This is a genomic window from Uliginosibacterium paludis (assembly GCF_039631355.1).
Lineage (GTDB): Bacteria > Pseudomonadota > Gammaproteobacteria > Burkholderiales > Rhodocyclaceae > Uliginosibacterium > Uliginosibacterium paludis.
Genome location: NZ_JBDIVF010000017.1, coordinates 1 through 48,605, shown reverse-complemented (window position 1 = coordinate 48,605; position 48,605 = coordinate 1). Strand labels below are relative to the sequence as shown.

At 64.1% G+C, this 48,605-nt stretch carries 43 protein-coding genes and 1 other RNA gene; 13 read left to right on the top strand and 31 right to left on the bottom strand.

Translation table 11 applies throughout. The features are described 5' to 3' along the window. The 10 genes from ABDB87_RS20130 to ABDB87_RS20085 all read right to left on the bottom strand — a co-directional run. Positions 1-1,967, bottom strand: a 1,967-nt coding sequence (locus ABDB87_RS20130; RefSeq protein ID WP_345930454.1) for a methyl-accepting chemotaxis protein, incomplete at its 3' end; no start/stop codon positions are given. 29 nt (positions 1,968-1,996) lie between these two features. Further along, positions 1,997-2,509: a chemotaxis protein CheW gene (locus tag ABDB87_RS20125; RefSeq protein WP_345930452.1), complete on the bottom strand. Its 513-nt coding sequence runs from the start codon at positions 2,507-2,509 to the stop codon at positions 1,997-1,999. A gap of 36 nt (positions 2,510-2,545) precedes the next feature. Then, positions 2,546-4,444 (bottom strand): chemotaxis protein CheA, encoded by a 1,899-nt coding sequence (locus tag ABDB87_RS20120; RefSeq protein WP_345930450.1) that lies wholly within the window; start codon positions 4,442-4,444, stop codon positions 2,546-2,548. 21 nt (positions 4,445-4,465) lie between these two features. Next, entirely contained in the window at positions 4,466-4,834 is a 369-nt protein-coding gene (locus ABDB87_RS20115; protein ID WP_345930448.1) for a response regulator, read from the bottom strand. Positions 4,835-4,934: 100 nt separating this feature from the next. After that, entirely contained in the window at positions 4,935-6,704 is a 1,770-nt protein-coding gene (locus ABDB87_RS20110; RefSeq protein WP_345930446.1) for an ATP-binding SpoIIE family protein phosphatase, read from the bottom strand. 3 nt (positions 6,705-6,707) lie between these two features. Beyond that, positions 6,708-7,016 carry an STAS domain-containing protein gene (locus ABDB87_RS20105; RefSeq protein ID WP_345930444.1) on the bottom strand — a complete coding sequence of 103 codons (309 nt, stop codon included), beginning with the start codon at positions 7,014-7,016 and terminating at the stop codon, positions 6,708-6,710. Between the two features lie 32 nt (positions 7,017-7,048). Further along, positions 7,049-8,227 (bottom strand): methyl-accepting chemotaxis protein, encoded by a 1,179-nt coding sequence (locus tag ABDB87_RS20100; protein ID WP_345930442.1) that lies wholly within the window; start codon positions 8,225-8,227, stop codon positions 7,049-7,051. 198 nt (positions 8,228-8,425) lie between these two features. Next, on the bottom strand, positions 8,426-11,401 hold the full coding sequence (locus tag ABDB87_RS20095) for a hypothetical protein (protein WP_345930440.1): 2,976 nt from the start codon (positions 11,399-11,401) through the stop codon (positions 8,426-8,428). A gap of 259 nt (positions 11,402-11,660) precedes the next feature. Then, on the bottom strand, positions 11,661-12,389 hold the full coding sequence (locus ABDB87_RS20090) for a DsbC family protein (RefSeq protein WP_345930438.1): 729 nt from the start codon (positions 12,387-12,389) through the stop codon (positions 11,661-11,663). Positions 12,390-12,407: 18 nt separating this feature from the next. Continuing rightward, positions 12,408-13,580, bottom strand: a complete 1,173-nt coding sequence (locus ABDB87_RS20085) for a UbiH/UbiF family hydroxylase (protein ID WP_345930436.1) — start codon at positions 13,578-13,580, stop codon at positions 12,408-12,410. 183 nt (positions 13,581-13,763) lie between these two features. Between ABDB87_RS20085 and ABDB87_RS20080 the strand changes: the two genes are divergently transcribed. After that, a complete protein-coding gene (locus tag ABDB87_RS20080) occupies positions 13,764-14,999 on the top strand; it encodes a glycosyltransferase (RefSeq protein WP_345930434.1) in 1,236 nt (411 codons plus the stop codon). On the opposite strand, the gene ABDB87_RS20075 is transcribed toward ABDB87_RS20080, so the two are convergent. The 5 genes from ABDB87_RS20075 to petA all read right to left on the bottom strand — a co-directional run bounded on the left by ABDB87_RS20075 (position 14,992) and on the right by petA (position 19,043). Beyond that, positions 14,992-15,468, bottom strand: a complete 477-nt coding sequence (locus ABDB87_RS20075) for a ClpXP protease specificity-enhancing factor (RefSeq protein ID WP_345930432.1) — start codon at positions 15,466-15,468, stop codon at positions 14,992-14,994. The genes ABDB87_RS20080 and ABDB87_RS20075 overlap by 8 nt on opposite strands. A gap of 155 nt (positions 15,469-15,623) precedes the next feature. Continuing rightward, positions 15,624-16,223 carry a glutathione S-transferase N-terminal domain-containing protein gene (locus ABDB87_RS20070; RefSeq protein WP_345930430.1) on the bottom strand — a complete coding sequence of 200 codons (600 nt, stop codon included), beginning with the start codon at positions 16,221-16,223 and terminating at the stop codon, positions 15,624-15,626. A gap of 103 nt (positions 16,224-16,326) precedes the next feature. Continuing rightward, complete coding sequence (locus tag ABDB87_RS20065) at positions 16,327-17,085, bottom strand: cytochrome c1 (protein ID WP_345930429.1); 759 nt, start codon at positions 17,083-17,085, stop codon at positions 16,327-16,329. After that, on the bottom strand, positions 17,082-18,485 hold the full coding sequence (locus ABDB87_RS20060; protein WP_345930427.1) for a cytochrome b: 1,404 nt from the start codon (positions 18,483-18,485) through the stop codon (positions 17,082-17,084). Before ABDB87_RS20060 ends, ABDB87_RS20065 begins: the two co-directional genes overlap by 4 nt. A 3-nt stretch (positions 18,486-18,488) precedes the next feature. Continuing rightward, complete coding sequence (gene petA / locus ABDB87_RS20055) at positions 18,489-19,043, bottom strand: ubiquinol-cytochrome c reductase iron-sulfur subunit (protein WP_345930425.1); 555 nt, start codon at positions 19,041-19,043, stop codon at positions 18,489-18,491. Positions 19,044-19,392: 349 nt separating this feature from the next. Here petA and ABDB87_RS20050 point away from each other — a divergent pair, with 349 nt between their 5' ends. The 3 genes from ABDB87_RS20050 (at position 19,393) to ABDB87_RS20040 (ending at position 21,590) form a co-directional block, all read left to right on the top strand. Continuing rightward, positions 19,393-20,169, top strand: coding sequence for an HAD-IIA family hydrolase (locus ABDB87_RS20050; RefSeq protein ID WP_345930423.1), 777 nt, complete (start codon positions 19,393-19,395; stop codon positions 20,167-20,169). A gap of 98 nt (positions 20,170-20,267) precedes the next feature. Further along, on the top strand, positions 20,268-21,032 hold the full coding sequence (gene fabI, locus ABDB87_RS20045) for an enoyl-ACP reductase FabI (RefSeq protein WP_345930421.1): 765 nt from the start codon (positions 20,268-20,270) through the stop codon (positions 21,030-21,032). Between the two features lie 57 nt (positions 21,033-21,089). After that, on the top strand, positions 21,090-21,590 hold the full coding sequence (locus tag ABDB87_RS20040) for a MaoC/PaaZ C-terminal domain-containing protein (protein WP_345930420.1): 501 nt from the start codon (positions 21,090-21,092) through the stop codon (positions 21,588-21,590). 8 nt (positions 21,591-21,598) lie between these two features. Here the strand turns inward: ABDB87_RS20040 and ABDB87_RS20035 are convergent, their stop codons facing one another. Genes ABDB87_RS20035 through dnaX form a run of 4 tightly spaced genes read right to left on the bottom strand, consistent with a single transcriptional unit; the run spans position 21,599 to position 25,032 of the window. Further along, positions 21,599-22,252 (bottom strand): DUF2059 domain-containing protein, encoded by a 654-nt coding sequence (locus ABDB87_RS20035; protein ID WP_345930418.1) that lies wholly within the window; start codon positions 22,250-22,252, stop codon positions 21,599-21,601. Next, positions 22,252-22,839 (bottom strand): recombination mediator RecR, encoded by a 588-nt coding sequence (gene recR / locus ABDB87_RS20030; RefSeq protein ID WP_345930416.1) that lies wholly within the window; start codon positions 22,837-22,839, stop codon positions 22,252-22,254. The genes ABDB87_RS20035 and recR overlap by 1 nt, the downstream gene beginning before the upstream one ends. Positions 22,840-22,897: 58 nt before the next feature. Continuing rightward, positions 22,898-23,221: a YbaB/EbfC family nucleoid-associated protein gene (locus ABDB87_RS20025; protein ID WP_345930414.1), complete on the bottom strand. Its 324-nt coding sequence runs from the start codon at positions 23,219-23,221 to the stop codon at positions 22,898-22,900. Continuing rightward, a complete protein-coding gene (gene dnaX, locus ABDB87_RS20020; protein WP_345930412.1) occupies positions 23,218-25,032 on the bottom strand; it encodes a DNA polymerase III subunit gamma/tau in 1,815 nt (604 codons plus the stop codon). Before dnaX ends, ABDB87_RS20025 begins: the two co-directional genes overlap by 4 nt. Before the next feature lie 376 nt (positions 25,033-25,408). Between dnaX and ABDB87_RS20015 the strand changes: the two genes are divergently transcribed. Then, positions 25,409-26,842, top strand: a complete 1,434-nt coding sequence (locus tag ABDB87_RS20015) for a catalase (protein WP_345930411.1) — start codon at positions 25,409-25,411, stop codon at positions 26,840-26,842. Between the two features lie 299 nt (positions 26,843-27,141). Beyond that, complete coding sequence (locus ABDB87_RS20010) at positions 27,142-27,345, top strand: hypothetical protein (protein WP_345930410.1); 204 nt, start codon at positions 27,142-27,144, stop codon at positions 27,343-27,345. Positions 27,346-27,420: 75 nt separating this feature from the next. Here the strand turns inward: ABDB87_RS20010 and ABDB87_RS20005 are convergent, their stop codons facing one another. Together ABDB87_RS20005 and ffs are read right to left on the bottom strand one after the other, a co-directional pair. Then, positions 27,421-27,897, bottom strand: coding sequence for a hypothetical protein (locus ABDB87_RS20005; protein ID WP_345930408.1), 477 nt, complete (start codon positions 27,895-27,897; stop codon positions 27,421-27,423). A 95-nt stretch (positions 27,898-27,992) separates the two neighbouring features. Next, positions 27,993-28,090, bottom strand: an RNA gene (ffs, locus tag ABDB87_RS20000) — signal recognition particle sRNA small type. 374 nt (positions 28,091-28,464) lie between these two features. Here ffs and ABDB87_RS19995 point away from each other — a divergent pair. Continuing rightward, the gene (locus ABDB87_RS19995) at positions 28,465-30,045 is read left to right on the top strand and encodes a DEAD/DEAH box helicase (RefSeq protein ID WP_345930406.1); all 1,581 of its coding nucleotides are present in this window, start codon (positions 28,465-28,467) and stop codon (positions 30,043-30,045) included. A gap of 119 nt (positions 30,046-30,164) precedes the next feature. After that, on the top strand, positions 30,165-31,877 hold the full coding sequence (locus tag ABDB87_RS19990) for a ClcB-like voltage-gated chloride channel protein (protein ID WP_345930404.1): 1,713 nt from the start codon (positions 30,165-30,167) through the stop codon (positions 31,875-31,877). Between the two features lie 12 nt (positions 31,878-31,889). On the opposite strand, the gene ABDB87_RS19985 is transcribed toward ABDB87_RS19990, so the two are convergent. Further along, on the bottom strand, positions 31,890-33,251 hold the full coding sequence (locus tag ABDB87_RS19985; protein ID WP_345930402.1) for an 8-oxoguanine deaminase: 1,362 nt from the start codon (positions 33,249-33,251) through the stop codon (positions 31,890-31,892). Positions 33,252-33,434: 183 nt separating this feature from the next. Here ABDB87_RS19985 and ABDB87_RS19980 point away from each other — a divergent pair, with 183 nt between their 5' ends. Next, the gene (locus tag ABDB87_RS19980; protein ID WP_345930400.1) at positions 33,435-34,592 is read left to right on the top strand and encodes a radical SAM/SPASM domain-containing protein; all 1,158 of its coding nucleotides are present in this window, start codon (positions 33,435-33,437) and stop codon (positions 34,590-34,592) included. A 123-nt stretch (positions 34,593-34,715) separates the two neighbouring features. On the opposite strand, the gene ABDB87_RS19975 is transcribed toward ABDB87_RS19980, so the two are convergent. From ABDB87_RS19975 to ABDB87_RS19940, 8 genes are all read right to left on the bottom strand, one after another. Then, positions 34,716-34,871, bottom strand: a complete 156-nt coding sequence (locus tag ABDB87_RS19975) for a hypothetical protein (protein ID WP_345930398.1) — start codon at positions 34,869-34,871, stop codon at positions 34,716-34,718. 225 nt (positions 34,872-35,096) lie between these two features. Next, positions 35,097-36,722 (bottom strand): NAD(P)-binding protein, encoded by a 1,626-nt coding sequence (locus ABDB87_RS19970; RefSeq protein ID WP_345930396.1) that lies wholly within the window; start codon positions 36,720-36,722, stop codon positions 35,097-35,099. A gap of 21 nt (positions 36,723-36,743) precedes the next feature. After that, positions 36,744-37,793, bottom strand: a complete 1,050-nt coding sequence (locus ABDB87_RS19965) for a thiamine pyrophosphate-dependent enzyme (protein WP_345930395.1) — start codon at positions 37,791-37,793, stop codon at positions 36,744-36,746. 11 nt (positions 37,794-37,804) lie between these two features. Continuing rightward, positions 37,805-39,058, bottom strand: a complete 1,254-nt coding sequence (locus ABDB87_RS19960) for a transketolase C-terminal domain-containing protein (RefSeq protein ID WP_345930394.1) — start codon at positions 39,056-39,058, stop codon at positions 37,805-37,807. Continuing rightward, positions 39,042-39,629, bottom strand: a complete 588-nt coding sequence (locus ABDB87_RS19955) for a 2-oxoacid:acceptor oxidoreductase family protein (protein WP_345930392.1) — start codon at positions 39,627-39,629, stop codon at positions 39,042-39,044. The genes ABDB87_RS19960 and ABDB87_RS19955 overlap by 17 nt, the downstream gene beginning before the upstream one ends. Positions 39,630-39,928: 299 nt before the next feature. After that, positions 39,929-41,086, bottom strand: a complete 1,158-nt coding sequence (bamC, locus tag ABDB87_RS19950; RefSeq protein ID WP_345930390.1) for an NlpB/DapX family lipoprotein — start codon at positions 41,084-41,086, stop codon at positions 39,929-39,931. Between the two features lie 10 nt (positions 41,087-41,096). Then, positions 41,097-41,975: a 4-hydroxy-tetrahydrodipicolinate synthase gene (gene dapA, locus ABDB87_RS19945; RefSeq protein WP_345930388.1), complete on the bottom strand. Its 879-nt coding sequence runs from the start codon at positions 41,973-41,975 to the stop codon at positions 41,097-41,099. A 109-nt stretch (positions 41,976-42,084) separates the two neighbouring features. Continuing rightward, a complete protein-coding gene (locus ABDB87_RS19940; RefSeq protein WP_345930386.1) occupies positions 42,085-43,014 on the bottom strand; it encodes a histone deacetylase family protein in 930 nt (309 codons plus the stop codon). Between the two features lie 130 nt (positions 43,015-43,144). Here ABDB87_RS19940 and ABDB87_RS19935 point away from each other — a divergent pair, with 130 nt between their 5' ends. From ABDB87_RS19935 to mltB, 4 genes are read left to right on the top strand one after another with little or no spacing between them, the layout of a single operon-like run. After that, a complete protein-coding gene (locus tag ABDB87_RS19935) occupies positions 43,145-44,074 on the top strand; it encodes an AAA family ATPase (protein ID WP_345930384.1) in 930 nt (309 codons plus the stop codon). Continuing rightward, entirely contained in the window at positions 44,071-45,054 is a 984-nt protein-coding gene (locus tag ABDB87_RS19930; protein ID WP_345930382.1) for a DUF58 domain-containing protein, read from the top strand. The genes ABDB87_RS19935 and ABDB87_RS19930 overlap by 4 nt, the downstream gene beginning before the upstream one ends. After that, positions 45,051-47,000, top strand: coding sequence for a transglutaminase TgpA family protein (locus ABDB87_RS19925; RefSeq protein WP_345930380.1), 1,950 nt, complete (start codon positions 45,051-45,053; stop codon positions 46,998-47,000). The genes ABDB87_RS19930 and ABDB87_RS19925 overlap by 4 nt, the downstream gene beginning before the upstream one ends. Beyond that, a complete protein-coding gene (mltB, locus tag ABDB87_RS19920) occupies positions 46,997-48,022 on the top strand; it encodes a lytic murein transglycosylase B (protein ID WP_345930378.1) in 1,026 nt (341 codons plus the stop codon). The genes ABDB87_RS19925 and mltB overlap by 4 nt, the downstream gene beginning before the upstream one ends. Positions 48,023-48,314: 292 nt before the next feature. Here the strand turns inward: mltB and ABDB87_RS19915 are convergent. After that, positions 48,315-48,605 (bottom strand): integrase core domain-containing protein (locus ABDB87_RS19915; protein ID WP_345930376.1); only part of this gene is annotated, 291 nt, incomplete at its 5' end.

The following is a 48,605-nucleotide window of genomic DNA, read 5'->3' as shown; positions in this document are numbered from 1 at the left end:
ACCGCTGCGTTGAGCGCGAGGATGTTGGTCTGGAAGGCGATGCCGTCGATCACGCCGATGATGTCGACGATCTTGCGCGAGCTCTCGTTGATCGCGCCCATCGTGGTAACGACCTGACCGACCACGTCGCCGCCCTTGCCCGCCACTTCGGATGCACCTTCGGCGAGCTGGTTGGCCTGGCGGGCGTTCTGCGCGTTCTGCTTCACCGTGGAGGTGAGCTCTTCCATGCTGGAGGCGGTCTCTTCGAGCGAGGCGGCCTGCTCTTCGGTGCGCGACGACAGATCGGTGTTACCGCTGGCGATTTCGGAAGCCGCGGTATGGATGGTTTCCGAGGCTTCGCGGATCTGGCGCAGCATCTGCTCGAGGCTGCGCACGGTGCCATTGGTGTAGTTCTTCAGGTTGCCGAAGGTGCCCGGGTAGTCGGCCGTGATTTTTTCGGTGAGGTCGCCCTTGGCGACGGCTTCGAGTACGCGCGCAATGTCCTTGAGGCCGGTGTCGGTCACGTCGGAGAGGCGGTTGAGCAGCTCGGAGAGTTCGCGGGTGTAGCCGCGCTTGTCGGAGAGGTCGATCTTCACCGAGAAGTCGCCGCGCACGGCGGCGGCTTCCACCGTATTCTTGATTTCGCCCACGATCTTGGCCAGCGCCTGCGCCGTGCCGTTCACCCCGGTCTTGGTCTGCCCGAAGAGGCCCGGGTAGTCCTTGGTGATGGTTTGCGAAAGGTCACCGGCGGCCAGCGCATTGGCCACACGCAGCACGTCGTTGAAGCCGACGTCGCAGGTTTCGGCGAGCGTGTTCAGATCCTGCACCATGTCGCGGAACATGAACTCGAAACGGCTGGTATCGATGCGGCGCGAGAAGTCCCCCGCCACACCGGCGGCCACCACGTTCTTGATCTCGGAGCTGACGCCAAGCAGGCTCTTCTTCACCTCGTCCATCGCCGCGGTAATCTTGGCCTTGTCACCGGGCAGGCGGTCCATGTCGATCGAGAAATCGCCCCGCGCATACAGCGAGATCACTTCGACGACACGCATCTTCACCGCGATGTGGGAGGCCACCAGTTCATTGATGTCCGTCGCCATCTTGCCGAAGGTGCCGGGGAAGGCACTGGCATCGATGTGCTCCTTGATCCAGCCTTCGGCATGGCGCCGCGCCATGGTCTCCTGGGCCGCGACAAAGGCGTTGAGCGAGTCCTGCATGGCCTTCATCGTGGCCATCATGCTGGCGGAGTCTCCACTGCGCAGGACAATGGCATTATCGAGCCGGCCCCGGCCGATATTGGCCAGCACCTCGCGTGCGAGGTCGGGCTCACCGCCGAGCTGCGCCGAGATGCGGCGGATGATGAGCCAGGCCAGCACGGCAGCCAGGATCACGCTCGCAATCGAGAGCGAGACGAGCACGATGGTGTCGGCCCTCACCGCATGCGCGGCGGCGTTGCCGTCACGCTCGACGAGTCCCTCCTGGAACTCGATGAGCTTCATCAGCGAATCCATGTAGTCGTTCTGCGGCCCGCGCATGGTCTCGAGCAGGAAGCGGCCGAGGTCATCGCGCTTGGCGGTCTGCGTCATTTTCATGAGCTCGTCGAGCACCTGCACATAGGCCGCACGCTTGGTCGTCATCACGCCCAGCAGGCGACGGCCCTCCTCCGACGTGATGGAGGCGTCGAGCTTGTCGAGATTCTCCTGGATGATCCGACGCGCGTCGGTAATCCGCTCCATCTCCTTCTTGACCGCCGCCTGATCGGACACCAGCGCGATGTTGCGCGTGCTGCGTGCGACCAGGTTCAGCGCATCGATGATGTCATGAGCCTGGCGGGTTTTCGGAAAGCGGTCCTTGATGACCAGGGTGATCTGGTCATTGACCTGGTTCAGCGACACGATGGCCCACACGACGCCGACCAGCATCAGGCCCACCACAGCAGCAAAGGCGAGGCCAAGGCGGGTAGCGAGCCTCATTCGGGATGCACTCATTTTTCATCTCCTCGGTGTGCGCGCCCGTCTCAGGCGACGGCTTCTTCCATGAGCGCCATGTCGCGACTGCTCATGAGTTTTTCGATATCGACAAGAATGATCATGCGTTCGTCCACGGCGCCGAGCCCGCGGATGTAGCGGGTATCCATCGCGGCGCCGAATTCGGGCGAAGCCTTGATCTGAACGGGTTGCAGCGTGATCACGTCGGAGACGCCATCGACCACGATGCCGAGCACACGGCCCAGCACGTTGAGGATGATCACGACAGTGAATTGATCGTAGGTCGCCTCCCCCACGTTGAACTTGAGGCGCATGTCAACGATCGGCACGATCACGCCGCGCAGATTGATCACGCCCTTGATGAAGGGTGGCGAGTTGGCGATGGCCGTGACGGCGTCATATCCCCGGATCTCCTGGACCTTGAGGATGTCGACGCCGTACTCCTCCTTGCCGAGCGTGAAGGTGAGGTACTGCGCACTGTCCGCATTGCTGACCACGTCCGCCGAGATCAGTGCATCGGATTCCTGTGTGGCCTGTGTCATAGATACTCTCCCGCAAAGAAATCAGTGCTCGTCCGCTCAGCCGCCAAGGCCGATCCGGATGACGCCGGGCACGTCGAGAATCAGGGCCACATGCCCGTCTCCCATGATCGTGGCGCCGGAGATGCCCGGCACGCGCCGGTAGTTCGCTTCCAGACTCTTGATCACCACCTGATGCTGCCCCAGCAGATCGTCTACCTGCAGTGCCGCGCGCGTTTCGCCCGCCTGCACCAGCAGCAGGATGCGGTTGCCGCCTTCGGGCGCGGCGGGCGTGCCGAGCACTTCGGCCAGCGGAATCAGCGGCAGGTAGTCACCGCGCACATGCACCACTTCGCGCTGGCCGGCGATCGGGCGGATCTCGCTCTGCTCGGGCTGAAGCGACTCGAGGATGTAGGTCAGCGGAATGATGAAGATCTCCGGCCCCACCGCGACCGACATGCCGTCGAGGATCGCCAGCGTGAGCGGCAGGCGGATCACGAAGCTCGCCCCCTGGCCTTCGGTAGAGCTGATCTCGATGCGCCCGCCCAGATCGGAGATGTTGCGGCGAACCACATCCATGCCCACACCGCGGCCGGACACGTCGGTGACCTGCTCGGCGGTGGAGAAACCCGGCGCGAAGATGAGCTGCCAGACTTCGGCATCGCTCATCGCATCGGATACGGCGATGCCCTTCTCCGAAGCCTTGGCGAGAATGCGCTCGCGGTTGAGGCCGGCGCCGTCATCGATCACTTCCACCACGATGCTGCCGCCCTGCTGCGAGGCACGCAGAATCACCGTGCCGCGTTCAGGCTTGCCGGCGGCCAGACGCTTTTCGGGTGACTCGATGCCATGGTCGATGCTGTTTCGCACCAGGTGGGTCAGCGGGTCGACGAGCTTCTCAATCAGGCTGCGGTCGAGCTCGGTGCCCTCGCCCTGGATGATGAGCTCCACGCCCTTGCCGAGCTTGTGGGAGAGGTCGCGCACCACGCGCGGAAAACGGTTGAACACGAAACTGATCGGCAGCATGCGGATCGACATCACCGCCTCCTGCAGATCACGGGTATTGCGCTCAAGCAGGTTCAGCGAGTTCTGCAGTCGCTCGGCCATCGGCCCTTCGATCTTCGCGCCGGTTTCGTTGAGCATGGCCTGGGTGATCACCAGCTCGCCGACCAGGTTGATCAGCTGGTCAACACGCTCGACGCTGACACGGATCGACGCCGCATCGGGATTCGCGGGGGCCGCCCGCGGAGCGGCGCGCGCAGGACCGGCGGCCTCCGCCTTGCCGGCTGGAGCACCCGATACCGGGGCCTGAGCAGGCGGAACCGGCTCGAAAAGCCCGAAGCCCTCAATGTCCGGGCTCCCGGCCGGAGCTGCTGCGGGCGCCGGGGCCTGTGGCTCGAAAAAGCCGAAGCCTTCATCCTGCTCATTCTGCCCTCCTGTACCGGGCTGAGGCTCGAAGAAGCCGAAGCCCTCGTCCTGCGGAGCGGACGGAGCATCGGGCTGCGGTGACGGCTCGAACAGACCGAAACTGCCGTCGTCTTCCGCAACAGCCGGCACATTCGTGCGGGCGGCGGTCTCGCCCAGATGCTCGTAGCGCGCGCACATGGCGACATACTCGTCTTCATCAACCTCGTCACCACTGCGGCAGGCCTGCAGCAGCAGACGCAGATAGTCGACCGCCGCCAGAAACTCGTCGGCCAGCGCTTCGCTCATCGCGGCACGGCCCGAGCGGATGCGGTCGAGATGGGACTCGAGGATGTGAGTCAGCCCGGCAAGCTTCTGGAAACCGAAAATGCCTGCGCCGCCCTTGATCGAGTGCGCAGCGCGGAAAATGCTGTCGAGGTCTTCGGCCTGCGGAGCTGCCGGATCAACGGCCAGCAGCAGTCGCTCCATGTCGGCCAGATGGTCGGTGGCCTCTTCGAAGAAGGTCTGGAAGAACTGGGAGAGATCGACGGACATGGCAGCGCCCTCGTCCGCGGTTCAGACCAGAACCTTCGCCACGACCTGGAGCAGCTTCTGCGGGTCGAAAGGCTTGACCAGCCATCCCGTCGCGCCCGCTTCACGCCCCTTGGCCTTCATGTCTTCACCGGCTTCGGTGGTGAGCATGAGAATGGGCGTTCTCTTGTATTCATTGAGTGCGCGGAGACTGCGAATGAGGGTCAGGCCGTCCATGACCGGCATGTTCTGATCCGTAAACACGAGGTCAAAGACCTTGAGGCGTGCCTTGTCCAGCGCGGCCTTGCCGTCTGCGGCCTCTTCGGTCTCGAACCCGGCGCCCTTCAAGGTGAAGTTCACCATCTGCCGGATCGACACCGAGTCATCCACGATCAGGATTTTCTTTCCCATCATCCGCTCCTCATGTCTCCACTCTGTCCATTACGGAAGGGAGCGACAGTTCCTCATGTGCATCAACGGGCAGCGCGGGTAAACACCCAGCAAGGGCCGGACTTCAGAGCAGGTATTCCGCCTCGACGCGGTTGCCCGCCCCCCGGTACCGGACACTGCGGCACAGGCTGCGAATCAGGCGCACACCGCGTCCGCCCGCGAGGAGCTCAGGGTCTGAGAGGGCATGTTCGAGCCGGAGGTTTTCGTCCGAGCGCTCGCCGACTGCGTCGCAGTGCGCGCAGAGGCCGCGACAGAAGCCCTTGCCTGAATCCTCGATGCTGATCAGCAGCACGCCGACAGCGCCCTGCAGCCGGTAATCGAAGCGGATGGCGACAAAGCCCGTCTGCAGTTGCTCGAGCTTCTGCTGGCGTTGCGTGTAGTAGGCCATGAAGCCGTCATCGCTGTTCTTCATGGCCGAATCGAGACCGAGCACACCGTGATCGAGTGCGTTGCTGAACAGTTCCATGACAATCACATAGATCTGCTGCAAATGGCGCGGTGGAATGCCGAAACTCTCGAGGTGATGCATCGCCAGCGGAACCGGATCGACCCTTTTCAGGTTGGCGCCTTCAAGGCGCAGCGACCATTCCCAGGGATCCGACGGATGCCGCGGTGCCGCTACTTCGCCGGCATGCCCGGCGCCGGCCAGCAGTCCCTCGCAACAGGGCATCACGACCAGACTGATGTCATCCCGCTGCTCCGCGCTGCCGGTAAATCCGGTCAGGGCCGTTTGCAGGCGCTCGAAGGCATCCATCCCCCGGGAAGCTTCGAGCTGCGCCAGGAAACGCGCCTCGCCGAAGGCCTCGCCCTGCTCGTTGCAGGCTTCGGTCAGCCCGTCGCTGCACATGACAAAAACATCGCCATGAACGAGAACGATCCGCTCGGGCTGCGTGCCCGGCATGAAATCCGACAGTACGCCCAGTGGCGGATGATGGGAGGCGATCATGCGGCGGCTGCCATCTTCGCGACAGAGGATCATCTCGGGCATGCCGCTGTTCCAGGCCAGCGCGGTCTTGAGATCGGGATCGATGCGCAGGGCTGACGCCGCCAGGAAGATGCCGGTGGGCAGCAGGCGATTGAGCTTGCGATTGATTTCCGCCATGACGTCGATCAGCGTGAAGCCCTTGGCCGTCATGGTCCGGAAGGTTTCCGAGGTTGGCAGCGCGCCGATCGCGGCGGCCAGCCCGTGACCGGTGAAATCCCCCAGCAGCACGGCAATGCCGCCGCCGGGCGCATGGCAACTCAGGAACAGGTCTCCGTTGAAGACGCTGGCCGACTTCAACCAGCGCCGGATCGGCGGAATGGACACGTTCGAGGCCATGACAAAGTCATTGAACACCTGCTCGGCAATCGACTGCTCGAACTCCATGCGGCCATACAGATCGGCCAGCTCCTGCCGCTGCGCGCGCAGGTTTTCATAGAGCCCGCGGATGCGCTCGATGGCGAGAATTCTGGCCCGCAAGGTCACGAAGTCGACCGGCTTGGACAGGAAGTCGTCCCCTCCCGCCTCGATGCAGGCGGTCAGTGCCTGCTGCTCGCTCAGGCCGGTCAGGAACAGGACCGGCACGAAACGTTCGCCGGACAGGCGCTTGATCGTGCGCGCCACTTCATAGCCATCCAGGTCGGGCAGCATGACGTCGAGGAAGACGATCCCCGGCTGGAGGCGCTCGAAACTCGCAATGGCCTCACGGCCGTCAGCGGCCAGCACCACTGCGTAGCCCTGCCCGCGCAGTTGCGCGGCCAGTACGAGTCGCGTCGTGGTGTCGTCGTCGACGACCAGGGCCACGCCGCAGAAGGTCGCGCTGTCGAGACCGGCCTTGACAGGCGACAACATGCCTCAGTCCTCGATCCGGAACAGCTTGTCGAAACTGGTGATTTCCAGGATACGCCGAATGACGGGAGAAGGCCGGTGCAGCACGACCGTGCCGCGATGCTGCTTGGCGTGCTCGTTGAGCAGCAGCAGCATGCCCAGCGCGGCGCTGTCCATGTATTCCGCCTGCGTCAGGTTCAACCGGATCAGACTGTCGGGAACGGTGTATTCACGATAGGTGTCGCGAAACTCGCGGTGAAGGGAGAACTGGAAACTGCCTGACACGCTGATTTCGAGCGTCCGGCCGTCCTCGCTCCTGATTGCGGTAAATGCCATGAGATGCTCCTCCGGAATGACGGATCAGCGCGTCAGAAGAGATCGACGCTGCCTGCTTGCATGGACGTCTGCGACACGATGCCGTGCCGGTGAGTCTGCTCATGCTCGGCCCGCAATGCCTGGACAGCTTCGCGCAAGCGGTCGGGATCGTCCCCCGCCTGACGCGAGAGCAGCATGCCGACCTCGCGCAGATAGGCCGCACGCTTGCGGGCATCGTCCAGCGCCTGGCGGGCGATGTCCTCGAACTGCAGGGAGCGGATCGAGTCGTCCACTGCGTGGCCGATTTTCGACGCGACATCCCCCACCTTGTTGGCACTCGCGGAGAATTCGGAGTTGAGCTGTTCGACATTGCCGAGCATGTTCTCGACACGCTGCTTGGTGAGGATGCATTCGTTCATGTCACGCGAAGCCATGCTCGAAACGGTTTCCCGCACGCGTTCGATGGAGTCGCGCGCGCCCACCATGCGGTCGCGGATCCGGCCATTGATCTTCTCGGAGACCTGGGCCAGATTGCGAACCTCGTCGGCCACGACGCCGAAGCCCTTGCCGGCTTCGCCCGCGCGTGCCGCCTCGATCGAGGCGTTGAGCGCCAGCAGATTCGTTTTCTTGGCGAGCCCCTCCACTTCGTCAACGGCTTCGAAGATGGCTTCAGTCTGGGTCACCATGTCATCGATGTTGTGCACGGTGGTCATGCTCTGCACACTCACCTGGATCAGCAGCTCGACAAAGCTGTTGAGCATGCGGCCCACCTGTTCGGCGAACTCCTGCATGTCCATGCCACCACCCGTCGTGACTTTCTCCGAATGGACCAGCACGTCCCGCACCACGCCCTGCTGATAGACGGACTGCCCGGCAATAGCCTGAAGCCCTTCACTGAGCGTGGCGACCGATTCGTGCAGAAGCGCCTGGGTTCGTGCGATCTCCTCCTCGATGGCGCCCAGTTCGTGCTCGAGCGCACCATCAAGCGCCTCGCACAGCCCGCGCAGGTCGGCAGGTGGCGGTATCGCATCAGGCTGGGCGAGTTCCGCAGGCGCCTCGGCCCCGCGCGCAGTTCGCACGCCCAGAATCACGCCGGCGGCCACGCAGGCGAGCCCGATCCAGAGCCCCCAGGAACCCGCCGCAAAAGGAAACAGGACGCCCATGCCAACCAACGCCCCGGCGAGCGCCGCCCCCAGGTTTACCGCCCGGATATTGAACTCGCTCAGGCTCATGTCCTCTCCCGTACTTGCTCAGCACACTCCGGCCTTAACGACGGAAGCCCCCCGTTCTTGACGAACCTGCCCTTGCGGGACCCCTGAAGCCGCACCTGGCCGCTCACGCGAAGCGCACGCGGTGTGTCGTCGCATCCGGCGTGCAGGCGAAAAAAACGGCCACCCTCCGGGTGGCCGTCCGCAGCAAAGCAGGAAAGATCAGTAGCCCGTGGTCACGCCCAGGCCCGAAGGGAGTTTGCCGGCCAGATCCGCCGGCGTGAAGGCGCCGGTTCTCCAGATCAGCCAGTCCATGCTCGACTTGTACTGATAGCCGGTATTGATATCGCCAAAGTAGATCTGGCTCCAGCTGGCGTTTGAAGTGGTTCCCGTCGGGAAGGCCGTGACGGCGGCATTCAGGATCGCCGTGGCGCCACCGTCCAGATACACCTTCACCGTACCGGCCGTCGCACTGCTGAGCGTGATCACGACCTGATAGGTATGCGCGGCGCTGGTGTCAAACGCGGCAGAACTGAGCGTGCAGGGCGAGCTTGAGCAGGCGCTGCTCGACACACCGCCCAGCGTCAAAACACCCCCGCCGCTCACATTCGCACCGATCGACAGCGGAACGAAAATGCCGGACTTGGTGCCGCTGGAATCGGGCGTCGCGCTGAGCGGCACGAAGGAGGTGTAGAGATCCAGCACACGCAGGCTGTTCGTGCTGTTCCCCGTCACCCGGGTTACATAGGTCAGGCTCTTGGGATAGGTATCGCTGCCCTCGAACGCGAAGGGGGTGCCGTAGGCAGCCTTGTCCGTCGCCAGATTGTTCGTCGTGCTGTCGATCGTCAGTACGCCCCCCGCAGCGGTCGCCATGTTGAGGAAGCCCGTCGTCGTGAACAGGTTCAGCTGCGCATAGCTTCCATCAGCCTGAACGACTGAACCCGGCACGATCGGATGCTGATTGGCATTGTAGATATTCCAGCCATCGCCCCCGGATTTGGTGACCGGCGCCGTATGCGCTTCCCGCCCGCTGAACGAATAGTTGGTGCCATAGCTGATGCGATGGCCCGTCTGGCGCAGATCGATACCGCGCGAACCCGTTGTGGCGCTGAGCACCGGCGTCGCACTGTTCTTGCAGGCGTTGCCCAGGCCATCCGTCTCGCTGTCAAAGCCAACGGTGATCGACTTGGCTCCAATCGGACGCACGGCGTCACTGAGGTTGTAACGCACCATCAGGTTGCTCGCGTCACGGGCATTGCCGCTCAAGGATGCGCTGCTGACCAGCGGTGCACCGCTGGCGAGCGTCCAGTTGAGGGTGGCGCTTGAGAACGGCGCGGCCTTGGCGTTGCTGACACCGGGGTCCAGATAGGCCAGAGAGTCCGCCGTCAGGCTGGGCCACGCATTCTGGAACGCCGCGTCAGGCCCGCGCGGCTTGTCCGTCATGTAGGTGGTGAAGACTTCCGGCGTTGCCGGGGCGTCCACCGAGAACACCTCGAAGGTATAGGCCGGCAGTTCCGGAATTTCGCTTACGGCCACCGGTGTCACGGCGCGATTGGTGGGCGTGTCGGGCATGGTGGCCGGGCCGCTGGAAGCCACCACTCCCTTGCTGGAGTAGCCGCGCACTTCGTTCCAGAAGTCGCTGCCGGTATAGCCACCGCCCATGGGCATGGCGTAATAGCGCCAGCTGCTCGTGGTCGATGCCGTCGCGGCGAAGGCTGCAGTCTTGCCCGTTGCATCAGGCAGGCTGCCGTCGCTGCTGTACACCGCCATGAAATCGCCGGAGCCACAGGTTGCCGAGCGCGCCAGAACAAGCCCGGCAGCCGGCAAGGCCGGCCCTTTGACCCGTACGGCATACACCTTGGCAGCAGCGGCAAGGCTCGGATCAAAACTCAGCTGCAGGGCCGCGTCATAGCGCGACAGATTGCCGATGCGCTTGCCCTTGTCCGGCCCGTAGTTGTTGCCCAGGCGCGGGTTGAAGACCACGTCGTTGATCTGATACAGGCGTGCCGAAATGCCCAGGTTGTACTTGCGCTGGTTACCCTGCAGCTTGAAGTTCTGGCCACTAGTGTCCGAGCTGAGCAACACGGTGGTCGCGGTACCGCCGCCTTCGGCGAAGATGGGCAGGCGCGCAGAAATGTTCACGCCGCCATCGGAACGCCCGAAGGACGCAATCATTTCCGCTTGCCCGATCGTCGCCCCCTGCGGCAGATCGCGGAAACGCGGACCCCAGTTCCCCAGGAGGTCAGTGCCGTTGCTGAAGTAGCTCTTGTCAAAGGCGCTCAGGCTGCTCGCAGAGCACGCCCCCTTGAGTGCCGTCGGCTTGGCCGGGGTCACGCTGGCGTCCAGCGCGATGCGCTCTGACGGAGCGAGCGCCAGACAGGCATTGAGCTGCGTGCGCAGCAAGGCCAGCAAGTCGTTTGCCGAACTGGTCGAAACGGTGGGTCTGGGCAGTGCGGTGGGCGCATCCCTGGCGGGGTCCCTGAGCGTGACGGTTGCGCTGGCGCCCGAGGCGCCGCTGGCCACCGGACTGAGGGCGTTGGTCAGCGTCACGCCCGTATCGCCCAGAGTGACCTTGACGGCTTCCAGCAGCTTGTCGCCTCCGCTCTTCAGGTCTGCGGCAAACGGCGTACTGATCGGGTCGAAGCCGGCAACGCCATACTCCTTGGCGACCTCGGCAATGACGGCCTTGATCGCTGCGCGCGCTTGCGCCAGCCTGGCCTGATCCAGTGCAGCCAGCGCCCCCGCGCCGGCAAACTCGTCCGGGTTGTTGCCGGTGCTGGAGGCCAGCGCCACGATGGCGGTCGTGATCGGGGTGATGTTGACGGTGCTGCTGCTGCCCTTGGCCGGTGCAGCCGTCACCAGTGCGGAATAAGTCCGGACTTCATCGCCGGACTGGCCCGTGGCGGTCATCAGGAAGGGCGCGCTCAGTCCTGCGACATCGATCGTGTAGCTGCCATCGCTGCCCGCCGTGGCGGTTCGGCTCACGCCTGCCGCGTCCTTCAGCGAAATCGTCGCATTCGCCAAGGGCGCGCCAAATGCGGCCGTGCCGGTGACCAGTTGCGTGCTGGCCTGCGAACTGGCGGTGCTGCTGGAAGGGCCCGCTCCCGAGCCACCACCTCCACCGCCACCGCAGCCTTGCAGCGCGAGAATCCCTGCAGCGGCCAGACAGGCCGCCAGAACGGAAAACCTTTGATTCATTTTCGCCCTCCCCCTTTTTTTATTTGCCGGCACACGACCTTCTGCGGCCGGCCACACTGACAACAGGGGCGGGAGCTTAGCTTTTTGTAAGAAAAACTCCTACACGACCATCTTTATTAATTAGGGTTAAAAACAACAAAACCGAGCAAATTTCACACATCCAGATGTCGCAGCAATGATCTGAAAGCGAAAAAAAGGATGGCCACCAGGCCATCCTTTTCATGACGCCGGCCCTGCCGCAGCGCGGCCGGGAGGCAAATTACTTCTTCGCGCGGGCCTCGGCCTCGTTCATGGCGCGATCGAGTTCTGCCGGCGGCACATAGCCGCCGATACGGCTGCCGTCGGCCAGGAACATCGTCGGGGTGCCGGTAATGCGGTATTTGCGCGCCATATCGCCGTTCTTCTGGACCGGTGCATCGCAGTTGGCGGTGGCGGGTGCCTTGCCGTCGACCATCCAGTCATTCCAGGCTTCCGCACGATCCTTGGCGCACCAGATGTTGCGGCCCTTATCGAGCGAGTCCGGCGACAGGATGGGGATCAGGAAGGTGTAGATGGTGGCGTCCTTGACGTCCTTGAGATCCTTGGCGAGCTTCTTGCAGTAGCCGCAGTTCGCGTCCTCGAAAGTGATCAGGGTGCGCTTGCCGTTGCCGCGCACCTGCTTGACGGCCTGGTTGAGCGGCAGTTCCGCCACGTTCACGCGCGAGAGCTCCGCCTCACGGGCGGCGGTGATGTTCTTGCGGTTCTTGATGTCGATGAGGGAGCCGCTCATGAGGTAGCTGCCCTTGTCATCCACATAGACCAGATCGCCATTGCTCAGCACGACTTCGTACAGACCACCGTACGGCACTTTCTGCAGGCTGACGATGGAGCCCTGATCGCGCAGGATGCTGCCGACCGCTTTGCGGACTTCGGCTTCGCCGGCCAGTGCGGGAAGGCTCAGCGCGAGGGTGCAGGCAGCCAGGAGGGCTCGCCGGAGGGTCTGATTCAAGGTGTTCTCCAATCCGTTTCAGGTCAGCCCCGCTGCATAGCGTGCAAGCACGCTGCGCAGCGGAGAAATCGAGCCGGCCAGACTCAGGCCGGCGTTGCGCAACAGGCTCAGCGGGCCGGAGGACGGCTTGAAGAGCCGGTGCAATCCATCCGTGAGTTCCCGCACGAGCAGGGTTTCTTCCGCACGCGCCCGCTGCCAGGCGCGCAATACGTTCTCGTCACCGCAGTCCCTGAACGCCGGCAGGGCAAGCAGACGATCCGCCAGCGCCCGGGCATCCTGGAAGCCCAGATTGATGCCGTGGCCCGAGAGCGGATGCACCGCATGGGCGGCGTCGCCGATCAGCGCCAGACGCGACGCAACCGTGCTGTCGAGCTTCATGAAGCGCAGCGGAAAACCGGCCGCGGGCGTCAGGAGCTCAAGTTTGCCGAGGCGGTGCCCGCCCGCCTCCGCCACCTTCGCGGTAAAAGCCTCCGGCGAGAGTGCCAGCATCGCGTCAGCCTGCGCGTCGGGCGTAGACCAGACGATTGAAAAGCGGTTCCCCGGCAGGGGCAGCCAGGCGAGGATGCCATCCTCGCGGAACCACTGGAAGGCCGTTCCGGCGTGCGGTCGTTCGCAGGCGAAGTTCGCAACCACGCCCAGCTCTTCATAGGGCCGCAGATGCGCCTGGATGCGGGTCTGGCCTCGCACCCATGAGTTCACGCCATCAGCGCCAACGACCAGCGAAGCCTGGCATTCACGCCCGTCGGACAAACGCAGGCGGGCAGCCTCCGGTCGGAAATCGAGCGCAGCAGGCTCTGCCGGGCAGAGGATCTCGATGTTGGGCTGACGCCGCGCGGTTTCCCACAGTTCGCTGGCCATGCGGCCGGCTTCAACGATGCTGGCAAGGCTCTGCATGCCGCATTCGTAAGCGGAAAAGGCCAGCCTGCCGCCCGCATCACCTGACACGTCCATGCGCTCGACCGGTCCGATACGGTCGGCATCCAGGTGATCCCAGATCCCGCAGCGGCGCAGGAAGTCCACATTCGCGGGGCTCACCGCATAGATGCGCGCATCCCAGCCGGCTGCCGCCTGCGGTCGCTGGCGCTCGACCAGACCGATCCGGTAGCGACTGCCGCGCAGGGCGCAGGCAAGGCTGGCACCGGAAAGGCCAGCGCCGACGATCAGGATGTCGAAGTGTTGTGTCTTGCTCATGCGTAAGGCTTCAGGGCAGCGGCCCGATTGGAGTGCAGATTCTGCCACGCCGGGGCGCGAAGCGGGACGCGCCGGGCCGGCGAGCCTTGCCGCTTGCCGCTGCCCGGTACGGCGCCCGGCCGACGCAACATGCCGGTCATGTGGCAGGTCTAGAGTGGCGCCACCCTGAACAGCGAGCAGACCATGAAAATCCTGATGATTTCGGATGTCTATTTTCCGCGCATCAATGGCGTATCGAGCTCGATCGAAACCTTCCGCAAGGGCCTGCTCGACTGCGGCATGGAGAGCACCCTGGTCGCGCCGGCCTATCAACCGGAACAAACGGGGGTCGCAAGCGATCCGGACGGCGTGGTGAGGATTCCCGCCCGCAAGGTGCCCTTCGACCCGGAAGACCGCCTGATGCACCGGCGCATGCTGGATCAGTGGCTCGCGGGCCACGCAGCCGGTTTTGACCTCGTGCACATCCAGACGCCTTTCCTGGCCCACTACGCCGGCGTGAAGGCCGCCCGCGCAGCCGGCCTGCCGGTGCTGGCCAGCTATCACACCTATTTCGAGGAATACCTGCATCACTACATTCCGCTCCTGCCGCGGAGCCTGACGCGGGCCGCCGCCCGACGTTTCTCGCGGGCGCAGTGCAACGACCTGGACGCCGTGATCGTGCCCTCCCGCGCAATGGAACAAACGCTGCATGACTATGGCGTCAGCCGTCCGCTGCAGATCATCCCGACCGGCCTGCGCGAGCAGCATTTCCTGAACGGCGATGGCGCGGGCTTCCGCTTCCAGCACGGAATCGATCCGGCCCGGCCACTGCTGCTCTTCGTCGGGCGCGTAGCGTTCGAGAAGAACATCGGCTTCCTGCTCGAAGTCGTCGAGCAGCTGCGACGCAGCCAGCCGGAAGTCCTGCTGCTCATCACCGGTGAAGGGCCCGCGCAGGAGGGACTGCGGGCAGACTGCGAGCGTCGTGCGCTGTCCTACAACGTGCGCTTCATGGGTTATCTCGACCGCAGCCACAGCCTCGCCGATTGCTATCAGGCGGCGGACCTCTTCGTTTTTGCCTCACGTACCGAAACGCAGGGGCTGGTGCTGCTGGAAGCCATGGCGCAAGGCAAACCGGTCGTGGCGCTCTCGGCCATGGGAACGCGCGATATCCTCGAAAACACGCCGGGCGCCGTGATTGCGCGCGATGACGTCCTTCACTTCAGTCAGTGCGTGGGCGAGCTGCTGCAGGATCGGGCACGCCTCATCCAGCTGGGCCGGGCCGCACGCGCTTCAGCCGAACGCTGGTCAGGGAAGGAAATGGCGCAACGGGTGGCCGCGCTGTATGAGTCGATTGACGCGCAACACCACCGACCGGCAAGGTCCGCTCGCGCGGCCTCACCACAAGGCGTACTGTCCGGGCAGGACAATCCGCTTACTTGATCCGGCGCAGATGGCCGCCCCGCGCGGGAGCGGGTGAAGCCGGCCCCGGATCATCGCCTTCAGGCTCGTCCGGCTGCGCGCTTTCTTCCGGCACAGCATCAACCGGTGCTGCTTCGGCTTCAACGAGTCCGCCCAGCTCCATTGCCGAGCCTGCGAGCATGCCGGGCTGGAATGCCATGCCCTGCCCGTTCTCACGCGCATAGATGGCGAGAACCTGCGTGATCGGCACATAGAGACTCTCGACCTTGCCGGAGAAACGGGCCTGGCAGCTCAGGGCCTCATCATCGATCAGCAACTGGTTGGTCGCGTACGGAGCGATGTTGAGCACGATCTGTCCGTCCCGGACATGCTGGACCGGCACGCGTGTCCGCGCATCGACCTGGACGGCAACATAGGGCGTGAAGCCGCCGTCGACACACCAGTCGAAAATGGCTCGCAGCAGATAAGGCTTCGTTGACGATGTGCTCATGATGCAATTCTTTCCTGTACACCCGGACAGCATGGACTGGCGGGTTTCAAAGCAGGTTCCATTCCCGCATCAGCAGACAGAAAAACGAAACGGCTTGCGGGCTCAGCCCGGCAAGCCGTCGTCCGACATGCCGGGCTGAGCCCGGCCTGCCTTCCTCAGCGGCGCATGGCGCGCTCGGAAGGCGTCAGAGCATCAATGAAGCCCTGACGGGTAAAGATCCGCTCGGCGTACTTCATCAGCGGCGCCGCGGTCTTTGGCAGCTCGATGCCGTAATGTTCCAGACGCCACAGCAGCGGAGCAATCGCCACATCCAGCATCGAGAACTCGTCACCCAGCATGTACTTCTGCTTGGCAAACAGCGGCACGAGCTGCATCAGCTGGTCACGGACATGGGCACGTGCCTTGTCTGCAGCGGACTTCTGGTTCTTCTCCAGCGCCTCGATGTGCGAGAAGAGCTCATGCTCCAGCGTATGCAGCAGCTGGCGAGCCTTCGCACGCATGATCGGGTCCGGCGGCATCAGCTGCGGGTGCGGGAAACGCTCATCAATGTACTCGTTGATGATGTTCGATTCGTACAGGATGAGGTCACGGTCTACCAGCACCGGCACCCGGTTGTAGGGGTTGATGACGGCGATGTCTTCAGGCTTGTTGAAGAGGTCAACGTCGACCACCTGGAAATCCATGCCCTTTTCGTACAAGACGATCCGGCAACGGTGGCTGAAAGGATCCGTCGTACCGGAATACAAATTCATCATTGCGGAATTACTCCAGGAATATTCAGTGTCACGAACCACACGACGCCCTTGCTGCGCGTCGCTGTCGCGACTGGACAACACCATCATTTTGGTTGCACACCTGTTAATGCACGTCCTTCCAGAATGCCTTCTTCAGCATCCAGGAAAGCGCGGCAAGTACACTCAATACGGCAAGAACCGCCCAGCCGATCGTCTGACGGCTTTCGCGCGCCGGCTCACCCATCCAGGTGAGGAAGGACACGAGATTGGCGACTTCAGTGTCGTACTCTTCCTTCGTCAGGGTGCCAGGCTCGACGATCTCGAAGCCTTCGAGATGGCTGGTCTTGTTGCCATGACCATCATCCTTCTCGACGAAGTGCGCTTCCTGCACGCCCTGCAGACCATACAGGACGTGCGGCATCCCTACGCCCGGGAATACCGCGTTGTTCCAACCGGTCGGACGCGAGTCGTCACGGTAGAACTGACGCAGGTAAGTGTAGAGCCAGTCCGCGCCGCTTCCGTCTCCGGAGGCGCGGGCGCGGGCAATGACCGACAGGTCGGGCGGCGCTGCACCAAACCACTTCTTGGCATCATCGCGCCGCATGGCCACCGTCATCTGCTCACCCACCTTGTCGGCAGTGAACATCAGATTATCCTTGATCTGCTGTTCTGTCAGGCCGATCTGGGTCAGTCTGTTATACCGCAACGAACTGGCACCGTGGCAGCTGAGGCAGTAATTGATGAAGGTCTTGGCCCCGCTCTGCAGCGACGCATTGTCGAAACTCAGCGGCGCCTTGTCCAGATGGACGGATTCACTGGCCTGGGCTCCGGCGACAACAAGAGCCAGCAGCGCAACGCTTGTGGTTTTCTTGAGCAGGCTCATTTCCAGGTCACCCTTTCCGGTTCAGGTTTGGTCTTGTCGAGGCGGGTGTACCAAGGCATGAAGGCGAAGAACGCCAGATACAGCCAGGAGCAGATCTGCGACACCAGGTTGCCCACGGGCGACGGCGGCTGCACGCCCAGATAGCCGAGGATCACGAAGCAGATCACCCACACGGCAAGAATGCTCTTGTAGAGGCCGCCACGGTAGCGGATGGACTTGACCGGGCTCTGATCCAGCCAGGGCAGCAGGCCGAATACCATCACCGAACCGCCCATCAGCACGACGCCCCACACCTTGGCTTCAATCAGCAGGAGCGCGGCGACGCCGACGACCGTGACACCGAGCGAGGCCATGCGGACCATCTGGCACTTCGCCGTGCGGAAAGCCAGCACACCGGTAATCAGCACCAGTGCAGCCAGCGCCCAGACGAAGTCGGAGGTGGTTGCGCGCAGGATCGAGTAGAACGGCGTGAAGTACCAGACCGGAGCGATGTGCGGCGGCGTCTTCAGCGGGTCCGCCGGGAAGAAGTTGTTGTACTCGAGGAAGTAGCCTCCGCCTTCGGGCGCAAAGAACACGATGATCGCGAACACGATCAGGAACACGCACACGCCGAAGATGTCCTTCACCGTGTAGTACGGATGGAAAGGAATCCCGTCCAGCGGAATGCCGTTTGCATCCTTGTGCTTCTTGATCTCGACGCCGTCGGGGTTGTTGGAGCCCACTTCATGCAGCGCCACCAGGTGCGCCGCGACCAGCCCGAGCAGCACCAGCGGAATGGCGATCACGTGAAAGGCGAAAAAGCGGTTCAGGGTAGCGTCCGACACCACGAAATCGCCGCGGATGAAGATGGACAGATCGGGCCCGATCACGGGAATCGCGGAGAACAGGTTCACGATCACCTGTGCGCCCCAGAATGACATCTGCCCCCAGGGCAGCAGGTAGCCGAAGAATGCTTCCGCCATCAGACACAGGAAAATCGCGATGCCGAACAGCCAGATCAGTTCGCGCGGCTTGCGGTAGGAGCCGTAGATCAGCCCGCGGAACATGTGCAGATAGACCACGATGAAGAACATCGAGGCCCCGGTCGAGTGCATGTAGCGGATGATCCAGCCGCCCGGCACGTCACGCATGATGTATTCCACGCTGGCGAATGCCACCGGGATACCCGCCGCGTTCAGCGACGCATCCGGCTTGTAGTGCATGACCAGGAAGATACCGGTCACGATCTGCATCACCAGCACCAGCAGCGCCAGCGAGCCGAAGAAGTACCAGAAGTTGAAGTTCTTCGGCGCGTAGTACTCGGAAAGATGCGCCTTGTAGGTGGAGCTCAGCGGAAAACGCTCATCCACCCAGCCCAGGAGTTGCTGGCCTTTCTCGGCCACCACCTTGGAAGAAATCATCGCTTACGCCCCCTTCGAATCTTCGCCGATGAGCAGGCGTGTATCACTCAGATAGGTATGCGGCGGAATCACCAGATTCGACGGCGCCGGCATGCTCTTGAACACGCGGCCGGCCAGATCGAACTGCGAGCCATGACAGGGGCACAGGAAGCCGCCCGGCCAGCTTTCACCCATGCCGCTCTCCGCGCCCTTCTTGAGCTTGTCGGAGGGCGAACATCCCAGGTGCGTGCAGATACCGATGCAGACGAAGTACTCCGGCTTGATCGCGCGCGCTTCACCCTTGACGTAGGCAGGCTGCTGCGGCGCCTCGGACTTCGGATCCACCAGACGGTCTTCCGCCCCCTTCAGTGAAGCGAGCATTTCCGGCGTACGGCGCAGGATCCAGACGGGTTTGCCCTGCCATTCGACTGTCATTTTCTCACCCGGTTGCAGCTTTGACAGGTCGACTTCGACCGGCGCGCCGGCGGCCTTGGCGCGCTCGGAGGGCGTAAAACTTGCAACAAATGGTGTCGCTACGCCGACAGCGGCTATCGCGCCAACACCGGCCGTAGCAGCCATCAGCGCGCGCCGGGACGGATCCAGGCTGCATGCGCAGAATGACGCTCCGTCAGCGGATGCATCTTGTTTGTGATCGCTCATTGCAAACCCCGAGTGATTATGGTCCGGAAAGCTGCGGGATTATAGCCAAGTCGCGACAAGGGTTTAAAGCCCCGGCAATCCCGAACACGGAAAAACGCTTCTGCGCCATGAACTTGCAAAAAAATAAACCCTGATGTCATATGCACGGCGCTCACCGCAAGAGTGAATCCTGCGCCCGCTTGCCTGTTTGAGGCTGCGCAGCTCTGGTCCGGTCTTATGCGGCATACTTGGCCGAATCTTCCTCCGACTCTGCAAACAGGAATTCTTCATGGCCAAATGCATCATCTCCGACATGGACGGCGTCATCTATCGCGGCAAGCAACTCATCCCCGGTGCGAAAGAGTTCGTGCAGCGTTTGCACGACACCGGCACCCGTTTCCTGTTCCTCACCAACAACGCCGAGCAGACACCGCTGGACCTCCGGCTCAAGCTGGCCGGACTGGGTATCGAAGGGCTGGGTGAAGACAACTTCATCACGGCAGCCATGGCCACCGCGATGTTCCTGAAGAACCAGAACCAGAAACAGCATGCGACGGCTTACGTCGTGGGCGGCGGCGGACTGATCAACGAACTCTACAACGTCGGTTTCTCGATCTCGGAAACGAATCCGGACTATGTGGTCGTCGCGAAATCCTCCACCCTCAGCTACGAACAGCTCAAGAAAGCCGTCCGCCTGATCGACCAGGGCGCCAAGTTCATCGGCACGAATCCGGACATGATCGATCCGGTCGAAGGCGGACTGGAGCCCGCCGCCGGCACCATCCTCGCGGCCATCTCCGCTGCAACCGGCAAGAAGCCCTACATCGTGGGCAAGCCCAACTCACTGATGATGATGCTGGCCGCCCGCAAACTGGGCGCGCACCCCGAAGACTGCGTGATGATCGGCGACCGGATGGATACCGACATCGTGGGCGGCATGGAAGCGGGCATGAGCACGGTCCTCGTACTCTCGGGCGTCACCACGCCGACACTGATGGCGGAATTCCCGTACAAGCCGGACCACGTCTACAACAATGTGGGTGAAATCGACCTGACCGTCCTTTGACCCTCATGGGCGGTGAAGCCTCACCGCCCGAACGCCCGGGGCAGGCTGCGGAATTCGCGACTAGAATTGCTGCACCGCACACTCAACCGGAGCCTCCCATGTTCAGTCTCAGGGGCAAGCTGGGCCTTGTCGTCGGCATCGCCAATGACAAAAGCATCGCCTACGGATGCGCACGCGCTTTCCGCAACGGCGGCGCAGACCTCGCCATCACCTTTCTCAATCCAAAATCGGAAGCCTATGTCCGGCCGCTGGCCGAAACGCTGGGCGCGCCCATCATCCTGCCGCTCGACGTCGAACAGCCGGGCCAGCTCGAAACGGTATTCGAAGCCATCGGCAAGCAGTGGGGACGGCTGGATTTCCTCGTCCACTCGATCGCGTTCGCCCCGAAGGAAGATCTTCACGGGCGTGTCACGGACTGCTCGCGCGAGGGCTTCCTGCGTGCGATGGACATTTCCTGCCACTCCTTCATGCGCATGGCAAAACTTGCCGAGCCGCTGATGCATCAGGGCGGCTGCATGCTGACCATGAGCTATCACGGCGCAGATGAAGTCGTGGCCAACTACGGGATGATGGGGCCGGTGAAGGCCGCGCTCCAGTCAGCCACGCGCTACATGGCATCCGAACTCGGCCCCAAGGGCATCCGCGTTCACGCCATCTCGCCGGGGCCGCTGGCCACCCGGGCCGCGTCAGGCATCAAGGATTTCGACAATCTGATGCAGACGGCAGCCGAGCGCGCTCCGCTGCACAAACTGGTCGATATCGATGATGTTGGCGCCCTGTGCGCCTATCTCGTCAGTGATGGCGCGCGCTCCCTTACCGGCGGCACCATCCATGTGGACGGAGGCTTCAACATCATCAGCTGATCCGCATCAGGCAGCCCACCGGCGGGGTTCGCCGGCTTTCGCACAGGAGGCCGCTCCATGGACGAAATCATCGAAAACCGCACCTTCGACGAAATCGGGGTCGGTGACAGCGCCAGCCTTACCCGCACAATCCTTCAGGCCGACATCGAGCTCTTCGCGGCCCTCTCCGGTGACTTCAATCCGGCTCACCTTGATCACGACTACGCGAACAGCTCGATGTTCGCCGGCGTAATTGCCCATGGCATGTTCAGCGGGGCGCTGATCTCGACCGTGCTGGGCATGCTGCTGCCGGGCCCCGGCACCATCTATCTGGGTCAGACCCTGCGCTTTGCCCGACCCGTGAAACCGGGCGACCGGCTCACTGTCACGGTGACGGTTCGCGAAAAGCACGATGACAAGAAACGCCTGGTTCTCGATTGCCTCTGCAGCAACCAGGACGGCAAGGCGGTCGTGAAAGGCGAAGCGGAAGTCATCGCGCCGAGCGACAAGATCCGCCGGTCACGCTGCCAGCCGGGCGCGGTGAAACTCGGCGACGCCGTGTATGCGATCACGCCCTGAGTGGGCGTTCAGGGACGGCCGGTTTTCGGATTGACCGCCGGCGCAGGCAGGGCGGGCTCTGCAGCAGGCATGACAGGCATCGCAGGGGTGGCACCGGCTGGCGCCGGCACAGCCGCCGCCGCGCCAGGTCTGACTGCCGATGCGGCTTCAAAATCCGCCCGCAGACTGCGCCCCAGCCGCTTGAACTCCGGTACGGCGGTCTGGACGCGCGACTGGATCAGCTGATCGATGTCGATCGTGATCTGGGCGGTCTGCCCCACCCATTTCTGCCCGATGGCGCTGCGGTAGAAGCTCAGCAACTCGCGTACCTCCGCCTCGGAAAAACGGCTCATGTAGACCTTCGCCACCGCGTCGCGCAACGCATTCCAGTCCAGCGCGGAATCGACCGAGGCACGCGCCTTCTGCGAGAAGTTCTCGACAGCCGCCTTCTGGGGCGACGTCAGCTCTTCTTCCTTGCGCCCCTGAAGCACGTCCCCGATGAGCTCGATGGCCTGATTGTCGAGCCGCTGGCGCCAGTTCAGGGCGAGGTTCTCCACCCGCACCTGCCGCATGAGCTCATCCACCGCCTGGCGATGGGTGCGCGCATCAGCCCTGACGGCCGAAGTCGCGGAGAGCAATGACAGCAGAATGAAAAGCCGCAGGCCTGTTTTCCGGATCGCCATCACCACCCCCTGCGTTCGACAAAAGCCTGGGCGACGGTGCCCAGATCGGTGTGCTCCAGCTCGCCCCCGACCGGCACACCACGTGCGATGCGACTCACGCGCAGGCCCCGGGCGCGCAGCATCTCGCCCAGATAATGCGCCGTTGCCTCACCTTCATTGGTGAAGTTGGTCGCGAGGATCACCTCCTGCACCACGCCGTCCGACGCGCGCTCGATCAGGCGCTCGAAGCCCAGCTCGCGAGGCCCGATGCCATCCAGCGGTGACAGCTTGCCCATCAGCACGTAGTACAGACCGCGATAGGCTTGCGTCGACTCCATCACCATCAGGTCGGAAGGCATTTCGACCACGCACAGCAACGCGGGATCGCGCAGCGGACTGAGGCAGCGATCACAGACTTCCACTTCGGTAAAGGTATTGCAACGCGCGCAGTGACGCACGTCCGCCAGCGCCCGCGCCAGGGTGTCGGCCAGCCGCCCTGCGCCCTGCCTGTCGCGCTGCAACAGGTGATAGGCCATGCGCTGCGCAGACTTGGGGCCCACTCCGGGCAGGACACGAAGCGCGTCGGTCAGGGATTCGAGAAGAGGCATGAGGAAACCGCGGATGCGCCGGAAGTGACGGGGCCGCGAGGCCCCTCGGACCGCTCGGTCAGAACGGCAGCTTGAATCCGGGCGGCATGCCCATGCCGGCGGTGAAGCCGGCCATTTTTTCCGAGCTGGCCGCCTCGACCTTGGCCACCGCATCGTTCAGCGCAGTCACGATCAGGTCTTCAAGCATTTCACGATCATCCATCACGGCATCGCTGATGACGACGCGCTTGACCTTGTGATGACAGCTCATCACCACCTTGACCGCTCCGGACGCCGCAGCGCCTTCCACGTCAATCTGGCCCAGGGCGTCCTGCGCCTTCTTCATGTTTTCCTGCATCTGCTGGGCCTGTTTCATCAGACCGGCAATTCCGCCTTTCATCATTCTGCTTCTCCTGAAGGTTTAACGGAGGAGGTCACCAGCGTTGCATCGCAACGCTTGATGAGCTCCTGCACAAAGGGATCCGATTGCAGCGCGGCAACCGCTTCAGCCTGCCGGGCCTGGCGGACTTCTTCGCGGGCTTGCGCCGGAGTCTGGGAGGTCACCTCCCCGATATCGATGCTGACGCGCACCTGCTGACCAAAGCAGGCCGAGAGCGCGTCCTGCAGCTTGGAGGCATTCGAAGGCAAGGCATTCAGATGACTGTGCGACGGCGCCAGGCGCAGGCGCAGCACAATGCCGTCAAGCGACACGAATTCGCAGTTCTGTGCCAGCTGCAAGACCATGCCGCCGACCCCGCAGGCATTGACCGCCGCATGCCAGTCAAGTTCTGGCGACAGCTCCAGCCGGATGCCGGACGGCGCCGAAGCCGGCGCGTCGGCCTGCGGCGCTGCGGGCTCTGCCACAAAAGCGGCAGGCTCGGGTTCAGCCAGGCGCTGACCCGCCGGTTGGGAATCTTCCCAGGGCGGAGGCGGCTCCTCCGGCCCCTGATCGACTGTGACCGGAGCCTGTACCGGAACTGTCGTGGCCGCGGCAGGCGTGCGAGGAGATTCAGGCGGCATGGCAGCGGGCGGCGCAGCCGCAGGCGCGGCCGCCTGCGCAGGCACCAGCTCGGACGCAGCAGCCGGCATCACCGCAGGACGCGGCGCGGGCAACGTTGCCGAGGTTTTCACCCCTTCCGGCTGGAAGGCATGCAGACGCAGCAGCGTCATCGTGAAGCCGGCATACGCATCCGGCGCGAGCGCCAGCTCGTCACGACCATGAATGGCAATCTGATACGCAAGTTGCAGGAATTCGGCATCGAACGCCCGCGCATAGGCCAGCAGACGCTCACGCTCGAACACATCCGTGATGGCCTGCGGCGCGAACTGCACCAGCGCGATCCGGTGCAGCAGGCTGGCAAATTCCTGCAGTGCGGACTCGAAGCTCAGACTCCTGGCTTCCATGACATCGGCGACAGCAACCAGTGCAGCCACGTCCTGGGCCTGCAGGGCATCCAGCAACTCGAAAAGATGATCCTCGCCGACGGTGCCAAGCATGTCGCGCACGCCCTCTTCCTCGACCTTGCCGGCACCGTGCGCGATAGCCTGGTCAAGCAGGGAAAGGGCGTCACGCATGGAGCCGTTAGCCCCCTTGGCGATGTGCCGAAGCGCCCCGGGCTCGAAGCTCACGCCTTCGTCACCCAGGATCTGCGTCAGATGGCTGACGATATGGGTCTGCGGCATCTGCTTCAGATTGAACTGCAGGCAGCGCGACAGCACGGTCACCGGAATCTTCTGCGGGTCCGTGGTCGCCAGAATGAATTTCATGTGCGCTGGCGGCTCCTCCAGCGTCTTCAGCATGGCATTGAAAGCATGCCCGGTGAGCATGTGCACTTCGTCGATCATGTAGACCTTGAAGCGGCCACGCGCTGGTGCGTAAGCCGCCTTTTCCAGCAAGGCTGCCATGTCGTCCACACCTCGATTCGAGGCCGCATCCATCTCGACGTAATCAACGAAACGCCCGGAGTCAATTTCGGTGCAGGCCGTGCACACGCCGCAAGGCGAAGCGCTGACGCCCTGCTCGCAATTGAAACTCTTGGCCAGGATGCGTGAAATGGTCGTTTTGCCGACCCCCCGGGTCCCGGTGAACAGATAGGCGTGGTGCAGACGGCCTGTTGTCAGCGCATGCGTGAGCGCCCGCACGACATGCTCCTGGCCGACGAGCGTCTCGAAACTCTTGGGGCGCCACTTCCGGGCGAGGACCTGATAACTCATGGCCGCGATTGTAGCCGGAAGCGCTCAGCTTGCCGCCGGCCTTTTGCATCCGCTCCGGCGTCGCCGCCCCCTCCGGTGCCAAGCCCCCTTCGCCGGCTTCTCGAGTCAAGTTCTCCCTTCCCGGGGAACGACTTGATCCAAACAATCAAAAACAGAAAGTCGATTTGTTTTGGCTATCGCGCACCTTTGATTATTAAATTGGATCGAAAAATACATAACCAATAGCATTTGTTCATCAACAAGGAGGTCCGCATGAATCTGCCCACCGTACTTTTCAGCCTGCTAGACGAAGCCATCGCCGGCTTCCCCAGCGACTTCGGCCGCCATTTCTCTTTCTTCCAGAGCCTCTGAGCCTCTCATACCGGAGATCACCGCCATGACCCAGATGACCCAAGCTTCCGGCGCGCCTGTCGCCGACAACCAGAACAGTCTGACTGCCGGGCCCCGCGGCCCCGTCCTGATGCAGGATGTCTGGCTGCTGGAAAAGCTCGCCCACTTCGATCGCGAACGCATCCCCGAACGCGTCGTGCATGCCAAGGGTTCGGGCGCCTATGGCCACTTCACCGTGACCCACGACATCTCGCACTACACCAAGGCCAGCCTGTTCAGCGCCATCGGCAAAAAAACGGAAGTCTTCCTGCGTTTTTCGACCGTGGCAGGCGAAGCCGGTGCGGCGGATGCGGAGCGCGATGTGCGCGGCTTCGCGCTGAAGTTCTACACCGACGAAGGCAACTGGGACGTTGTCGGCAACAACACGCCTGTGTTCTTCATCCGCGACCCGCTCAAGTTCCCGGACTTCATCCACACCCAGAAACGCGATCCACAGACTCATTTGCGGAATCCGGTCGCCGCCTGGGACTTCTGGTCCCGCCACCCCGAATCGCTGCATCAGGTCACGATCCTGATGAGCGATCGCGGCTTGCCGCGCAACTACCGCGAAATGCACGGTTTCGGCAGCCATACCTATTCCTTCATCAACGCGTCCGGCGAGCGTTTCTGGGTGAAATTCCACTTCAAGTCGCAGCAGGGCGTCACCCACTACACCAACGAGGAAGCCGCCCGGCTCGTCGGCCAGGATCGTGAAAGCGCCCAGCGCGATCTGTTCGCCAGCATCGCCGCCGGGAACTTCCCCCGCTGGACGCTGAAGGTGCAGGTCATGCCGGAGGCTGACGCGCTGCGTTACCGCATCAACCCCTTCGATCTCACCAAGGTCTGGCCGCATGCCGACTACCCCCTGATCGAGGTTGGCGTGCTGGAACTCAACCGCAATCCGGCCAACTACTTTGCCGAGGTCGAGCAGGCGGCGTTTACGCCCGCCAACGTGGTTCCCGGCATCGGCTTCTCGCCTGACCGCATGCTGCAGGGTCGCCTGTTCTCATACGGCGACACGCAGCGCTACCGTCTCGGGGTCAATCATCACCAGATCCCGGTGAACGCGCCGCGCTGCCCCTTCCACAGCCCGCACCGCGACGGCGCGGCGCGAGTGGATGGCAATGGTGGATCCGCGCCGAACTACAACCCGAGCAGCCTGCCCGGCGCACTGGTCGACACCCCTTCGCTCAGCGAATCGCCACTCGCGGTGTTCGGCGACGCCGCGCACTACGACCATCGGGTGGATGAGGATTACTACTCGCAGCCCGGCGCATTGTTCAGGCTCTTTGACGCCGGCCAGCGCGAACGGCTGTTCGCCAATATCGCGGCCGCGATGCAGGGCGTCCCGGAAGACATCCAGCGCCGGCAGATCGCGCACTTCAGTCAGGCGGACGCCGCGTATGGCGCGGGGGTGGCAAAGGCACTCGGACTCGGCTGAGGCCCGATGCATGCGGCCTATCGGGAGGCTGGAAGAATCCAATTGGCCGCATGAAAGCCGGCCTCCCATACTCGATTACGGCATCAGGAAGGAGAAGACCATGACCAAGCATTCGATCCACACCGGCCTTCATCACCTGCGCGAAGCACTGGGACTCTGCGTATTCGCACTGGGTGCGGTGATTCTTGGCTCAGGCGCACTCTTCTGAGCTCAGGGAAGACCATGACTGGCTGAAAAGGCAGACGCCAAGCCTTGAAGCCCGAACTTGACGATAGTGGAAGAACTGTCAGGAGCCGGACATGCATCACCCGACCCACTTCAGAGAGAGATTGCGTCAAGGGGCCCAGCTTCTGGCAGTGGTGGGCTTTGCCACCCTGGTCATGTTCCTGCTCAACCTTCTTCTCGGTGAGCAGCATGGCCCGGCGAAGCACTTGTCCGATCCGGACGCCGTCCAGCCTGTCAGCAGCCCGCCCCCTCCCCAGGCTCCGCGGCAGGTGATCTGAAGCGTTTCATGCTGCATCAGAAAAGGGGCTGTGCCGACCGGTACAGCCCCTTTTCAATCCGTCCGGTGGATAACCCTAGCGGATAAGAACGGTCGAGGTACGAAGCTGGCTTTTGCTGGCCCGGCCCTGCATCGAAGGATTCGGCGGATAGCGCTTGCCATCGAAGCGCAGGAGCACATCCCCGGCCTGACGCGAATGCACGATCAGACTGGACCAGCCATGTCGCCGATCCCGCGTACTCACCCTCACCGGCTCCTCGCTCACCCGGCTCGCCGAGACGAAGCGGAATCCGTCCTGCGCACCATGCAGCACCAGCAGCGTGCAGCCCCCGGTCCCACACCAGTCGGGGCCAAACAGCAGCACCAGCGCATCGTCCACTCCATCGCGATCAAGATCCGTCAGCGCATGGCGAAATTCCTGCGTGCGCGCGTCGCCACCGGCCCGTGCGGCATAGTCGCGCACCGCGTTGACCAGCGGGGATGGCGCCTGCGCAGCGGACAACCCCGGCAAGAGGACGCAGAACAGGCAGGGGATCAGGCGAAACAGCGACATCGGCAACACTCCCGGTTTTGTCCGGACATGAACCAAGGGGGGCGCAAAGCAAACGGCGCAATCCCGTCAAGGACTGCGCCGTGCATTGAATTCGAGGCGGCGAGCCTGACCCCCGGCACTCACAGTGAATGGTTATGGCTGCTTCCTTCCGGACCTGACCAGATTCCCATGCTGCAATGCGGGGAGACCCGCCGCGGCGAATTATAACCCGGATTCGCGCTTTCGCTGAGCACGAATCCGGAATACGGCCCTTCATCACGCCGATCCGCTGGCGAATCCGCATCAGCTCGGCGATGAATTGCGTGCCGTAACAATATATTGCGTGCGTTCTGCTGCAAAAAAGGATAGAGTTCAGCCCCTTCCCCGCCGACCCTGTTTCTGGCGGGCACGTTTCATCGTCCCTGACCCCCTTCTCACGCTTTTTCCGTTTCTTTCGGAATCTCCGCGCGTTTGTCGTACTGGTTGGCGCCGATGTTGTTTCGCGAAGCCCGGCTTCGCCTGTACGCGCCAACCCCGCCTGTCGCCATGACAGCTGCGGACGCTATGCGCTTTTTCGATAGGAACGAAATGTCTTTCGATACCCTCGGTCTGAATCCCTCCATCGTCGCCGCGGTCAAGCGCGCCGGCTATGAAAACCCCACGTCCGTCCAGACCGCAGCCATTCCCCTCGCGCTCACCGGCGCTGACATGATGGTCTCCGCCGCCACCGGCAGCGGCAAGACCGCAGCCTTCATGCTGCCCGCCCTCGAGCGCCTGACCAAGCCCGCGGCCGTGCACAGCATCGGCCCCCGCGTGCTGGTCCTGTGCCCCACGCGCGAACTCGCCCAGCAGGTCGCCAAGTCCGGCGTCACCTACGGCCGCGCGCTGCGCCGCATCTCGGTGGTCACCGTGGTTGGCGGCATGCCCTACCCGGCCCAGCTGAAGCTGCTGCGCCAGCCGGTGGACGTGCTGGTCGCCACCCCTGGCCGCCTGCTGGACTACATCAGCAGCGGCCGCATCGATTTCTCGCGTCTGGAGATGCTGGTGCTCGACGAAGCCGACCGCATGCTCGACATGGGCTTCATGGAAGACATCGAGCAGATCGTCGCCGCGCTGCCGCCGTCCCACCAGACCGTGATGTTCTCTGCCACCTTCGGCGGTGAAGTCGGCCGCCTGGCGGCCTCGATGCTGCGCGATCCGCAGCGCATCGAGCTGGCGAACTCCACCGACAAGCACTCCGACATCGAACAGCGCCTGCACTGGGCCGACGACGAGAGCCACAAGAACCGCCTGCTCGACCACCTGCTCAAGCAGGGCGACGTAAATCAGGCCATCATCTTCACCGCCACCAAGCGCGATGCCGAATGGCTTTCCGAAAGCCTGGCCGACAAGGGTTTCTCGGCGGCCTCGCTGCACGGCGACATGCCCCAGGGCAAGCGCAATCGCACGCTGACCGGCCTGCGCCGCGGTGACATCAAGGTACTGATCGCGACCGACGTGGCGGCCCGCGGCATCGACGTGCCCACGATCAGCCATGTGATCAACTACGGCATGCCGATGAAGCCGGAAGACTATGTGCACCGCATCGGCCGTACTGGCCGTGCCGGTCGCAGCGGCATCGCCATCATCCTGGCCACGCCGGCCGAGCGCTTCAAGGTTCGCGCCATCGAACGCTTCACCACGCAACCGATCGCAGCCAGCGTGATCGAAGGCCTGGAACCCCGCTTCAAGCCCGATCTGCGCGGCGGTCGTCCGGGCGGCGCGCGCCCCGGTTCGCGCGGCGGTGATCGCCCGCGCAGCTTCGATGACCGTTCGCGCAGCTTCAGCGATCGTCCGCGCTCGAACGCCGAGCGCCGCATGGGTGACCGTCCGCAAGGCGTGCCGGCACGTCCCGCCAGCTTCAATGGCGAACGGCATTTCGACGCGCCGCGCCCCCGTGACGAACGCCCCCGCAGCTTCGAAGACCGCCCGCGCTCGTTTGACGACCGCCCCCGCAGTTTCGAGGATCGCCCGCGCCGCAACGACGCACCGCGTGCGCCTTTCGCCGGTGATCGCCGCGAGGCCGGCGGTCGCGAGGGAGGCTATCGCGACAGCGGTCGCCGCGAAGGTGGCCGTCCGGCAGACGAGCGCCGCCCCGCACCGCGCGCCCCACGTACCTTCACGCGCTAAGGCTGCTCCGCACCGGAAGCCGGGTCTTCGGACCCGGCTTTTTCATGCCCGTACGCAAGGCATCCCGGGCGAACGGCGCTTATGATGTGCGCTGATTCCCGCATGTATTTCCGCTCTGCATGGCCGACCGCCCCTCGCCTTACGCCCGCCTGCATCTCTGGCTGACAAGCCACCTGCAGCGCAGCGACATGCCCCGCCTGCTCTGGCAGGCCGCGCTCGCGGGCGCCCTCGGGGCATTGGCCATCGTGGCCTTCCGCAGCGTACTCGCCGCTTGCGAAACCGTGCTCTACGGCCGTGACGACGGTCTGGTGGCCGCAGCCGCCGGTCTTTCTCCCCTGTGGCGCATCCTGATTCCGACACTGGGCGGCCTCCTTGCCGGCCTGCTGATCATTCCGGCTCGCCGCATCAACACCGCCGCGGCCTCCGACTACATGGAAGCCATTTCGCTGCGCGACGGCGCGATCAGCGCCCGGCTGTCACTGCTGCGCTCCGCGTCTTCTCTGGCCAGCATCGCCAGCGGCGGCTCGATCGGACGCGAAGGCTCGATGGTGCAGCTCGCCTCGCTGAGCGGCTTCCTGCTCGCCCGCTGGCGCAAGCTGCCTGCGCCACAACGCCGTCTGCTGGTCGCCTGCGGCGGGGCGGCCGGGGTGGCGGCGGCCTACAACGCGCCGATTGCAGGTGCGCTGTTCGTGGCGGAAATCGTTCTGCGCACGATTTCTCTGGAAAGCCTCGGGCCGCTCGTCACCGCCTCGGTCGTATCGAGCATCGTCGCGCACGGTTTCTTCGGCAGCGCCCCGCTCTACCAGATGCCGGAAATCGTCGCGCCGGCGAGTTCCGGGCTTGGCGCCCTCGCCTTGCTCGGTGTCGTAACCGGGCTCGCCGCGCCGGCCTTTCTCGCCCTGCTGGACGCGGCCCGGTCGGCCTTTTCGCGCCTGCCGGACTGGCCGCCGCTGCGCCTGGGGTTGGGCGGGCTGGGGGTCGGTCTGATCTCGCTGCATTTTCCGGAAGCCTGGGGCAACGGTTTCAGCACGGTCAATGCGATGCTGCAGGGCGGCTGGCTGTGGCAGACCCTGCTGCTGGTGCTGGTCTTCAAGCTGCTCGCAACCTTGCTCACGATCGGCTCCGGCGCCATCGGCGGTGCCTTCACGCCCAGCCTCTTCGTAGGCGCCGCACTCGGCTCCCTGTTCGGACTTCTCGCCCAGCAGCTCGGCGCCAGCACACCGCTTGCCGTTTACGTGGTCACCGGCATGGCGGCTTTTCTGGCCGCAACGCTGCATGCGCCGCTGACCGCCATCGTGATCGTGGTCGAGATGACCGGCAACCTGGCCCTGCTGCCGCCCGTGATGCTGGCCTCCGTGCTGGCACTGGCACTTTCCCGTCTGCTGCGCGAGCGCTCGATCTATGGCAACTCGCTCAGACCCCTGCCGACACGCAGCTTCAGCCAGCAGACGGTCGCCGCGATCCTGCGCCCGGAAGCCCCGGCCATCGGCCTTGACGCCGGCCTGGCCGGCATCCGCCAGGCCTATCTCGACAGCCGCTGGCAGCATGTCTACGTACTGGATGACGCAGGCCGCTTCGTCGGCGCCGTCTCCATCCATGCACTCGGGCCGACGCTGCTCGCCAGCGATCAGGAGGGCCCCTTGCCGCCCGGATCGCTGCGCCAGGATTACCCGCGACTGAGCGCGGACACCCCGCTGAGCGATGCGCTCGACGTGTTCGCCCGCCACAGCGGCGAGCGGCTGCCGGTGCTCGACGAAGCCGGCCGGCTGCTGGGGCATGCCTCGAAAACAGACCTCATCCTGCTGCTGGGCGAGAACATGTCCGCCACCTGAGCCCCCCCCCGCTCAGCGGGCCGCGCTGGCAAGCGTGCGGGCCAGGGCATTGTGCCGGCGCATCAGTGCCGGCAACTCGAGGCTGGTGAGTTCGCCGCGGCGCACGATGACCCGACCGTTGATGACCGACCAGCTCACCCGCGGTGGCGTGCAGAACAGCAAGGCGGCAACCGCATCGTGCACCGCTCCGCCAGCCATGCCGACGTCATCCAGCGGAAAAGCGACGCAATCGGCGCTCATGCCAGGCGCCAGCGCACCGATATCGTCCCGCCCCAGCACCTTCGCGCCGCCCAGCGTGGCCATTTCAAGCGCCTGCCGTGCCGAGAGCGCCGCCGGACCATGCCCGACCCGTGCCAGGAGCAGTGCCTGCCGCGCCTCGCCCAGCATGTGCGCGCCATCGTTCGAAGCCGAGCCGTCCACGCCCAGCCCGACCGGCACGCCAGCCGCCAGCATCTGCGGCACCGGCGCAATGCCGGATGCCAGACGCATGTTCGAGCAGGGGCAATGCGCGACACCGGTGTGCGTGCGAGCAAACAGCGCGATGCCGGGCGCATCGAGCTGCACGCAGTGTGCATGCCACACATCGTGTCCGGTCCAGCCGAGCGACTCGGCATACTCGGCGGGCGTCATGCCGAACTTCTCGCGGCTGTAGGCGATGTCCTTCACATTCTCGGCAAGGTGGGTGTGCAGACGCACGCCGTAACTGCGGGCGAGCTCGGCGGACTCGCGCATCAGCTCTCGGCTCACCGAAAACGGCGAACACGGGGCGACCGCCACCTGCAGCATGCTGTGGCGCGAAGCGTCGTGGAACGTTTCGATCAGGCGGCGCGTGTCTTGCAGGACGGCGTCCTCCCGCTCCACCACACGGTCGGGCGGCAGGCCGCCCTGCGACTGCCCCACGCTCATGCTGCCGCGGCTGGCGGTAAAGCGCATGCCGATTTCCGCCGCCGCCTCGATGGAATCATCGAGCCGGCAGCCATCCGGATAGATGTAGAGATGATCGCTGGACGTCGTGCAGCCCGAGAGGATCAGCTCGGCCATCGCGGTCTGGGTCGAAACGCGGATCATCTCCGGCGTGAGATTCGCCCAGATCGGATAGAGCGCCTGCAGCCAGTCGAAGAGTTCGGCATCCTGAGCGGCCGGAATCGCCCGCGTGAGACTCTGGTACATGTGGTGATGGGTATTCACCAGGCCCGGCATCAGCACATGGCCGCGCAGATCGATGAGCTCGTCCGCCGTCTGCGGCAGCGCGTCAGCGGGCCCGACCTGTTCGATCACCCGGTCACGGATGAACACCGCGCCGCCGGCGATTTCGCGTCGCGCAGCATCCATGGTCACCACGACATCGGCATTCTTCAACAGCAGCGTACTCATCAGGTTCTCCTCACGGGCTGGCGAAAGCGCGCATTGTCCGGGATTGGCCCGCCCTGTCGATGCCTGCGCGGTGATAAGCGCTATTCCCGGCGCGCCGCGCGCCCGGCTTATGAGCCATCGCAAGGCCTTGTCAGCGCGGCTGACTAGAATCGCGGGCTTTCACGAATCGCCCCCTCCGCCATCATGAACAGCATCCAGCCGGTTTTCCCTTCCTGTCCCGCCAGCAGCCCGGCCATTCCGGGTCATCGCGTCGAGCTCCAGCTGCTCACCACGCTCAAGTGCAACCTCAAGTGCAGCTACTGCTCGCTGGGCGTGGGCGACGTGCTCGGCTCGCAGACTCATGTCGACTACAACCTGGATCAACTGGCCAGCTTTGTGTCGACCCATCTGGCCGGCTATGAAACCTATGTCACCTTCTATGGCGGCGAACCCACGCTGAACCGCCCCTACATGGAAGCGGTGATCGCCCGCTTTCCGCACTTCCGCTTCCAGCTGCAGACCAATGGCACCCTGCTCGACGATCTGCCGGACGCCGTGCTCGCCCGCATGTCGAACTTCCTGATCTCCATCGATGGCGGCGAGGGCACGACTGATGGCTATCGCGGCCGGGGCATCTACCGCCAGGTCATGAAGAACCTGGCGGCGGTGCGGCCAAAGATCAGCGGATCCGTCACCGCCCGCGTCACCTGGAGCCATCCGGACATCAGCTTCGAAGAGCTCGACGCCCTGACCGATGTCTTCGACTACGTCTATTTCCAGTTCGTGGCCGACCGCGGCGCCTACACCCCGGAAGGCATCACGCGCCGCAAGGCCATCCTGGCCCGGATGATCGAGCGCTTCTTCGCGCATGACGATCGCCTGTACCCGGTGATCCCGATCATGGGCATGGTGCGCAACAAGGTGCTTCCGGGCCGGGCTCGCGAGCTGTATCAGGGCAAGACGCAGTGCCGCGCCTCGACCCACATCCTCAACGTGATGCCGGATGGCCGCATCTTCCCCTGCCCCGATCTGCTCTATCTGCCGGAAATGCAACAGGGTTCGGTAATCGACAACTGGCTGCGCGCGAGCCCTCTGCAGCCGCATCCCGACATGCCCTGCAGCAGCTGCGAAGCGCATGACTTCTGCCGCGGCAACTGCATGAAGAACCTGCATCTGGCCTATGTGCAGAAGGATGACGCCTGGCGGGAAGAGGTGGTGGAGCCGATCTGCGAACTCGTCCGTTTCATGGGCGAGGAGATCGACCGCCATGACCCGCACGCCTGGTTCGCCCGCGCGAGTCTGCCGGTTCGCAAAACGCTGAGCGATTGCGAGGTCTACGAATATGTCGAGATCATGCCCTGACACGCGGGGCTGACAGCGCAGGCGTCAGCCCGGCTTTCACGGAGCATCCGCGCACCGTTTCGTGCAGGCATGCACAAACAGGATGCGCGGCGCATCGTTTTTTGGGTCGACGCGATCGGAAATTCAGAAGAAGAGAATAAAGACCGCGATCGGCACGAGGATCAGTGAGACCAGAAGATCAATCAGCAGGAAGGCCTTGAGATCGATCTTGCCGTTGTTTCCAAAGTCTTTCTTGAAATAACCGGTCCACTCCGAAAACCAGCTGGATGGCTTCAACATCAATATCATTCTTTTTTACTGTCTGAAACAGGGGAGATTCAAGCAAGAATCATGAGAATTAGACGCCGCGTCCCGCCGGCCTCCCATGACATGAATCAATCCCCAAGCCCTCCGGCCATACCGTAATTCTATGACGTCATGCTTTCCGCTTTTCCCCGGAACGCGGACATGAAAAAACCCGCCGGGCTTGCGCGGGGCGGGTTTTGCCGGGGCGCCTGAAACCGCTCAGGTCGCTTCGGCTTCCATCTTGATGGCGCCGCAGGGGCACTCCTCGACACACACGCCGCAGCCCTTGCAGTACTCGTAGTTGAACTCGAACTTCTTGCCCGGGCCCAGCTTGATGACGGCATTGTCAGGACAGACGCCATAGCAGTTGTCGCACTCGAAGCAGTTGCCGCAAGAGAGGCAGCGGCGTGCTTCGAACAGGGCGTTGTCTTCATTCAGGCCGCCCTGCACTTCATCGAAGGTCGACTGGCGACGGATGATGTCCAGCATCGGACGCACCGTCTTGTCGGCATCGGTGTAGTACCAGGTGTTGAGCTTGTCGAAGGTGGCAATTTCCTTCTTCGCCGGCTTGACGTAGCTCGTGCCCTTCAGCCAGGCGTCGATGTGGCGTGCGGCCAGCTTGCCGTGCCCCACACCGACGGTTACGGTACGGTCGGACGGCACCATGTCGCCACCGGCGAAGATGCCGGGGTAGCCGGTCATCATGTTGTCGCCCACCTTGACCACGCCATCTTCAAACGTGAGATCCGGCACGCCGTTGAGCAGGCCCAGATCCACGTCCTGGCCGAGTGCGAGCACCACGGAGTCAGCCTCCAGCGTGTCATACTCGCCAGTCGGCACGGGCTTGCCATTGTCATCGAGCACCATTTTCTCGACCTGGATGGCGCCCTCGCCCACCTGCTTGATGGTGGAGAGCCAGCGCATCATCACGCCTTCCTGCAGCGCTTCCTCGACTTCGAAATCGTGCGCCGGCATCTTGTCGCGGGTACGGCGGTACACGATGATCGCTTCTTCCGCGCCCAGGCGCTTGGCGGTGCGGGCCACGTCGATGGCGGTATTGCCGCCGCCATAGACCACCACGCGGCGGCCCAGCATCGGCTTGTCTTCGCCTTCCATGCTGCGCAGCACGGCGACCGCATCGAGGATCTTGGCCGACTCGGCCGCGGGAATCGCCGTGCGCTTCGCGATGTGCGCGCCCACCGCCAGGAAGGCCGCATCGAACTTCTCGTCCTTCATGGTGTGCAGCAGATTGTCGATCTTGGTGTTGAGACGCATCTCGACCCCCATGTCGAGAATGCGCTGCACCTCGGCATCCAGCACTTCACGCGGCAGACGGTACTTCGGAATGCCGAAGCGCATCATGCCGCCGGCCACGGGACCGGCTTCGAAGATGACGACCTGATGGCCCATCCGGCGCAACTGATAGGCCGCGGAAAGCCCGGCAGGACCGGCACCGACCACCATCACGCGCTTGCCGGTTTCTGCCGCTGGCTTCGGGAAGGCCCAGCCCTGCTTGATGGCCTCGTCGCCCAGGAAGCGCTCCACCGAGTTGATGCCCACGGCGGAATCGAGCTGACCGCGATTGCATGCGCCCTCGCAGGGGTGATAGCACACACGGCCCATCACGGCCGGCATCGGGTTGGCTTCGGTCAGGTGACGCCAGGCGGTCTCGTAGTCACCGGACTCGGCGTGGAACAGCCAGCCCTGGGTGTCTTCGCCCGCAGGGCAGGCGTTGTTGCAGGGCGGCATGCGGTTGATGTAGGTCGGGCGGAAGGTCCGCCAGGTGCCGGTCTTGTTGGCCAGCGAGCTGCCTACGTTGAGGGTGATTGCAAACGGCTTGTTCATTGCTTGAATCTCCTTCGTGGCTTACTTGTGCTCGCTGCCGGGGAACCCGACAGTGGCCTTGTCTTCACCAAGCAGCCCGAACTTGCGGATGTTCTGGTCGGCCATTTCCTGGAAGCGTGCGACAAGTTCCAGACGCGGATGCTTGCCGAACAGGTGAGCGAAGCGACGCTGCAGGCGCAGATAGGCTTCCACCGGTTGCTTCTGACGGATCTTGGACACATTCGTCACCTCGCCGTACTCGGCCTCGAAGACCGGGAACAGGCCGGTTTCCTTGGCGAGGCGGGCCAGCTTGATGGTGTCCTGCGAAGCAGAACCCCAGCCCAGCGGACAGGGCACGAAGATGTGGATGTAGCGCGCGCCGCGCATGCTCATGGCCTTGTTGACCTTGTATTCGAGGTCGCGCAGGTCCGACACGGAAGCCGTTGCCACATACGGAATGCCGTGCGCCATGGCGATCAGCGGCACGTTCTTGCCCTGCCCCCATTCGTTGCCGGGTTCGTCGCCGACCGGCATGGTGGTGGCCGTGCGGGCCGCCGGCGGCGTGGCGGAGCTGCGCTGCACGCCGGTGTTCATGTAGGCCTGGTTGTCGTAACAGATGTAGAGCACATCGTCATTACGCTCGAACATGCCGGACAGACAGCCGAAGCCGATGTCGGTCGTGCCGCCGTCACCGCCCTGCGCGATCACGCGGGTTTCGGGAAGGCTCTTGCCGGCCTTGCGGGCCTTGACCTTGTTGGCAGCTGCCACGCCGGTCGCCACCGCCGCGGCATTGCCGAACAGCGAGTGGATCCAGGGGATCTGCCAGGAGGTTTCGGGATACGGCGTCGAGAAGACTTCCAGACAGCCGGTGGCATTCACCGCCACCAGCTGGTTGCCGGTTGCACGCATGGCCGCGTCAATCGCATAGCGGGCGCCCAGCGCTTCGCCGCAGCCCTGGCAGGCGCGGTGGCCGGAGTTGAGCGAGTTGGTCCGCTCCATGTCGGCCTGCACCGAGCGTTGCTCGGGCGGCAGCAGCCGGTTGCCCACGGTGAAGGTGCCGGTCTGATAGAACTTGATTTCCTGATGTCCCATCTGTGCTCTCCTCAACCCACGTTGGACTTGGTCTGACCCAGGTCGCGCAGGATGTTTTCGGCGATCGGACCCGAGCGGCGTGTGGTGCGCTCGCGATCCAGCTCCTTGTTGACGATGTTCCACTCGAGATCCATGAAGTGCAGGGCTTCGAGCTGGTCATGCATCGCCATGCGGAACACCCGGTGCAGCGAAGAGCGGGTGATGTTGCGACCGCCCAGACCCGCGACCACGGTGTAGATGCGCTGATCGAGGCCGTCCATGGCCATGCGCACATCGGTAGCGACGATGCCGCCGATACCGACCGCAAAGCTCTTCTCCAGCACGATGATGCGCTTGGCATGCGACAGCGCGCGGCGGATGGCCGACACCGGGAAGGGACGGAAGCTGTTGATGCCCAGCACGCCGATCGAGATGCCGTCAGCACGCATTTCATCCACCGTGTCCTTGATGGTGCCCAGCACGGAGCCCAGGGCCACGACCACGGTGTCAGCGTCTTCGAGCATGTAGGGACGCACCAGACCGCCGGAATCACGGCCGAAGATGTCCTTGAACTCGCGGGCGATCTTCGGGATCAGCTCGAGCGCCTGCATCTGCTTGGCATGTGCGAGGTAGCGCACTTCGGTGAAGGCCTCAGGCCCCACCATGGCGCCGATGGAGACCGGATTGGCCGGATCCAGCACCTGGCGCGGCGAGTACGGCGGCAGGAACTGGTCGACCTGCTCCTGCGTCGGGATATCGACGCGCTCGTAAGCGTGAGTCAGGATGAAACCGTCCATGCAGACCATCACCGGCAGCGACAGCTCTTCGGCAAGCTTGAAGGCCTGGATGTGCAGGTCGGCGGCTTCCTGGTTGTTCTCGGCAAAAATCTGAATCCAGCCGCAGTCGCGCTGACTCATGGAGTCCGAGTGGTCGTTCCAGATGTTGATCGGCGCGCCCAGTGCGCGGTTGGCCACCGTCATGACAATCGGTAGCCCCAGGCCGGAGGCGTTATACACGGCCTCGACCATGAACAGCAGGCCTTGCGAGGCCGTGGCGGTGTAGGTGCGCGCACCGGTGGCCGAGGAGCCGATGGCGACCGACATGGCAGCGAACTCGGACTCGACGTTGATGTATTCGCAATCGGTGATGTCGCCGGCCTTCACCATCTCGCCCAGGCCCTCCACGATGTGGGTCTGCGGAGAAATCGGATAGGCACAGATGACTTCAGGCCGGCACAGGCCGACCGCTTCGGCAACGGCGTGCGAGCCTTCACATTGCTTGAGCATGAGCTGCCTCCATGACCGCCTTGGCGGCGTTATAGGCTTCGGTCGCGGCGGCGATATTGCCCTCGGCCACCTTGCCGGAGAACTTTTCGCGGATGGCAGCGGCCACGGAATCAAGGGAAATCATTCCCGAGGCGGCAGCAAAAGCCCCCAGCATCGGAACGTTCGGTGCATTGCGGCCGACATGCTTGAGCGACAGCTCGGTCGCCGGCACGGTGATCAGGCGCTCGGGGCGGAAACGCGTGGCAAGTTCGCCAAGCCCCATCTCCTCGAAGCTGCGATGCGTGTTGAGCACCACATAGCCCTCGGGATCCAGACCGGAAAACACATCGATCTGATTGAGTAGCGTGGCGTCCTGGATGATCAGGGCGTCGGGCTGCATGACCGGTTCGCGCAACCGGATTTCCTTGTCTGCAATGCGACAGAACGCGACCACGGGAGCGCCCGTACGCTCCGAGCCGAAGCTCGGAAATGCCTGTGCGTGACGGCCTTCAAGAAAAGCGGCGATGGAAAGCATTTCAGCCCCCGTCACCACGCCCTGACCCCCACGACCGTGAATCCTCACCTGGAACATCAATATCTCCCTGATGTGAGATTAGCTGCTGTGACCGTAAGCCCCCGCGCTCCCGCCGGCGGGAAACTTGCTGCGTGTCGCCGGGCAAGGCTGAATGAAACCCGCCAGGACGATGTGCGGAAACTATTGCATCCGGTGACTTTGCACTATGCGCCATATCAAGTTTTGGGGTCTGGGCGCTGAGGAATGATGAAACCGGGGCGCTGGAAATACACTCGCCCGCCAGGCTGTGTCGGCGCGTAAACGAAAAAACGGCCGGGGATACCGGCCGTTTTCGGGTTGCCTGCCTACTGCCTGGCTTACTTCAGTTCGCGCAGCAGCAGATTCATGATCTGCCGGTTGGCTTCGGGCACAGCACGGTTGCCGTCCTTGTCGAGCAGGCGCACCGTGGTTTCGCGATCGTTGCCGCTGACGGCCACCTGGTACTGGTTGGTGCCGGTGTCAGCCTTCTTGCTGCTGAAGAGGCGGGAGAACCAGTTCTGATCCTTCTTCGGACCTTCCAGATCGCTTTCGCCGACGTAGCGCACGAAATACACGCCCTTGGCCCGATCGCGGTCTTCCACGACCACCCCGACGCGATCCAGCGCAAGACCGATCTGGCGCCATGCGCGCTCCATGCCGTCCTTCACCTGCAGTTGCTGCACACCATCCGGGCCGGCCACGATAGCGGCCCGCTCCGGCTGGGGCGCGGCCTTGCTGTCAGCCACCATCTGTTTCGCGCCGTCGGCGTCCTGACCCAGACGGACCAGAATCCGCTGCAGCATCTCGGCTTCCAGATCGGGGTTGGACGGACGCAGCTCCCAGTAGGTGCCGTCGGTGTCGCGCTTGCTGATTTCGATGGCGCCGCGATGGCTCACATAAATCTCGAGCATGCCGGGCTTGGCTGCCGAAGGCTCGATGCGGGTGCGATAGCGGTCACGCTCGCCATTGCTCACCATCGAGCCCAGCACGGTGCTCAGCACGCGCTGCACCGGATCGCCGGCAATCTTGGCGCGGTTCTCGAGCCAGTCGGTTTCCATGATGCCGACCGCCTGGTCGTCCTTGACCAGCACGAAACCGAGGTTCTTCCAGAAATCTTGCAGCTGCGGCCAGACAACGTTCGCCGGCAGCGTGGTGACGATCCAGCGGGTGTTGCCTTCGCGCTCGATGCGGAACTTGGCGGACCCGGCCGGTGCTGCGGCAGCAGGTGCGGCATTCGCAGCGGCAGCGGCCGGCTGGCGGCTGGCGTTATACGTGGAATAGGTCGCGCTGCCCGCGTCGCCGGCTTCCGGGAGCGCATAGCGGTTGTCCCGCGCCGGAGACACCAGATCCGGCGGTACCTCGAGGGCATTGCCCTTGCCGCGCAGGTCGATACCCGGCGACTTGTAGTCGACCTTCTCGTTCTTGTTGCCGCCACAGGCTGCGAGCGTAAGGCCCAGCAGGGAAGTGGCCAGCACCACACCAATCTTTGAACGCATCTGTTACCTCTCAGGACGGAATGCCGGCAGCGCGCATCGCATTGCGGACGCGCTCATGGAAGACTTCGGACAGCGGGGTCAGCGGCAGGCGCAGCGTGCCTTCGAGCATCCCCATCTGCTGGGCGACCCACTTCACAGGAATCGGGTTCGCCTCGACGAACAGATCCCTGTTGAGCAGGAAAAGTTGCCGGTTGATGGTGTTGGCGCGTGCCACGTCGCCAGCGCGTGCAGCCACGCAGAGCTCGTGCATGAGGCGCGGGGCCACATTGGCGCTGACCGAAATCACGCCGTGCCCACCCAGCAGCATGAAGCACATGGCCGTCATGTCGTCACCGGAGTACAGCGCGAAATCCTTCGGCACGCGCATGGCCAGGTCGGTAATGCGCTCGATGTTGCCAGTGGCGTCCTTGATACCGATGATGCCCGGCACGGCGGCCAGCCGCAGCACGGTGTCATTGCTCATGTCGGCGACCGTGCGGCCCGGCACGTTGTAGAGGATCACCGGCAGATCGACCGCTTCGGCGATGGCCTTGAAGTGGCGATACATGCCTTCCTGGGTCGGCTTGTTGTAGTAGGGCACCACGGACAGCGAGGCCTGTGCGCCGACCTTCTTCGCGAAGCGGGCGAGCTCGATGGCTTCGGCCGTGGAGTTGCCGCCAGTGCCGGCGATGATGGGCAAACGGCCCGCGGCATGCTCGACAGCCACGCGGATCAGCTCGCAATGCTCTTCGACATTGACGGTCGGCGATTCGCCGGTGGTGCCGACGATCACCAGCCCGTCGGTTCCTTCGCGTGCATGAAAATCAATCAGGGTCCGGAAGGCGGGAAAATCAATCTGCCCGTCCGCCGTCATCGGCGTGAGCAGTGCGACAAGGGAACCGGTAAGCATGGGGGTCCGCAAGACGAATGGGAAAGCGGCGATTGTAGACCAATGCCCGGAAGCCGGGTGCTGCGCGCTGCGTTAAAAAAGCGCAGTCCGGCACACGCAGCCGGCCGCCTCAGATATCGGCCAGCGCCCTCACATGCGCCAGCACGCTGCGGCCGAGCGCTGGCAGAACGTAACCGCCCTCCAGCATCGAGACCAGTCGTCCCTCGCAATGCTGGTCCGCCCACGCCCGAAGCATGCGGCTGATCCAGGCGAAGTCACCATCGAGCAGGCCCATCGACGCCATGTCGTCCTCATAGTGAGCGTCGAAACCCGCCGAGATGAAGATCATCTGCGGCGCATGCTGCGCGAGGGCCGGCAGCCAGCGCTCGGTGAGCAGGTCGCGCACCACGTCGCCCCGGGTGCCCGCAGGCAGCGGCGAGTTCAGCATGTTGCCGGATGCGTGCCCTGCCCCGCAGTAGGGGTAGAGCGGATGTTGGAAGAAACTCAGCATCTGCACACGCGGGTCGGCAAAGAAGATGTTTTCGGTGCCGTTGCCGTGATGCACATCGAAATCGATGACGCTGACCCGTTCGAGGCCATGCACCTCCAGCACATGCCGGATGGCGACCGCCACGTTGTTGAAGAAGCAGAAGCCCATGGCCCGCAGGCGCTCGGCATGATGACCCGGCGGTCGCACGGCGCAGAAGGCGTTGTGCGCGCGGCCTGCCAGCACCAGCTCGCTGGCGAGAATGCCCGAGCCCGCCGCTCGCAAGGCCGCACGCAGGGTGTGGCGGGTCATCGCGGTATCCGGATCCAGATGGCGCAGCCCGGTTTCGGGAGCGATCTCGAACAGCTCGTCGACATAGGCGGGCGAATGCGCGCGATAGAGCTGCTCCAGGGTCGCGGTGGGGGCGTCTTCGCGCATGTCGAGAAAGCCGTCGAGCCCTTCGCCGCGAATACGGTCGAGAATTTCGCTCAAGCGCTCGGGCGACTCGGGATGCTGCGCCCCCATGTTGTGCAACCAGCAATCGGGATGCGTGATGAATACCGTCCGGCTCATCGGGTCTCCTGTCGGCTGGCCATCCAGCTCTTGTTGTCGCAACCGTTTACACTGGGAGCGCCGGCCCCCGGCCATCGAATAGAAGGCTCAGCTTAGTCCGCGCCTCGACAAGAACAATCCGGAGAATCCCATGTCATTCCCCACTGCCGCCCATCCGGTCGCGGGCCAGATCCTGGACCAGCTCGGCCGCATCCTGCTCGGCAAGCCCCAGGCCCTGAAACTCGCCCTGTCCTGTCTGCTCGCGCGCGGCCATCTGCTGATCGAAGACCAGCCCGGCGTGGGCAAGACCACGCTGGCACACGCACTGGCCGTGAGCCTCGGGCTGCAGTTCCAGCGCGTTCAATTCACCAGTGACCTGCTGCCCGCCGACCTTATCGGCGTGAGCATTTTCGACAGTGCCAGCCAGGGCTTTCGCTTTCACCCGGGCCCGGTGTTCTCGCAGGTGCTGCTGGCCGATGAAATCAACCGCAGCACGCCCAAGACACAGAGCGCACTGCTTGAGGCCATGGAAGAGCACCAGGTGTCGATCGATGGCCAGACCCGCGATCTGCCCGAGCCTTTTTTCGTCATCGCGACCCAGAACCCCTCGCAACAGATCGGCACCTTCCCGCTGCCGGAATCCCAGCTCGACCGCTTCCTCATGCGCCTGTCGCTGGGCATGCCCGATGCAGCAGCCGAACGCGCCCTGCTGGCCGGCGAAGATCGTCGCGCCCTGATCCACCAGCTCAGCGCTGCCGTCGATGCGGCGGGACTGCTGCGCCTGCAGGAGGAAGTACGCGCCGTCCATGTCGGCGAACTATTGCTCGACTATGTGCAGGCGCTGCTGGCGCGCAGCCGGCAGCTCCCCTCGGGCGCCAGCGGCCTGAGCCCGCGCGCCGGGCTCGGTCTGCTCGCCGCTGCCCGGGCCTGGGCGCTGATTGCCGGCCGGGATCATGTCCGCCCGGAAGACGTGCAGGCCGTACTGCCCTCGGTCGCGGCGCATCGCCTCAACGCGCTGGACGCCCGCAGCAGCGGCGAGGCGCTGGTGCGTGAGCTCATCGAATCCGTCCCCTTGCCGTGACCCTGCTGCCGAGCCGCGTGCGCCAGCGCCTGCGCCGCTGGGCCCTCAGGAATCGTGCGCCGGAGCGCCAGCCCGTCCGGCTCGGCCAGCGCCGCGTCTACGTCCTGCCCAGCCGTGCCGGGCTGGCGCTGCTGCTCACCCTCCTGGCGATGCTGATCGCCTCGATCAACTACAACCTGTCACTGGGTTACGGGCTGGTTTTCCTGCTCGGCAGCGTTTTCGTGCTGCACATCCTGCACAGCTGGCGGACGCTGACCAACCTCGAAGTCAGCATTGCCGCACACGGCGAGAGCTTTGCCGGAGGCGCCGCCAGCTGGCGCCTGACCGCACGGAACGCTGCCCGCAGCGAACGCCCCGGCCTGCGCCTGAAGTCGGCGGCAGGACAGATCCTGTACGAGCACTTCGATGTCCCGGCCAATGCACAGGCCGAGTTGCTCTTCGCGCTACCCGCCCGCGCGCGCGGCCTGATGCAGCCAGGCCAGCTCACGCTCGAAACCACCCAGCCGCTGGGCTGGATCCGGGCATGGTCCTACCTCGAACCGGATGCCCAGGCTGTCGTCTATCCCGCGCCCGCCGGCACACGCGCCCTGCCTGCCGGACTCTCGCCGGCGCAGAGCGGGCAGAACGCCAGCCTGGTCGCCGGGCAGGACGACTTTGCCGGACTGCGCAAGCATCAGCCCGTCGACTCGCCCCGCCATATCGCCTGGAAGCAGCTCGCACAGGGGCGCGGCCTCCTGACCAAGACCTGGGCCAGCGCAGCGGCCCGCGAATGCGTGCTTGACTGGCGCCTGCTGCCGGCGGAGCAATCGCTTGAAACACGCCTGAGCCAGCTGACGGCCTGGGTGCTGGAGGCCCGCGCAGCCGGCATGCGGACGACGCTGATCCTGCCCGACAGCGAAACCGGCCCGGGAGAAGACGCGGCGCACCACCAGGTCTGCCTGCTCCGCCTGGCGCTGTGCGCAGGAGGTGGTAGGCCATGAAGCGCACCGACTCCGTTCAGTTTCCGCGTGACACCGGCTTCGCGCTGCTCGCCACCGCCACGCTCTCGCTCCTGCCCTTCCTGCCCGGGCTCCCCATCAGCATGGCGGTGCTGACCGTCCTGCTGCTCGGCTGGCAAGGCTGGCTGATCCGTCAGGATGCGCCGCCGCCGGCTCGCATCCTCATGTTCCTGCTGACCGTATTGGGGGCGTCACTCTGCTTTGCCGAGTTCCGCACGCTGTTCGGGCGCGAACCGGGCCTGGCGATGCTGGCGCTCTTCCTGCCGCTGAAGCTGCTCGAAAGCCGCAGCATTCGGGACGCGCGCGCGACCATGCTGCTGTGCTGCTTCATGATGACGGGGCAATTCCTCAATGCCCAGAATCCTGCCGTTGCAGCGACGGTCATGCTCTGCACGCTTGCCATCCTGGCGACCAGCGCCCGCCTCGAACGTCCGGCGCTGGGGCTGCGCCCTGCTCTGAAAACAGGCCTGCGCCTGATCGCAGGCGCGCTGCCGCTGCTGGTGCTGCTGTTCCTGCTGTTCCCCCGCATCGACGGGCCCCTCTGGCGCATGCCCGGTGACGCGGCCGGCAGCAGCACAGGGCTTTCCGACAGCATGCAGCCCGGCTCCATTTCCGAACTGATCCTCTCTGGCGAAATCGCTTTTCGCGCCGAGTTCGAAGCCGCACTGCCACCACCTCGCGAACGCTACTGGCGCGGCCCGGTTCTGACCGAGTTCGACGGCAAGGTGTGGCGCGAAAGACCGTCCGGCAGCTTCGGCGAGCCGCGCTACGCGCCGCTCGGGCCGGCTTACCGTTACCAGCTCACCCTTGAGCCTCACAATCGGCCATGGCTGCTGGCGCTAGACTTCCCCGGGCCTGATCTGCCGCGTGTGCGCTACGGCAGCGAGCTGAACCTGCTGGCGCTCGCGCCGGTCACTGCGCGGCAGCGCATCAGTCTGAGCGCCTATCCCGAAGCGGTGGTCGGTCTGGACGAACGCCCGGGCCGTCTGCAGGCCGCCCTCCGCCTGCCGGAGGGGCGCAATCCGCGCACAGTCGCCGCAGGGCAGGCACTGCGGGCCAGGTATCCGGCCCCAGCCGAGCGTCTGCAAGCCGCGATTGCCTTGCTGCGTGACGCACACCTGGCCTACACGCTGAACCCGCCCCTGCTGGGTGAGCATACCGCGGACGAGTTTCTCTTCGACAGCAAGCGTGGCTTCTGCGAACACTTCGCCAGCAGCTTCGTCGTCCTGGCCCGGGCGGCCGGCCTGCCGGGCCGCGTTGTCACCGGCTACCAGGGGGGAGAACGCAATCCGCTCGACGGGACGCTGGTAGTCCGACAGTCCGATGCCCATGCCTGGACGGAAATCTGGCTCGCCGGAAAGGGCTGGGTGCGGGTCGATCCCACCGCGACCAGCGTCCCCGCCCGCATCGACGACGGGATCGCCGGCGCATTGCCGGCCGGCGAATCCTTGCCGGTTTTCCTCGGCGACTCGGCCCTGATGCGCGAGATGCGTCACCGGCTTGAAGCGCTTTCAAACGGCTGGAATCAGTGGGTGCTGGGCTACAACGCCAGCCGGCAGTCAGAACTCCTGCACAGGCTCGGTCTGCCGGACACCGACTGGCCCCGGCTCATCGGCCTGCTGGCGGCCGGCGCGGGCGGCTGGGTGCTCTACCTCGTCATCCGGCTCTGGCCCCGTCAGGCCGCCCGAGACGGGCTCGACACGATCTGGCGCAATTTCTGCCGGAAGCTTGCCCGGCGCGGCGTCGCGCGGCAGCCATGGGAAACCGCAGGCGACTTCGCCCTGCGGGCCGCCTTGGCGCTTCCGGAGAGTGCCGATACCATTTCACGCATCGCCGAAAGCTACGCAACGCTGCGCTTTGGCCGCACGCCCCCCACAACCCGTGGACTCCGCAAGCTCGCGCAGTCCGTCAAGCAATTCAGGCCATGATCCTCAGCTTCGCAAGACCGGGCATCGCACTGCTCACCCTGACACTGAGCGCATATTGCTCCGCCGCCTATTTCACTGACCGTGCAGACGTCCAGGCCTTCATCGCGGAAGTCTCCGCAAGGCAAGGCATTCCGGCTGCAGAGTTGCGCACGGCGCTGGAGGGTGCCACGCCACTGCCGAGGGTGATCGAGCTCGTCAAGCCGCCGGCCGACCCTGGCGTCCGCTCCTGGCAGCGCTACCGCTCGCGCTTCATCGACAAGGCGCGCATCCAGGGCGGACTGTCTTTCTGGCGGGATCATCAACAGGCCATTGCCGATGCCTCTGCCAGAAGCGGCGTGCCAGAAGAAATCATCGTGTCCTTCATCGGCGTCGAAACGGTCTATGGCCGCAATACCGGAAATTTCAGTGCCCTGTCCGCGCTCGCCACCCTCGCCTTCGACTATCCGCCCCGTGCGCCACTCTTCAGGCGCGAGCTGGAAGAACTCTTCCTGCTCGCCCGCGAACAGGGTCATCCCGTCGAGAGTTACAAAGGCTCCTACGCCGGCGCTCTCGGCTACCCGCAGTTCCTGCCCAGCAGCATCCGACGCTATGCAGTGGACGGCGACCGCGACGGAGACATCGACCTGCGCAACAGCCCGACCGATGCCATCTACAGCATCGCCAACTTCCTGGTCGAGCATGGCTGGGTACCCGGCGGAAAGATCGTGATGCCTGCCCGAATCGCCGACGAAGCCCAGGCCGCGAGGCTGGTAGCCGCCGGCATCCTGCCGTCCCTGGACGCTGCCTCGCTGCAGGCCGCCGGTGTCAGCAGCATGCTCCCGGCAGACAGCAATGAGCACATCACCTTCGTGGACCTGGTCAGTCCGGGCGGCCCGACCGAATACTGGCTGGGCTTCCGGAATTTCTATGTCATCACGCGATACAACCGCAGCAGCTTCTATGCCATGGTGGTTCATGATCTTGCGCAGGCGCTGCGCTCAGCAAAAGCCAGTGCGCCCGCCCGCACGGCGAATCCTCGCTGAGCCGACAAATAACGCTGACCTCAGAAGGGTAACGGTGAGTCTGCTCTGCCGCACGCACGCGTGATGCCATTGACATTCAGGGGGCATCAGACAGGAAGCTGAACCAGGCGGGTCTGGCGAGCGGGCTTCATCTGCCGGTGCGCGATGAACAACAACCAACCCCCGGCATGAGCGCCGACCGCATGTGACCGCCCCGCATGCAAACGGACAGACTCACTCCGGATCACGCATTGCCGAAAACTCCACGGGCAAGGGTAATCCCCCCTTTTTTTGGTGGCAGGCAGAAGTAGAGCTATTTGGTTTGCGTTTGCGCCAGTTTCTGCTTCGGGGTGATGCCTCCTAGGGCCATGTTGGGCCGCTCGTGATTGTAGGTCCACAGCCAGCGCGTGGCGTATTCCTGCACCTGCTCGACCGAGTCGAACAGGTGCTGACCGAGCCAGTCATAGCGCACTGTCCGGTTGTAACGCTCGACATAGGCATTCTGCTGCGGCTTGCCGGGCTGGATGTGCTCGATGCGGATCTGTTGCTTCTCTGCCCAACTCAGCAGGCTTGCGCTGATGTACTCGGGTCCGTTGTCGCAGCG

What these genes read in the sequence shown, in the direction of transcription:
- ABDB87_RS20125 (WP_345930452.1), bottom strand. Translation starts at nt 2,509, where the DNA reads ATGACACAGGCCACACAGGAATCCGATGCACTGATCTCGGCGGACGTG.
- ABDB87_RS20120 (WP_345930450.1), bottom strand. Translation starts at nt 4,444, where the DNA reads ATGTCCGTCGATCTCTCCCAGTTCTTCCAGACCTTCTTCGAAGAGGCC.
- ABDB87_RS20115 (WP_345930448.1), bottom strand. Translation starts at nt 4,834, where the DNA reads ATGATGGGAAAGAAAATCCTGATCGTGGATGACTCGGTGTCGATCCGG.
- ABDB87_RS20110 (WP_345930446.1), bottom strand. Translation starts at nt 6,704, where the DNA reads ATGTTGTCGCCTGTCAAGGCCGGTCTCGACAGCGCGACCTTCTGCGGC.
- ABDB87_RS20105 (WP_345930444.1), bottom strand. Translation starts at nt 7,016, where the DNA reads ATGGCATTTACCGCAATCAGGAGCGAGGACGGCCGGACGCTCGAAATC.
- ABDB87_RS20100 (WP_345930442.1), bottom strand. Translation starts at nt 8,227, where the DNA reads ATGAGCCTGAGCGAGTTCAATATCCGGGCGGTAAACCTGGGGGCGGCG.
- ABDB87_RS20095 (WP_345930440.1), bottom strand. Translation starts at nt 11,401, where the DNA reads ATGAATCAAAGGTTTTCCGTTCTGGCGGCCTGTCTGGCCGCTGCAGGG.
- ABDB87_RS20085 (WP_345930436.1), bottom strand. Translation starts at nt 13,580, where the DNA reads ATGAGCAAGACACAACACTTCGACATCCTGATCGTCGGCGCTGGCCTT.
- ABDB87_RS20080 (WP_345930434.1), top strand. Translation starts at nt 13,764, where the DNA reads ATGAAAATCCTGATGATTTCGGATGTCTATTTTCCGCGCATCAATGGC.
- ABDB87_RS20075 (WP_345930432.1), bottom strand. Translation starts at nt 15,468, where the DNA reads ATGAGCACATCGTCAACGAAGCCTTATCTGCTGCGAGCCATTTTCGAC.
- ABDB87_RS20070 (WP_345930430.1), bottom strand. Translation starts at nt 16,223, where the DNA reads ATGATGAATTTGTATTCCGGTACGACGGATCCTTTCAGCCACCGTTGC.
- ABDB87_RS20065 (WP_345930429.1), bottom strand. Translation starts at nt 17,085, where the DNA reads ATGAGCCTGCTCAAGAAAACCACAAGCGTTGCGCTGCTGGCTCTTGTT.
- ABDB87_RS20060 (WP_345930427.1), bottom strand. Translation starts at nt 18,485, where the DNA reads ATGATTTCTTCCAAGGTGGTGGCCGAGAAAGGCCAGCAACTCCTGGGC.
- petA (WP_345930425.1), bottom strand. Translation starts at nt 19,043, where the DNA reads ATGGCTGCTACGGCCGGTGTTGGCGCGATAGCCGCTGTCGGCGTAGCG.
- ABDB87_RS20050 (WP_345930423.1), top strand. Translation starts at nt 19,393, where the DNA reads ATGGCCAAATGCATCATCTCCGACATGGACGGCGTCATCTATCGCGGC.
- fabI (WP_345930421.1), top strand. Translation starts at nt 20,268, where the DNA reads ATGTTCAGTCTCAGGGGCAAGCTGGGCCTTGTCGTCGGCATCGCCAAT.
- ABDB87_RS20040 (WP_345930420.1), top strand. Translation starts at nt 21,090, where the DNA reads ATGGACGAAATCATCGAAAACCGCACCTTCGACGAAATCGGGGTCGGT.
- ABDB87_RS20035 (WP_345930418.1), bottom strand. Translation starts at nt 22,252, where the DNA reads ATGGCGATCCGGAAAACAGGCCTGCGGCTTTTCATTCTGCTGTCATTG.
- recR (WP_345930416.1), bottom strand. Translation starts at nt 22,839, where the DNA reads ATGCCTCTTCTCGAATCCCTGACCGACGCGCTTCGTGTCCTGCCCGGA.
- ABDB87_RS20025 (WP_345930414.1), bottom strand. Translation starts at nt 23,221, where the DNA reads ATGATGAAAGGCGGAATTGCCGGTCTGATGAAACAGGCCCAGCAGATG.
- dnaX (WP_345930412.1), bottom strand. Translation starts at nt 25,032, where the DNA reads ATGAGTTATCAGGTCCTCGCCCGGAAGTGGCGCCCCAAGAGTTTCGAG.
- ABDB87_RS20015 (WP_345930411.1), top strand. Translation starts at nt 25,409, where the DNA reads ATGACCCAGATGACCCAAGCTTCCGGCGCGCCTGTCGCCGACAACCAG.
- ABDB87_RS20010 (WP_345930410.1), top strand. Translation starts at nt 27,142, where the DNA reads ATGCATCACCCGACCCACTTCAGAGAGAGATTGCGTCAAGGGGCCCAG.
- ABDB87_RS20005 (WP_345930408.1), bottom strand. Translation starts at nt 27,897, where the DNA reads ATGTCGCTGTTTCGCCTGATCCCCTGCCTGTTCTGCGTCCTCTTGCCG.
- ABDB87_RS19995 (WP_345930406.1), top strand. Translation starts at nt 28,465, where the DNA reads ATGTCTTTCGATACCCTCGGTCTGAATCCCTCCATCGTCGCCGCGGTC.
- ABDB87_RS19990 (WP_345930404.1), top strand. Translation starts at nt 30,165, where the DNA reads ATGGCCGACCGCCCCTCGCCTTACGCCCGCCTGCATCTCTGGCTGACA.
- ABDB87_RS19985 (WP_345930402.1), bottom strand. Translation starts at nt 33,251, where the DNA reads ATGAGTACGCTGCTGTTGAAGAATGCCGATGTCGTGGTGACCATGGAT.
- ABDB87_RS19980 (WP_345930400.1), top strand. Translation starts at nt 33,435, where the DNA reads ATGAACAGCATCCAGCCGGTTTTCCCTTCCTGTCCCGCCAGCAGCCCG.
- ABDB87_RS19975 (WP_345930398.1), bottom strand. Translation starts at nt 34,871, where the DNA reads ATGTTGAAGCCATCCAGCTGGTTTTCGGAGTGGACCGGTTATTTCAAG.
- ABDB87_RS19970 (WP_345930396.1), bottom strand. Translation starts at nt 36,722, where the DNA reads ATGAACAAGCCGTTTGCAATCACCCTCAACGTAGGCAGCTCGCTGGCC.
- ABDB87_RS19965 (WP_345930395.1), bottom strand. Translation starts at nt 37,793, where the DNA reads ATGGGACATCAGGAAATCAAGTTCTATCAGACCGGCACCTTCACCGTG.
- ABDB87_RS19960 (WP_345930394.1), bottom strand. Translation starts at nt 39,058, where the DNA reads ATGCTCAAGCAATGTGAAGGCTCGCACGCCGTTGCCGAAGCGGTCGGC.
- ABDB87_RS19955 (WP_345930392.1), bottom strand. Translation starts at nt 39,629, where the DNA reads ATGTTCCAGGTGAGGATTCACGGTCGTGGGGGTCAGGGCGTGGTGACG.
- bamC (WP_345930390.1), bottom strand. Translation starts at nt 41,086, where the DNA reads ATGCGTTCAAAGATTGGTGTGGTGCTGGCCACTTCCCTGCTGGGCCTT.
- dapA (WP_345930388.1), bottom strand. Translation starts at nt 41,975, where the DNA reads ATGCTTACCGGTTCCCTTGTCGCACTGCTCACGCCGATGACGGCGGAC.
- ABDB87_RS19940 (WP_345930386.1), bottom strand. Translation starts at nt 43,014, where the DNA reads ATGAGCCGGACGGTATTCATCACGCATCCCGATTGCTGGTTGCACAAC.
- ABDB87_RS19935 (WP_345930384.1), top strand. Translation starts at nt 43,145, where the DNA reads ATGTCATTCCCCACTGCCGCCCATCCGGTCGCGGGCCAGATCCTGGAC.
- ABDB87_RS19925 (WP_345930380.1), top strand. Translation starts at nt 45,051, where the DNA reads ATGAAGCGCACCGACTCCGTTCAGTTTCCGCGTGACACCGGCTTCGCG.
- mltB (WP_345930378.1), top strand. Translation starts at nt 46,997, where the DNA reads ATGATCCTCAGCTTCGCAAGACCGGGCATCGCACTGCTCACCCTGACA.